At 49.1% G+C, this 57486-nt stretch carries 46 protein-coding genes and 1 other RNA gene (1 of these 47 only partly in view); 21 read left to right on the plus strand and 26 right to left on the minus strand.

The genetic code is table 11. The features are described from left to right. From G9409_RS08335 to bcp, 11 genes are all read right to left on the minus strand, one after another. Positions 1-1325: the 5' portion of a tetratricopeptide repeat protein gene (locus G9409_RS08335; RefSeq protein WP_166808337.1), read on the minus strand. The gene continues 211 nt to the left of window position 1, outside the view; 1325 of the gene's 1536 nt are visible here — the first part of the coding sequence; its start codon is at positions 1323-1325; the stop codon falls past the left edge of the window. 20 nt (positions 1326-1345) lie between these two features. Then, positions 1346-1687, minus strand: coding sequence for a hypothetical protein (locus G9409_RS08340; protein ID WP_166808338.1), 342 nt, complete (start codon positions 1685-1687; stop codon positions 1346-1348). Positions 1688-2030: 343 nt separating this feature from the next. Further along, entirely contained in the window at positions 2031-2864 is an 834-nt protein-coding gene (locus tag G9409_RS08345) for a primase C-terminal domain-containing protein (protein WP_166808339.1), read from the minus strand. Positions 2865-2898: 34 nt separating this feature from the next. Further along, positions 2899-4326: a DUF3987 domain-containing protein gene (locus G9409_RS08350; RefSeq protein WP_166808340.1), complete on the minus strand. Its 1428-nt coding sequence runs from the start codon at positions 4324-4326 to the stop codon at positions 2899-2901. Then, positions 4323-4604: a helix-turn-helix transcriptional regulator gene (locus G9409_RS12115; RefSeq protein WP_166808341.1), complete on the minus strand. Its 282-nt coding sequence runs from the start codon at positions 4602-4604 to the stop codon at positions 4323-4325. Before G9409_RS12115 ends, G9409_RS08350 begins: the two co-directional genes overlap by 4 nt. After that, complete coding sequence (locus G9409_RS08360; protein WP_166808342.1) at positions 4604-4834, minus strand: helix-turn-helix domain-containing protein; 231 nt, start codon at positions 4832-4834, stop codon at positions 4604-4606. Before G9409_RS08360 ends, G9409_RS12115 begins: the two co-directional genes overlap by 1 nt. 72 nt (positions 4835-4906) lie before the next feature. Then, positions 4907-6259: a hypothetical protein gene (locus G9409_RS08365; RefSeq protein ID WP_166808343.1), complete on the minus strand. Its 1353-nt coding sequence runs from the start codon at positions 6257-6259 to the stop codon at positions 4907-4909. A gap of 115 nt (positions 6260-6374) precedes the next feature. After that, positions 6375-7703, minus strand: coding sequence for a tyrosine-type recombinase/integrase (locus tag G9409_RS08370; protein ID WP_166808344.1), 1329 nt, complete (start codon positions 7701-7703; stop codon positions 6375-6377). A 173-nt stretch (positions 7704-7876) separates the two neighbouring features. Continuing rightward, positions 7877-8280, minus strand: a transfer-messenger RNA (tmRNA) gene (gene ssrA, locus G9409_RS08375). Positions 8281-8395: 115 nt separating this feature from the next. Next, complete coding sequence (locus tag G9409_RS08380) at positions 8396-8959, minus strand: YqgE/AlgH family protein (protein WP_166808345.1); 564 nt, start codon at positions 8957-8959, stop codon at positions 8396-8398. Between the two features lie 9 nt (positions 8960-8968). After that, positions 8969-9445, minus strand: coding sequence for a thioredoxin-dependent thiol peroxidase (gene bcp / locus G9409_RS08385; protein WP_166808346.1), 477 nt, complete (start codon positions 9443-9445; stop codon positions 8969-8971). Positions 9446-9524: 79 nt separating this feature from the next. On the opposite strand from bcp, the gene G9409_RS08390 reads away from it, so the two are divergent. Together G9409_RS08390 and G9409_RS08395 are read left to right on the plus strand one after the other, a co-directional pair. Beyond that, positions 9525-10031: an NUDIX domain-containing protein gene (locus tag G9409_RS08390; protein WP_166808347.1), complete on the plus strand. Its 507-nt coding sequence runs from the start codon at positions 9525-9527 to the stop codon at positions 10029-10031. Between the two features lie 268 nt (positions 10032-10299). Continuing rightward, positions 10300-10791, plus strand: a complete 492-nt coding sequence (locus G9409_RS08395) for a hypothetical protein (protein ID WP_166808348.1) — start codon at positions 10300-10302, stop codon at positions 10789-10791. A gap of 62 nt (positions 10792-10853) precedes the next feature. Here G9409_RS08395 and G9409_RS08400 read toward each other — a convergent pair whose 3' ends face one another. The 3 genes from G9409_RS08400 to G9409_RS08410 form a co-directional block, all read right to left on the minus strand. After that, complete coding sequence (locus G9409_RS08400) at positions 10854-12644, minus strand: sensor histidine kinase (protein WP_166808349.1); 1791 nt, start codon at positions 12642-12644, stop codon at positions 10854-10856. A gap of 4 nt (positions 12645-12648) precedes the next feature. Continuing rightward, positions 12649-13341 carry a response regulator transcription factor gene (locus tag G9409_RS08405; RefSeq protein ID WP_166808350.1) on the minus strand — a complete coding sequence of 231 codons (693 nt, stop codon included), beginning with the start codon at positions 13339-13341 and terminating at the stop codon, positions 12649-12651. A 259-nt stretch (positions 13342-13600) separates the two neighbouring features. Further along, a complete protein-coding gene (locus tag G9409_RS08410) occupies positions 13601-14569 on the minus strand; it encodes an ABC transporter ATP-binding protein (RefSeq protein WP_166808351.1) in 969 nt (322 codons plus the stop codon). 85 nt (positions 14570-14654) lie between these two features. Here G9409_RS08410 and mfd point away from each other — a divergent pair, with 85 nt between their 5' ends. The 4 genes from mfd to G9409_RS08430 all read left to right on the plus strand — a co-directional run bounded on the left by mfd (position 14655) and on the right by G9409_RS08430 (position 20879). Further along, a complete protein-coding gene (gene mfd, locus G9409_RS08415; RefSeq protein WP_235923276.1) occupies positions 14655-17963 on the plus strand; it encodes a transcription-repair coupling factor in 3309 nt (1102 codons plus the stop codon). A 167-nt stretch (positions 17964-18130) separates the two neighbouring features. Beyond that, on the plus strand, positions 18131-18724 hold the full coding sequence (locus tag G9409_RS08420) for a 2Fe-2S iron-sulfur cluster-binding protein (protein WP_166808353.1): 594 nt from the start codon (positions 18131-18133) through the stop codon (positions 18722-18724). A 137-nt stretch (positions 18725-18861) separates the two neighbouring features. Beyond that, positions 18862-19542 (plus strand): 2Fe-2S iron-sulfur cluster-binding protein, encoded by a 681-nt coding sequence (locus tag G9409_RS08425; RefSeq protein WP_166808354.1) that lies wholly within the window; start codon positions 18862-18864, stop codon positions 19540-19542. A 116-nt stretch (positions 19543-19658) separates the two neighbouring features. Further along, complete coding sequence (locus G9409_RS08430) at positions 19659-20879, plus strand: alanine dehydrogenase (protein ID WP_166808355.1); 1221 nt, start codon at positions 19659-19661, stop codon at positions 20877-20879. On the opposite strand, the gene G9409_RS08435 is transcribed toward G9409_RS08430, so the two are convergent. Next, positions 20876-22399, minus strand: coding sequence for a phytoene desaturase family protein (locus G9409_RS08435; protein WP_166808356.1), 1524 nt, complete (start codon positions 22397-22399; stop codon positions 20876-20878). The two genes, G9409_RS08430 and G9409_RS08435, sit on opposite strands and share 4 nt — an antisense overlap. Positions 22400-22622: 223 nt before the next feature. Here G9409_RS08435 and G9409_RS08440 point away from each other — a divergent pair, with 223 nt between their 5' ends. From G9409_RS08440 to pscD, 5 genes are all read left to right on the plus strand, one after another. Next, positions 22623-23246 (plus strand): sigma-70 family RNA polymerase sigma factor, encoded by a 624-nt coding sequence (locus G9409_RS08440; RefSeq protein ID WP_006367026.1) that lies wholly within the window; start codon positions 22623-22625, stop codon positions 23244-23246. A gap of 25 nt (positions 23247-23271) precedes the next feature. Further along, positions 23272-23529, plus strand: coding sequence for an anti-sigma factor family protein (locus G9409_RS08445; protein WP_166808357.1), 258 nt, complete (start codon positions 23272-23274; stop codon positions 23527-23529). A 413-nt stretch (positions 23530-23942) separates the two neighbouring features. Further along, positions 23943-24341 (plus strand): Hsp20/alpha crystallin family protein, encoded by a 399-nt coding sequence (locus G9409_RS08450; protein WP_166808358.1) that lies wholly within the window; start codon positions 23943-23945, stop codon positions 24339-24341. Between the two features lie 83 nt (positions 24342-24424). Beyond that, positions 24425-26341: a molecular chaperone DnaK gene (dnaK, locus tag G9409_RS08455; RefSeq protein ID WP_166808359.1), complete on the plus strand. Its 1917-nt coding sequence runs from the start codon at positions 24425-24427 to the stop codon at positions 26339-26341. Positions 26342-26480: 139 nt separating this feature from the next. After that, positions 26481-26915 carry a photosystem P840 reaction center protein PscD gene (gene pscD, locus G9409_RS08460; RefSeq protein WP_166808360.1) on the plus strand — a complete coding sequence of 145 codons (435 nt, stop codon included), beginning with the start codon at positions 26481-26483 and terminating at the stop codon, positions 26913-26915. A 90-nt stretch (positions 26916-27005) separates the two neighbouring features. Here pscD and ybgF read toward each other — a convergent pair whose 3' ends face one another. From ybgF to G9409_RS08500, 8 genes are all read right to left on the minus strand, one after another. After that, positions 27006-27773 carry a tol-pal system protein YbgF gene (ybgF, locus tag G9409_RS08465; RefSeq protein WP_235923277.1) on the minus strand — a complete coding sequence of 256 codons (768 nt, stop codon included), beginning with the start codon at positions 27771-27773 and terminating at the stop codon, positions 27006-27008. A 97-nt stretch (positions 27774-27870) separates the two neighbouring features. Further along, complete coding sequence (gene pal / locus G9409_RS08470; RefSeq protein WP_166808362.1) at positions 27871-28383, minus strand: peptidoglycan-associated lipoprotein Pal; 513 nt, start codon at positions 28381-28383, stop codon at positions 27871-27873. 90 nt (positions 28384-28473) lie between these two features. Next, the gene (gene pal, locus G9409_RS08475) at positions 28474-28944 is read right to left on the minus strand and encodes a peptidoglycan-associated lipoprotein Pal (RefSeq protein WP_166808363.1); all 471 of its coding nucleotides are present in this window, start codon (positions 28942-28944) and stop codon (positions 28474-28476) included. A gap of 41 nt (positions 28945-28985) precedes the next feature. After that, positions 28986-30299 carry a Tol-Pal system beta propeller repeat protein TolB gene (tolB, locus tag G9409_RS08480; protein ID WP_166808364.1) on the minus strand — a complete coding sequence of 438 codons (1314 nt, stop codon included), beginning with the start codon at positions 30297-30299 and terminating at the stop codon, positions 28986-28988. Positions 30300-30508: 209 nt separating this feature from the next. After that, the gene (locus G9409_RS08485; protein ID WP_166808365.1) at positions 30509-31372 is read right to left on the minus strand and encodes an energy transducer TonB; all 864 of its coding nucleotides are present in this window, start codon (positions 31370-31372) and stop codon (positions 30509-30511) included. Between the two features lie 9 nt (positions 31373-31381). Further along, entirely contained in the window at positions 31382-31804 is a 423-nt protein-coding gene (gene tolR / locus G9409_RS08490) for a protein TolR (protein WP_040433570.1), read from the minus strand. Beyond that, positions 31801-32478, minus strand: a complete 678-nt coding sequence (tolQ, locus tag G9409_RS08495; RefSeq protein ID WP_166808366.1) for a protein TolQ — start codon at positions 32476-32478, stop codon at positions 31801-31803. The genes tolR and tolQ overlap by 4 nt, the downstream gene beginning before the upstream one ends. A gap of 26 nt (positions 32479-32504) precedes the next feature. After that, complete coding sequence (locus G9409_RS08500; RefSeq protein WP_166808367.1) at positions 32505-34088, minus strand: DUF92 domain-containing protein; 1584 nt, start codon at positions 34086-34088, stop codon at positions 32505-32507. 489 nt (positions 34089-34577) lie between these two features. On the opposite strand from G9409_RS08500, the gene ilvD reads away from it, so the two are divergent. The 10 genes from ilvD (at position 34578) to radC (ending at position 46601) form a co-directional block, all read left to right on the plus strand. Then, complete coding sequence (gene ilvD, locus G9409_RS08505; RefSeq protein WP_166808368.1) at positions 34578-36284, plus strand: dihydroxy-acid dehydratase; 1707 nt, start codon at positions 34578-34580, stop codon at positions 36282-36284. Positions 36285-36291: 7 nt separating this feature from the next. Beyond that, entirely contained in the window at positions 36292-38013 is a 1722-nt protein-coding gene (gene ilvB / locus G9409_RS08510; RefSeq protein ID WP_166808369.1) for a biosynthetic-type acetolactate synthase large subunit, read from the plus strand. Between the two features lie 8 nt (positions 38014-38021). Further along, a complete protein-coding gene (gene ilvN / locus G9409_RS08515; protein WP_006366850.1) occupies positions 38022-38498 on the plus strand; it encodes an acetolactate synthase small subunit in 477 nt (158 codons plus the stop codon). A gap of 41 nt (positions 38499-38539) precedes the next feature. Then, the gene (gene ilvC / locus G9409_RS08520) at positions 38540-39532 is read left to right on the plus strand and encodes a ketol-acid reductoisomerase (protein WP_166808370.1); all 993 of its coding nucleotides are present in this window, start codon (positions 38540-38542) and stop codon (positions 39530-39532) included. 17 nt (positions 39533-39549) lie between these two features. Beyond that, the gene (gene leuB / locus G9409_RS08525; RefSeq protein WP_166808371.1) at positions 39550-40608 is read left to right on the plus strand and encodes a 3-isopropylmalate dehydrogenase; all 1059 of its coding nucleotides are present in this window, start codon (positions 39550-39552) and stop codon (positions 40606-40608) included. A gap of 25 nt (positions 40609-40633) precedes the next feature. After that, the gene (locus tag G9409_RS08530; protein WP_166808372.1) at positions 40634-42202 is read left to right on the plus strand and encodes a 2-isopropylmalate synthase; all 1569 of its coding nucleotides are present in this window, start codon (positions 40634-40636) and stop codon (positions 42200-42202) included. 6 nt (positions 42203-42208) lie between these two features. Beyond that, positions 42209-43504, plus strand: coding sequence for a 3-isopropylmalate dehydratase large subunit (locus G9409_RS08535; RefSeq protein WP_166808373.1), 1296 nt, complete (start codon positions 42209-42211; stop codon positions 43502-43504). A 46-nt stretch (positions 43505-43550) separates the two neighbouring features. Beyond that, entirely contained in the window at positions 43551-44117 is a 567-nt protein-coding gene (locus tag G9409_RS08540; RefSeq protein ID WP_166808374.1) for a LeuD/DmdB family oxidoreductase small subunit, read from the plus strand. 3 nt (positions 44118-44120) lie between these two features. Then, positions 44121-45734, plus strand: coding sequence for a citramalate synthase (gene cimA / locus G9409_RS08545; RefSeq protein ID WP_166808375.1), 1614 nt, complete (start codon positions 44121-44123; stop codon positions 45732-45734). A 195-nt stretch (positions 45735-45929) separates the two neighbouring features. Further along, complete coding sequence (radC, locus tag G9409_RS08550; RefSeq protein ID WP_166808376.1) at positions 45930-46601, plus strand: RadC family protein; 672 nt, start codon at positions 45930-45932, stop codon at positions 46599-46601. Positions 46602-46613: 12 nt separating this feature from the next. On the opposite strand, the gene G9409_RS08555 is transcribed toward radC, so the two are convergent. From G9409_RS08555 to G9409_RS08565, 3 genes are all read right to left on the minus strand, one after another. Beyond that, positions 46614-46871, minus strand: coding sequence for a cold-shock protein (locus tag G9409_RS08555; protein WP_006366859.1), 258 nt, complete (start codon positions 46869-46871; stop codon positions 46614-46616). A 224-nt stretch (positions 46872-47095) separates the two neighbouring features. Next, on the minus strand, positions 47096-52576 hold the full coding sequence (locus G9409_RS08560) for a VCBS domain-containing protein (RefSeq protein WP_328700126.1): 5481 nt from the start codon (positions 52574-52576) through the stop codon (positions 47096-47098). Positions 52577-53214: 638 nt separating this feature from the next. Beyond that, positions 53215-57450 carry a beta strand repeat-containing protein gene (locus G9409_RS08565; RefSeq protein WP_407926795.1) on the minus strand — a complete coding sequence of 1412 codons (4236 nt, stop codon included), beginning with the start codon at positions 57448-57450 and terminating at the stop codon, positions 53215-53217. Positions 57451-57486 lie beyond the last annotated feature (36 nt).

The following is a 57486-nucleotide window of genomic DNA, read 5'->3' on the forward strand; positions in this document are numbered from 1 at the left end:
GGCAGGTAGGTCTGCGGGTTGGTTTCGGCAAGTTGCCGTCTTATCGCCAAAGCCTCCTTATACCCGTCCTCGGCGGTTCCATAATCGTTCTGATCGGATTGCAAATTAGCCAGATTGTTCAATGTCGTTGCGACATACGGCAGGTAGGTCTGCGGGTTGGTTTCGGCAAGTTGCCGATAGACTGCAAGAGCCTCCTTATACCCGTCCTCGGCGGTTCCATAATCGTTCTGATCGGATTGCAAATTAGCCAGATTGTTCAATGTCGTTGCGACATACGGCAGGTAGGTCTGCGGGTTGGTTTCGGCAAGTTGCCGTCTTATCGCCAAAGCCTCCTTATACCCTTCCTCGGCGGTTCCATAATCGTTCTTGGCTTTTTGCAAAATAGCCAGATTGTTCAATGTCGTTGCGACATCCGGCAGGTAGGTCTGCGGGTTGGTTTCGGCAAGTTGCCGATAGACTGCAAGAGCCTCCTTATACCCTTCCTCGGCGGTTCCATAATCGTTCTGATGGGATTGCAAAACAGCCAGATTGTTCAATGTCATGGCGACATCCGGCAGGTAGGTCTGCGGGTTGGTTTCGGCAAGTTGCCGATAGACTGCAAGAGCCTCCTTATACCCTTCCTCGGCGGTTCCATAATCGTTCTTGGCTTTTTGCAAAATAGCCAGATTGTTCAGCGTCGTTGCCCGCTCTTGCGGTTTTTCTGCTAACAGTAAAGCTTTTTTATACAGCGGCTCAGCTTTTTTATAATCATTGAGGTAAGCATAAAAGTTTGCTGCGGTGAGGTATGTTTGCCTGTCAGGGAATATTGTTATAGCTTTTTCAAAGTTTTTGGCGGCTTTTTCAAAAGCAAATGTGAGCTGAAGCAATTGCGCTTTAAGCAAAAACGTCTCTGCTACCTGTCTCTGTTCATTCTTTACTTCTTGTGCCCTTTCATCAAGCTTCGCATCATCAAGAACGACAAGCGCCTCATCTAATTTCCCATTCATGAACAGCGAAAATGCTTCTTGATAAAGGCTATCCGTTGTGGATATATCCTTGTTCTTGAACTCTTCTAATAACGTGGTAATACGATTTTCAAGGCCAGCTTTAGCATCGATAGCTTTTTTTAATTCATCCTGGAGCTGTTCTCTTACTATATCTGAAAGGGTTTCGATTTTTTCTTTATCGCTCAGTCTACCATACAGCAAATGGATCTCTTCTTTCAATTCATTAGTGAACTTTTCAATAAAGGCATTGATCGCAATAGTTGTCATGTTCCCGTCGATATCTTGGAGGACGAGATTGTTGTTCCCATCAATCTTGATATGATTCCATTTCCACTCCATAATTTTTCAATATTGATCAGTTATCCTTGCTCGGTTTTGTTCTTATTTCCCTTAATGTTAGCTGTATTCATACCGGGCTGTCCTGTTGCAGAACTTCCCGTTCCTTGCTTTACTTCATTTTCGCTTCCGCTAATGTTTAATCTGTTTTTAAACAATAAAGTTGTGCTGGGATTGAAGCCAAAAATAACCGCAACAATCAGGCTAATAAGAAATTGAACATGAGGGCTTCTCAGCCATTCAGGCAAAGTTTCTTCACTCGTGACCAAAACAGGCATAAAAAAAGAGAGGCATAGAAATACTAAAAGCGCAATAACAACTTTAATAACCCATTCCTTCATGGTTCTCAGGATTTTCTGTTTCATGCAAAAGGATGTATTCATCATCCTTTGTGAGCAAAGTCGTTAATACGTTCTGGTGTAAACTGACCAAGGCACACTTTACAAAGTAATTTATTGCATTTATATTTCAGCATTTCTGCGCCTAAAAACATCACACGTTCTCGATAATTAAAACCCAGCAGGAAAAGCTTATAGTAAGCTCATCGTTTTTAACCATAAACCTGATAATATGATTTAAAATAATTATTTAGCTCATCGACAAAAGGCAAATCAAATAACTCAGAACCTCTCATTTAAATGTCGTCGGCAGTTTGAGCACTTACCAACGATGCAATCGAATTGCGAAAAAATATTTATAGTGGCGCCATCATTGAACCTGTCTGAGAATCCTCCTCACTTCATGCTCATCAAGCGGGCATCCGGAGCTCTGGTTCAGCTCCAGCAACAAGCGGTCACACTCTTCAACTCCCTCATCTCTCATCCAGCAGGCAAGCTGATAGAGGGTATTATTGCGGTTCCCCGGTACAAAGCGCTTCATGAAAAAGCTCTTGTAGCTTCTCTTCAGCGTTGCACTTTTGTTCTTGTTCCGGGCTCGGCCAGCTTCAAGCAGCTTCTCTCTTCTTTGCCGCACGAGAGCCCGCCGGTAAAAAAGCGCCCAGTCAAACAATTGTGTTCCTTCCAGGTAATACACTTCGGCATCAGGGAATCCGTAATACATCCGGTCAATGTTCTTGCAGGCCTTGTCAGCATGGTTGTAGCAGGCCATCACTTCAGCCATCATTAACTTAAAGGCTTCACGCTCAAGCAAAATCGGTTTGTCCGTTGGCAGTATCACCCTGAACCGCTCGGCAATCACCCCATGCTTCTCTTTCATGTGGTTACGGGTTGTCGCAATCAGGCCAATAAAATCCGCAAAATCTACCATGGCCTCACCAATCGAATAGCGGTCATCACAATCAAGAATAATCAGTTCCTGCCCCTGGAGCGCATGCTCCCCATCCCGATACCCGTCCCGGAACGCTGTGGCCGAGTAATTTCCCTGGAAGCGCGCCATCGCTTCTACCCGGTCAAAGGGAATCCGTATCGCCTTGAACCCTTCCGCCGTGTGCTTGCTGCATGAAATCAACACACGCCCGTCATGCATTTCCATAGCGTTTTTGAGTAATTTGAGCTTGAACACCTTGAACGTCTTTAGCCGCATGGATAAAGGCTTTAGGTGTTCAAGGTGTTCGTGGCTAATGTTCCAAAAGTTGAATGAATTTGGTCGATTGTCCCGATCCCTGTCGCTCTTCTTGCAAGGCAAACACATCCGTTTCAATGCCGGTGCTGATCACCTCCTCAAACTCCTTTGCCTTCCATCCGGTTCTGTGCAGCAGCTTTCTGCGGTTCATAACGCCCCCTTGCTTGGTCAGAATATCGATCACCCGTTTCATCCGCTGTTCATAAGGGGTGAACTTGAAGTGGTTCATCAAGAGGTAGCTTATGGTCTTCCAGAAATAACGTATCAGTGCCACAGCCCGCTTCATCATCTCGCCCGTTATCAAAAGAACCGGCGGAGCGTTTGATTCGGCAATACGGTTGGTCTCTTCAACCACCAGATAGATCATCGCCGCCTTGAACTTCATCATATCAAGACGCCCCTGATAGCCCATCAGCACGCCCGAAAACTCGGCATCGCTTTTGGCGATTTCAGCAAGCTCTTCATGCTCGCCCTCAAAAGAGTGCTGATAGATCTCCCGCGCCTCCACAGAGAGCTTGATCTCTATGCTTTGTTGCTCAATCAGGCATGCCGTCCGGAATATCTTCTCAAGGTTTCCGGCAATCAATGCCTCCATGCCCTCATCCGGAGTGCTGTTCTCAATCAGCGACTTCATCTTTCCTCGATGCTCCGCCACAAAGCAATAGCAGATTCGCTGCAAAAAGCCGCTATGCTTGTCCTTCTCGGTTATTCGCTGGAGAAACTGAGTCAGGGTAGACGCGCCAAAAATAGAGAGGCATGGATTAACAATCCTCGACTGCTCGTTTTTCAACTGCCGGGTATGGCTGTTGCCGTCATAAACATCCAGGATGAATGACTCCATACCCTTGTTGTAATCCTTACGGAGATTATCAAGAAAGCTCGCAAACTCACTGTAGCAGGCAATTCCTGAGTTCATCACCTCCTTCTGCTCCATCTCCTCACTCCGAATCCGCTTCGCGCCCTGTCCCTCTGTTTTCGGTATAAGCCGGGGCTCCCGCATGCTCTCCATCAACCCCTCATGGCTTCCTGAATCCGGCATCCGGAACTTGATCTGCTCCTCCTGCAGCAGCTCTTCAGCTCTTCGCAAATACCTTGTGCAAAAAGAAACCACCGTCGTCTTTCTCCCAACCGTTGAACCGGCAAGGCAAAGCCCGTAGAGGTTGGGTTTGACCCTCTGGCTTCCAACCTGCATCGAAACCCTGTTGCCAATCACGGCAGCAGAGGTCATAAACATGCTCACAAACAAAAACTCCCGTGGAGCATCAGTCATCGACTGCAGGTAGTCCAGTACCGGAGCAAAAAAAATATCAGACACCGCCACCTCGGGAAAACGGGGTAGTTCATTGGTGTGTGCCGCTTGCCGCCGTCTTGCCTCCTGCAATCGCATCTCATGAGGCCCGATTGAAACATTGGCATCACTCATGCTTCCGGGCCTCCTCTCCCGCAAGGCTTTTGTATTCCATCCAGGCCTCGCTGCTCCGCCTGTACGTTCCAGCACCCATTATTGAGCCTTTCCACCAACATCTCAATATCAACTGCCCGCCATGCGGCAGTCTTTTCCGAAAGTTTTACGGGTTTGGGATACCGCCCCTCTTTTATCCCTGCATACCATGCTGCTCGCGAGACTGGCAAAATGCTTGGAATTCCCTGTTTGCGGTCTCCGATAATGTCCCGCAGCCGATAGAATTTTGTTACATGCATCACGCACCTCCCATTTTCTCGGAGGTTCCCTCAATCCACTTTTCGACATCGGTAATACGAAACAGCAACCGCCCGTTTTTCTTGGTTGACGGCAACGATCCGCTTTTTACGGCGCGATAAATTGAAATCTTTGAAATAGGGAGATCGTAAATCTCCATTGCATACCAAACCAGACTATCAAGGTTGATAAACTTCCGTTTCGGCTTCTGGAGGGGGGGGATGGTTTCCATTGCATTGCTTCATTATAGTTGAAGAATCATTGAACAACTATAAATTGCAATACAGAGCACGCTTAATCAATGTTAAAGCGTTCCTTTATATTCGCTTACGTGCTCAAACCGTGCTTTTTTCGTGCCTCTATCGTGCCTGTTTCGTGCCTTTCTTTTTTTCTCCAGGTTATGATCTTTCCATGCCTTCAATAATGCATTTGCCTGATCGCTTATACCGGAGAGTCCGCAAAGCCGCTCGCATACCTTTAAATTGATTTCGCTGGTCCTCTTTTTTATTGCCAATAGCTCATCAAAAATACAATTCGGCCACCGCTCACCCGGCTTATGCGCGCCCGCGATTCTGTACACCTCGTTTTCAGCTCTCCAGTCGCGTAGCGGTATTACGTCAACAGTGCTGCTGGTTGCCGTCGCTGTTGTGTTCCTCTCCTCCGGTTTCGCGCCCTTTGCTTTGGGAGCAAACTTCCCTTTACTCATAAACCAGTTCTCAGCACTCTCCAGCTCAAAAAATGCACGCACCTCATGCGTTCCGGCTTCAGGGAATTGAAACAAATAGGGATTCTTTTTATGCCGCTTGATGAGGTCCGCCGTGATAAACTGCTTTAGGACAAGCTTTTTAGCATCAAAGACGTTGTTGATCAAAAAAAACAGGCAGAGATCACTCTGTATCGCTTTTTTCAATTGCTCGGTGTTTCGGTAGAGCATCTCCGATTGGCCATAGTCAGCAACAATACTCCGCATCTTTTTTATATCCTGACGTGCTTCCGTTTCCGGAGCATGGTTCATATACCATTGAACCGCATTCACAAACGCCATCGCGGCATAAACCTCCTCAATTGCCGGAGTGTTTGCGCACGCTGAGCCTGTAGCTTCCACGTTACACTCAAACAACCTTAGCGATTGATTTGCAGGGTTAAATTCACCCATCAGCCATCTCTCCGCCGATATCAGCGTCAGCCACTGGATAACATCGCAATAATCATCAGCACCCAAACAGCACCTGTCGAATCGCTCTATTACAGCCGCCATGTCAAGAGAGTTCAGTGCTTCGCGGTTTTCAATTCCCCGTTGCGCCTCAATCCTTGCCTGAAGGCTCTTTATTCCCTCAGAGATAGTTTTCACCAGCTTGCCGTCAATCAGCGCATCTCTTGCATCTGCAAGGGAGCTGTTGGCCATGGCAAGTGCCACCTGCTGATACTTCTCCTCTACAGCCTTTAAACTTGTCGTAAAAGTAAGGAGCTGCTCTGCATGGTCATGTTCAGCAGCCGCCCTGCTTTTCTCATCCCATCTCTCCCAATGCAGCTCTTTCAGGCGGGCATAATTTCTTGTAGCAGAATCCTTTATGGCGTGTTCTCCCTCCAGTAATGCCCTGATGGCATTAGTTACAGCTATCCGGATATCCTTCTCACTGGCCTTAAAATTACCCATCCAGCGCCCCCATTTTTTAATGAAAAATGAAGTGAGTAGATGTTAAGTATAAGAAAATTGAAGTAAAAAAGCGCTATTTACCATTTTCCGGATAATGGTGTGTGTTCGCCAAGTGTTACTTGACAAGCCTGATAAACGGCAGAGATTGTAACGCATCAACATCGTCAATCTTCGCGCCACCTTTCAGATTATTCAGATAGTCTGCCCATGCCTGCATCATTCGGGTACGCTCATCGAGATGCTGTGTCCTGTTATAAGCCGCCCCTAACCGGTCCGGCACCCTGTGCCCGAGCTGTGCCTCAATCGCATCGGGGCTGAACCCCAAAGTCTCATGAAGCATGGTCCGTGCTGTTGCCCTGAAACCATGACCAGTCACGGTCTCCTGATCCCACCCCATGGTTCTTAATGCCTGATTAACCGTATTCTCTGATAGTACCCTTGAGGCAGCCCGACCGGGAAAAACATACTCGCTGCTACCGGTAAAAGGTTGAAGAGCCTGCAACACCTCAACAGCCTGCCGGGCAAGAGGAACCGTGTGAACCTGCCCTTTCCTCTTGGCCTTCTCTTTAAGGGTCAGCTTCGTATCCTCAACCGGCAACTGCCAGGCCAGCCTCTCCATATCAATATCTTTCCACTTCGCGTTACGCAACTCACCGGGTCGAACAAACAACATAGGCGCAAGCTTCAGTGCACAACGAACCACAAAAGATCCTGCGTAATTGTCAATATCCACCAACAAGCGGCCTAACTTGTCAGGGTTCAGAATAGCCGCCATACTCTTTTTATTGGGCTGCTTCAGCACTTTGCTCAAACCAGCCGCAGGATTGTTTTCAACACCGGGAATATCGCTGACAATCGCAAAATTGAAAACCTGACCAATAATAGTTTTGATTCTATGAGCTGACTCATAAGCATGGCGCTCCTCAACCAGCCGCAGAGCGGCCAGAACATCTTTTGTGGTGATATCAGAAATTTGACGGCTTCCCAATGGAGGCAGAATATCCCTTTCAAGTCGGCTAATAACCGTTCTTGTATGACCATCCGTCCACTCCGTCCGCGCCACCTCAAGCCATAGCCGCGCCACTCTTTCAAAAGTATTCCGCTCAATCTCTTTTGACAGTAATTCGGCAGCACTCCGCTGTTTTCGTTCCTCACTTGGATTGATACCATTGGCAAGCAGATTTCGGGCCTTCTGCCTTCGCTCACGCGCCTCCTCCAAGCTTATATCAGGATAGGTTCCCAAAGAGATGATGCAAGCCTTTCCACTAAAGGTATACTTCAGACGCCACCACCTCGAAACAGGTAACTGCTTCCCATCCTTGCTATACTTCTTGGCAGGAATAAACAAAAACAAACCACCGCCATCAAAGAGCGTCTGTGGTTTCTCGGTAGCCTTAGCCGCCTCTACCTTTTTAGCTGACAATGGAAGAACGCTTCTCGACATAGGTATAACTTTTTAGTTCCGAATCAATATACTGAACTACCTATACCTATAATTATACCTAAAAGAGCTGGATTAAGCAATACCACACCGGACAACAAAAGACACCAAAAACACGAAGACCCCTGATTTCTCAGGGGTCTTCGGACTTTTCTGGATGTCACCAGATTTCTTGCTTGTGGAGATGGCGGGAGTCGAACCCGCGTCCAGAACATTGCTCGATAAAGCTACCACACTCATCCCAGGTGTTCAGTGTTTCATGAACCGGTGCTACACCTGTAAAGTTCGGTTCACTATCCCTCTTTGTATCACCCGCATGTTTTTTCAGGCAAAAACAGTTGGGGCTTACTTGCGCGAACCGAAGCTCAAGCGCGGGTTATGCCATCCGGTGGCTTCAGAGTAAGCGCCTCCCTCATCGGACGATGGCTGATTAATTAACTTGTGCTAATCAGGCAGCCATTGCATACGAATAATCGTCTGCATCTATTGTTTGCATAGACTTCTTTAACGAGTCCATCCATGCTGAAACTCGGAGTGCAACTCCATCTTACACCTGCCCTGTCGAAAGCCTGTCATCCCCATATTCGACAACGTAGCGTAACGCTTCAATCGCAGTGGTATATATGCTTTTTGACTCTCACGAACAACAAAAATCACCTGCCGTTAATTCTTGGCATCTTGCCCTGCTGCAACCCTTAATTCAGTCCCGGAAGTTCGGGCGCGTTGGCAATGATTTGGTACTCTCCGCCCTTGGAGCGGACTGAACGGCTCCACATCCGCTCATAGGCATCACTGAATATCAGCTCCTTCGATGCGTCAGCCGTGTACCATGACCCTTCGTCAAACTCAGCTTCAAGCTGCCCGGCAGTCCATCCGGCATAGCCGAGAAAAAACCTGATTTCAGACGGCATCATGATACCGGTGTTGAGCAGATAACTCAGCTCGTTTTTGTCGCCCCCCCAGAAGAGCCCGGGAAGAATCTCAAGTGAATCCTCTATCAGGTCGCCCCTTGAATGGAGAAAATGAACGGTATCAACCTGTACCGGCCCGCCCATGTGCAGCAGCTCCTCTATATCCTCAAAACCGGCAATAGCCTCACATACCTTGAACTCCATCGGACGGTTCAGGATAAAACCAAGAGAGCCTTTCTCATTATGCTCGCACATAAGCAGCACGGTCCGCTTGAAACTCGACTCAAGCAGATTGGCTGATGCGAGCAGAAGTTTGCCTGCTTTAAGCTTTTCAAATTCGTTTACCATGCTGTACTGTCAGGTTTTTTTCTGCAGATAGTTAAGCAACTCCTCCGCATGTTCCGAAGGATTGACTTTCGGCCACACTTTTTCAATCTTACCCTCTTCATTAATCAGGTAGGTTACCCGACTGGTTCCCATATATTCACGTCCCATGAATTTTTTCTGACCCCAGACACCGTAAGCCTCAACAATACTCTTTTCAGGATCGGCAACCAGACGGAATGGCAGCTGATATTTCTCCTCAAACTTCTTGTGTTTCTTTTCATTATCAACGCTCACGCCAAGAACCTCAACCCCTAATGCTTTAAAGTTAGGGAAATTATCACGAAAAGCACAAGCCTCCTTTGTGCAGCCGGGAGTATCATCCTTGGGATAGAAATAGAGTATAACCTTCCGGCCACGGTACTCTTCAAGGGTGACCGGCTTTCCGTCCTGATCAAGCGCCGAAATAGCAGGAGCAGAAGTTCCTTCTTCAAGTATTGATATTGCCATAAATGAAACTTATTCTGGTTAGTAAAAGGTTTTAGCATCTAAATCTCCTGACTCAGCAAAAAGTTTCTTCCAAATCATAATGAGATCGTATACCTACTGCCCGATATGCGGAAACAGGCTCGAAGGCGCCAGGATTGATGGTCGTCAGAGAATGTTCTGCCCCGTCTGCGCCTGGGTGCACTATATAAATCCCCTCCCCGTCGCACTGGCCTATACGGTCAACAGAGAAAATGAACTGCTTGTGGTGCGCCGGGCCCAGGAACCTGCACTGAACGAATGGGCTCTGCCCGGTGGTTTTATTGAAGCCGGCGAAGAGCCTCACGAAGGGTGCCTGCGGGAACTGATGGAGGAGACGGCATTGAACGGCAGAATTGATCGGCTTATCGGCATCTATCACCGGGAGGTGGAGATGTATGGATCGCTGCTTGTGGTCGCCTACAGGGTAATTGTTGATGATGATACCATTGCGATCAACAACGAACTGTTCGATGCCGGTTTTTATCCGCACCATTTGATCCCGGAAGTGCGTATTCCCCTGCATATAAAGGTTATTTCTGACGCCAGAGAAAGTGAGTCCCTGCTTTAAGAGCTGCCCCGAAAGCAAGATACGCACCTATTACTCAAAACCTCAAACAAAGGGGCCCGCGCCCGAGGCCGCTGGCAAGGGGCATATGTAAAAGTTTGCTTAAAAATAAGTTAACTCCTTGCTATTGATTCCCTCCTTCTGCTATACTGGCTGATGAAGCGATCGCTGATAATTGATGCTTTTTCTTTACTGAAAGGAATGATTACACGAGATCCGATTGCAACACCATACCGTACATACTTTTACAATCGATAACGACAGGGAGAGCATGATGAACAGGAGGAAAATCAGTAGAAAAGTGAAAAAAATTGCCTGTATCGCCTCACTTCTGGCTGCATGCAGCGGCAGTGATGTTTTTGCCAGAGAGGGGGTCGGCGTCGGGCTGATTGTCGGTGAACCGACCGGCGTGAGCATGAAATACTGGCTCGACAACTCCACGGCCATAGATGCTGCTCTTGCCGTATCGCTTTCGGACAATAATAACCCGTTTCAGTTTCATGCCGACTATCTGGTGCACAGCAAACGGTCAATAACTCCTTCCGAACTGAAAGGCCGTTTCCCATGGTACTACGGCATAGGCGGAAGAATTAAAAACAGTCATGAGACCGAGGTCGGTGTTCGCGTTCCGGTAGGTATCACCTATCTCTTTGCCGATACCCCTATTGACCTCTTTGCGGAAATAGCACCGGTACTTGATGTGGCGCCAACGGTCCGGCTCGGACTCAACGGAGCTGCAGGCATCCGCTTTTATCTGCCCTGAGCATCTTCAGGCAGTATCGATGAGTACAAACTGATCTCTTGATCCGGCGAATGGAGAAGAGATCAGTTCCTGTTTACGCTACTATCTGATGCAACCGGAAAAAGAACCGAGAAGACCGATCCCTGGCTGACTCTGGAACGAACCTCTACGTGGCCTTTGTGAGCCAGAACGATGTGTTTGACAATGGCAAGCCCGAGTCCGGTTCCGCCAAGCTCTCTGGAACGGGCCTTGTCAACCCGGTAAAAGCGCTCAAAAATCCTTCCCAGATCCTGCTTCGAGATACCGATGCCGTTATCTTCCACATCAAGCTGCACATAATCGCCGCTTCTGAATGCTGATATCCTGATTTTGCCGTGCTCTGCATCAACATATTTAATGGCATTGTCAAGCAGGTTTCGAACCACAATTTCCAGATATCCGCTGTCCGCATGGAGTTGCGGCATGTCATCGGCAATGCTGACATCAAGCCGTACCGCTTTCTTTTCGAGCGCAAGACGAAGCTGATCAACCGATTTTGCTATAACAGTCCTGAGATCCACCGCACTGAAGTGGTACTCAATGCGGCCCGACTCGATTCTGGAGAGATCAAGCACGTCGTTTACCAGTGCGGTAAGCTGTTCACTCTCCTGAAGGATAATCTTCAGAAACGCAGAGGCATGTTCCGGCTCATGCATCGCCCCTTCGAGCAACGTTTCAGTATATCCCTTGATGCTCGTCAGGGGTGTACGCAGTTCGTGCGACACGCTGGATACGAAGTCGCGACGAACCCGCTCAAGATTGCGAAGTTTGGTAATATCATTCAAGACAAAAACCGTTCCGTCAAACCGCTCCCCCTGCATGACCGGCATGGAACTGATCTGCATGATTCGACGTCCTTTCGCTGTTTCAAAGGCCATCTCCTCCTTGATGAGCGCCAGATGGCTCTTGTGTACCCTGCTGAACAGCTCTTCAAGCCGGCTGTCGGAGAGGTGACGGAGGGGCCTGGATTTGAACATGGCCCCTTCAATCCGGAAAATTCTTGATGCCGCCGGGTTGACGAGTATAATATCTCCTGCAGCATCGGTAACAATGATTGCCTCCCTGATTCCCGAAAAAACAGCGCGAAACCACTCTTCACTGCGCCTCATTTTTTTTATCTCATCGGACATGGTGTTGAATGCACGGGCCAGCATACCGATCTCATCCTGCCTGTCAACGGGAATGGTGCCGGAAAGGTCATCCTGGAGCCGTTTCCGGGCGATTTCCGCCAGATTGCGAAGCGGCCTGGCCAGAAAAAACGCCCCGAGGAGACCCGCAACAAAAGAGAAAAAGAGCGCAAAAAAGAGCCCCTGCTCGATGCTTTTGCGGATTCCTTTCTCAAAGATGCCGATATCGTAAAGGGGTTTGGCGAAACGCAAAAGGGCCCGGGGTTTTGGCCGTCCGACAGGTACCGCAATATAGAGCATCTGCTCCTTAACCGTTTGACTGTAGCGGGACTCCTCTCCGTACCCTGTCTGCAATGCCGCCTCTACTTCAGGGCGGTTGCGGTGGTTCTGTAAAACAGCGAGTTTTTTTGCAGGAATATAGGAGTCGCCGATTACCCTTCCCTGAAGATCGATGAGCGTAACCCTGAGTTCAAGTGCACTCCCTACCCGGTCGGCCCAGGCATCGGCACTATCGGCCTCAAGCCATCCTGCGGGCTTCTCTTCAAGTATCTGGCGATTAAGCAGAAGATCGCGGTGCAACTCCCTGCGGGATGCCTCTCTGAGCAGCTCGGTTAACTGGCCGCCAAGTGAAAGATAGCTGACGAGCACGGTTACAAAAATAATCGTGCCGATAACAGCCCCGAGCCTGAATGAAACTTTTGCCTGCATCGTTTTAAGCCTCTTCATCAAACTTGTAACCGAATCCGCGTACGGTTTTTATCATCCGTCCGGTTTCGCCGAGCTTTTCACGAAGCCGGGTAATATGGGTATCGATGGTGCGGGTGTTGATGGAGCGGTCAACATCCCAGACATCGCTGAGCAGCTTTTCGCGTGACTGCGCCTCGCCTTTTCTTTTGAGCAGCGCAGCAAGCAGCTTGAACTCCATCAGGGTAAGCAGAAGCTCCCTGCCTTCAAGGATAACCTGATGACGGACAAGATCGACATCAAGCGTACCTGCGGTGAGCTGCTCCGGCACCCTGCCGCCATGACGGCGATCGCGCTTGAGAATGGCCCGGATCCTGAGGATCAGCTCTCTGGGACTGAACGGCTTGACAACATAGTCGTCGATACCCAGTTCAAAACCGAGAATCCGGTCAATCTCCTCACCTTTTGCCGTGAGCATGATCATGGGAAGATCCTTGAAAAGCTGATTCTGCCTGATCTGCCGGCACACCTCAAAACCGTCAATTCCGGGAAGCATGACATCAAGCAGTACGAGATCAAAACTTTTTCGGACAAGTTGCAGAAGAGCCTCTTCGCCTGTTGATGAAACATGACATTTAAAGCCTGCCCGTTCAAGATTAAAGCCAAGCAGTTGTGCAAGATGGGGGTCATCCTCAACAACAAGAAGCATCGGATCCGACATGAGGATACAGAGTTTAACATATTAACACACAAGACGCTCAAGTGGACGCAGTGGCCAGGAAGATCATGGACGTTGTGGACTCCCTGGACAAAACTATTTTCTTTTTTTATAGCCTTTTCCTGATGGTACTCGGGAATGTTTCGCGGGTCCGTAATCTCATACGCCACAATACACCAAATACAAATGCTCTTTAATCTTTTCCACTGAGTCCATTGCTGTGCACCATATCTTCGTCCAGAGGGTCCACTTTCCCCCCTCTTTACGCCCCTGCTTTCCAGCAGGCCGCTTCATGACCGGACTCAAAGGAGAGGAGTTCCGGCTGCTCCTTGCGGCAGTGTGCATCGGCAAGCGTGCATCTTCCGGCAAACCGGCACCCCTCTGGCAGATTGACCGCACTGGGAACATTGCCTTCGATCACATGAAGCCGCTCTTTTGATGAGCCCAGCCGGGGAATGGATTTCAGAAGGCCCCTGGTGTAGGGATGAAGCGGATTGGTGAAAAGCTGTTCAACGGTTCCTTTTTCGACAATCCTTGATGCATACATGACAATAACATCTTGACAAAGCTCGGCAACCACTCCGAAATCATGGGTGACAAGCATCACACTCATCCCTGTTTCGCCCTGAAGTTTGCCGATAAGGTCAAGTATCTGCGCCTGAACGGTTACGTCAAGGGCTGTAGTCGGTTCATCAGCAATCAGAAGCGCCGGATTGCAGGATAGCGCCATGGCAATCATGACCCGCTGACGCATTCCTCCTGAGAGCTCGTGAGGATAGGAGGAGAACCGTTCGAGAGGGTTTGGAATCCCGACCAGATTGAGCAGTTCAACCGATCGGTTTTTTGCTTCGGCTTTACTGATGTCGCGGTGAATGAGAAGTTGTTCCATAATCTGGCTGCCGCAGGTAAAGACCGGATTGAGCGAGCTCATCGGTTCCTGAAAGATCATGGCTATGTCGTTGCCTCTAAGTTTGCGCATCTCCTCTTCAGAAAGCTTCAGGAGGTCGCGCCCTTTCCAGTGAATCTCCCCGCCCGCAAAATAGCCTGGAGGTATAGGGATCAGCCGCATAATTGAGAGTGCTGTCACTGATTTTCCGCATCCGGACTCTCCGACAACACCGAGGGTTCTGTTCCTTCCCAGCGAAAAGCTTACTCCGTCTACCGCTTTTGCAATACCGTTGTCAGTAGAGTACCAGGTCCTGAGATTTTTCAGTTCAAGAATTTTTTCCATATATAGCAGCTTGCCCGCCAGTGCTTGTTTCAAGGTTACACGTTTTGCCGGGATCAAGCATGAAAATATGTTTTGTAAGCTTCATATGAAAACGTTATCAGATTCTGACCTCCAAAGCGCCTCTGTTACCAAGAGAAATCCGGGATTTCTGCTTGAAATCATCAGGCAGTCAAGCCCTTATGTTCTGCTCAAAAAGGCTTTACAGGAAAAACCTGCTATAAAGGGGAGTTTTCCCCCTGTCAATATTTCAGGACTGCAGGGATCGCTCCCGGCAGTGCTCGCAGCTCTCCTTTTTACTGACCACCCCGACTCTCTCATGGTGCTTTGCAGCCAGCAGAGCTTCGAACTCTATGAAAATGATTTTGATGCCCTCCTGCCGAAAGAGAGCATCTGCAACACCTCCGACGAGCTCTCTCTTTCCATAGGAGCACTGGCACGAGGGAAAAAATCGGCCATCCTCTCCTTTTTTGACGATCTCGATGTTGCACTTTGCAAACCGGCTGAAGCGAAAAACCGGATTCTACACCTGAAAACCGATGAAGCCGCGGGCTATACAAACCTGAAGCGGTTTCTTGAGTCTAACAGCTTTGAACAGCGGGAGTTTGTTGAGGATGAGGGAGAGTTCTCCATCCGCGGCTCCATAATCGACGTCTTCCCTTTCGGAGCAAGAGAGCCGCTGCGTATAGAGTTTTTCGGCGACACCGTCTCCTCCCTGCGCCTGTTCGACATCAACAGCCAGCTCTCAGGAAAAACGGTAGCCGAAGCGGATATTACCGCCAGTTTTATTGTAACAGAGAGCGATGCTTCCGGAACCGGGACAACAATTTTTGATTATCTTGACCCCTCCACCGTTATCATCATTGATGACACCATCGATTTTGCTGCACTGGATAACCATGAAGCGCTTTCGGCTGGACTCTCCCGGTTCCGATCTATATGGATCATGCACTCGGCACCTTCAGCTATTGAGTTCGGTTCCGGCCCGCAGAAAAAACTCAATGCAAACTTCCGTGTACTTGCCTCACTCCTGCAGCAGGAGTCGGGTAAAAACAGAAAACCGCTCTTTGCAACCGGTTCACGACGCGAAATAGGAGAACTGACCGACTTCCTCGCCGAAGAGATGACAGAATCAGGAGGATCAGCCCTGCATGACGCAAGCTGGCTTCCGCTCAACCTGCACACCGGCTTTACCTTCGGCTCTCTTGACCTCTATACCGAATCCGACATCTTCGGCAAGCTGCATACCCACAAAGCCCATCGCAAGCGAAAAATCCGGGGGATATCACTCAAGGATCTCCAGAAGCTCAAAGTGGGCGATTATGTTGTTCATGAAGATTACGGTATCGGAATTTTCAAATCCCTTGAGACCATAACCGTCGGTAATTCCGAACAGGAGTCGGTACTTGTGGAGTATGAGGGGGGCGATCAGCTCTTTGTCAATGTGCAGAACATTAACCTGCTCTCAAAGTATACCGCATCCGAAGGCGCACTTCCCTCGCTCTCAAAACTCGGAAGTTCGAAATGGGCCGCAAAAAAGGAAAAAGTCCGCGGAAAGCTCCGCGATACGGCCATAAACCTGATCAAAATATACGCCCAGAGAAAAATGCAGTCCGGTTTTGCCTTTGCTGCGGACTCCATTTTCATGCGGGAATTTGAAGCTTCATTTATTTTCGAGGAGACACCCGATCAGCATCGGGCAATTGTTGAGGTTAAAAAAGATATGGAGGCGCCTCATCCGATGGACCGGCTGATTTGCGGGGACGCAGGATTCGGAAAAACCGAGATTGCCATGCGTGCGGCATTCAAGGCTGTAGAGTCAAAAAAACAGGTTGCGGTTCTGACTCCGACGACTATTCTCGCACACCAGCATGCCGAATCCTTTATCAGACGGTTTGAAAATTTTCCGATTGCCATAGCGGTTCTGAGCCGTTTTGTTCCGCGCAAGGATCAGATTGAGCTGCTCAAAAAAATAAAAGCGGGCCAGATTGATATCGTCATCGGTACCCACCGTCTTGTATCGAAAGATGTGCTGTTCCAGGATCTCGGTCTGCTTGTTATAGACGAAGAGCAGCACTTCGGCGTTGAGGTCAAAGAGAAACTCCGGGAACAGTTCCCCGGTGTTGACACCCTTACCATGTCGGCAACACCGATACCGAGAACCCTCCAATTCTCAATGCTGGGAGCGCGTGACCTTTCCATTGTTTCGACACCTCCGAAAAACCGTCAACCGGTAGAAACACTCATAACCGATTATGACACTGCCCTGATTCAATCGGCGATCCAGCGGGAGATCAGGCGTGAAGGCCAGGTTTTCTTTCTGCACAACCGTATTTCCGGCCTTGAAGAGGTACAGCACACCCTGCGGGAGCTTGTCCCCTCTGCACGCATTGTCTTTGCTCATGGTCAGATGGCGCCGAAAGAGCTTGAAAAGGTTATGATGGACTTTATGCAGAAAGAGGTTGATGTCCTGATCTCCACCACCATCATCGGCTCGGGTCTGGATATCTCCAATGCCAATACCATTATCATCAACCGGGCTGACATGTTCGGCCTTTCCGACCTTTACCAGTTGCGCGGGAGGGTCGGCAGAAGCGACCGGAAAGCATACTGCTACCTGATCACACCGCCGCTCCACACCCTGAAACGGGATGCTGTGCAGCGGCTTGCGGTGATCGAGAGTTTTACCGAGCTTGGATCAGGCTTCAATATTGCCCTGCGCGATCTCGATATCCGTGGCGCGGGCAATCTGCTCGGCGCCGAGCAGTCCGGGTATATTCATGAACTCGGATTTGATCTCTATCAGAAAATGCTTGAAGAGACCGTTGCCGAGCTGAAGTCAACCACCTTCAGTCATCTCTTTACAACTGATGGCAAAGCGGCACCGAAACCATCAAAAAGCTGTGATCTGCTCTTCTTTTTTGATGCACTCATTCCCGATTACTTTATTCATGCAACCCATGAGCGGTTTGCCTTTTATGAAAAAATCTCCAAAGCTCCATCAGAAGAGGCAGTTGAAGCACTTTCCAGGGAGCTCAGGGACCGTTTCGGTGCTCTGCCCGAAGAGGTGGCAACACTGCTGCTCCTGACAAAACTCAAACTTACGGCTTCATCCCTCGGGCTTGAAAAAATCGACATCCAGCCGAAGAGCTTTACCCTTCTGCTACCGGGTCATGACAATGAACACCTTGCAAACCGTGAGTTTTTCCAGTATCTCTTTCTATCTGTCCAGGAGCCCTGGATGCAGGAGTACCGGCCGGGATTTAAAATGGAGAAAAAAATAAAGCTGGTGCTGCACCACCCCGCTTCGTCCGACACATCCCCCTGCATGCTGCTCGAGCGTTATACTGATCTGCTGAAAAAACTTGATCGGGCATCAAAAGAGCTGACGGCATGAAAACCTCACGCTCCCTTAAACTCCCCGATGAGCGCCAGGAGTATAGGTTTCCGGCACATTATTGACCTGATAGAATAATCATCCTGTGAAGAGCAACTTTTGGTACTACTCCGTTGTTAGGAATTAGGATTGTTTTAGTACACTTTTAAATTAAAACCATACACAACATGACTATCATTATAAATGGTAAAAGTTATGAAGCTGAATCGGGAGAACGACTCATTGATGTTGCCCGCATAAACCATGCTCATATCGGCTACTTCTGTGGCGGAAACGGCATCTGTCAGACCTGTTATGTTACCGTAAAAAAAGGGAGTGAACTGCTTTCACCCATCAGTGACTCCGAAAAAGCATTACTCTCTGATACACTGATAAAAGAGGGAACAAGAATGGCATGCCTGACCACAGTTGAAAAACCGGGAACCATTGAGATCGTTTCGACTGTTGAACAGGTTAAGGAGCTGTTTGAAAAAAACCCGCTGCAACTGCCGGGATATGCCGGAAAAATGGGATGGGAGGCACTCGTAAAGTTCCCCGATACCATGCAGTTACAGTCGACAAGAAGTTTTGATCTCTGGCAATTGCTCTCGGACATTATCGGTGGAATCGGAAGTGCACTGCAGCTTGTGGTGGATGCCCTTCAGCCAGCTTGCCCAGCGAAAGCGGAGTGTAAAATAATAGGCCATATTGACTCGGCCAACACACATAGCCAGCTCAGCGAAGCGACTGAACCTAGAGCTAAACAGGGCGCTCAAGCCTGAGAACACATGCGCACCCGTCAAATATTTTTCTTCTACAGGGAAAAGGAAGGTTTGACGGGTGCAGCACTGAAATTGCTTATATTCCATTATAAAGGGATAAAGGATGGTTTTATCACTCACACCTAACTCCGATACCCATGATCATCACTATCAACGACCGGCCCTGCGAAGCCCGGATTGGTGAGCGTCTGTTGGATGCAGCTCAGCATAACAAGTGCCATATTGGCTATATTTGCGGTGGCAACGGCATCTGCCAGAGCTGTTTTGTCTATGTCAGGGAGGGCAAGGAGACGCTTTCGGCACCGAACAACATCGAAAAAGCCTTTATTTCAGAGAAACTTTTGCAGGAGGGAGGACGACTTGCCTGTCAAAGTGTTATCGTCAAAGAGGGACCACTCAGTGTGCTTTCACGCGCTGAGCATCTGCGGCGCATTGTGCTCGGGCTCAACATTCCGGGCTTTGTAACCTATGCCCGTACAATCGGTTATAATGTGACGAACAAACTGCCTGAAGGTGCCGGAAACCTTTTTGAACGAGTCAAAAAAGGGCAGATGAACCCCGGTGACTCCCTCTCAAAAATCGGCAACGGACTCGTTCAGGCATCACTGCTTCTGTCAAACACCTTTATGGAAACATTTCCTTTTCTGCAGTACCCCGGCTCCCTGCTTGCCGACGGAGTCAAAGGCGCAGTGAAAGGAGCAGCAGATACTGTATGCTCGATTTCAGGCGGACACCTGCATCTGCCGGGAACAACCTGTTCGTGCAGCAGCTCCAGTGAAACAAAGTCGATTGAGTCTGTAAAAATATCAGTAAAGTAGTTTTTCTCCTGTTCCCGAAGCTGACCAGATGACAAAGAGGAAACGCTTTAGTAAGTGCGCAAGTCCCGACATTGTCGGAAGAAAACGTAAGAGAGGGACCAAACCGTAAACTCCTGATGGGCTACTCATCCGATATCGAAAGCATTGAGTTTGAACTTGGCGCAAAAACGCTTGAACGCTGGCTTATCAAACCCGAAAAAACCATGAGCATTGTTCTTGGGATTCCCAGAGAACGGGCTCAGGATGAACGCCGGGTAGCTATTTCACCTCCCGGTGTTCAGATACTGGTTGAGCACGGCATCAAGGTTATAATAGAAAAATCAGCCGGGAACTTCTGCAACTTCACTGATTTCGATTACGCAGAAGCGGGAGCAATTATCGCCGAAACACCCGAGGTGCTGTTTGAACAATCAAACGTCATTGTCAAGGTCTCACCCCCTCAGCCGGAGGAACTTTCGCTCTTTATGCCCGGCCAGATGCTTATCTCCGCACTCCATCTTGGAACAGTCAGCCCGCAGTTACTGAAAACACTTCTCGAAAAAAATATCACCGCTCTTGGATTTGAATTTATAGAGACAAGAGATGGTGAACTGCCGATTGTCAGAACGCTGAGTGAAATAGCCGGCTCACTGGCTATTCAGACTGCTGCAAAATACCTTGAAACCGGCTATGGAGGAAGCGGTATTCTGCTTGGAGGAATTGCAGGTGTCCCACCGGCGCATGTCACCATTATCGGAGCCGGGACCGTAGGACTGTTTGCTGCTCAGGATGCTCTCGGGCTTGGAGCACAGGTTACCGTTATCGACAAGGAGATCAACCGGCTGCGACGGTTTGAGGCGTTTTTCAATCGCCATCTTGTAACGGCTATAGCCAACGATCACTACATTTCAGAGCTGGCCAAAACCTCGGATGTCATGATCGGTGCGCTAAGTCCGAAAAAGAAGATCATCAAACCACTGGTCAGTGAACAGGTAGTCAAGTCAATGAAGCCCGGATCGGTTATTATTGATGTCTCCATTGACCAGGGCGCATGTTTTGCCACCAGCCGCCATACCTCACATACCAATCCGATCTATGTAAAGCATGGTGTTACCCATTATTGTGTCCCGAATATTCCTTCCGCCGTGGCCAAAACAGCATCATTCGCCCTTACCAACACCCTGCTCCCCTTTATACTCAAACTGACCGATCACGAAACCATCTCGGATATCCTGTGGAAAAGCCACAGTCTGAGAAAAGGAACCTATATTTTCAGGGGCTACGTCACCAAAAAAATTCTTTCCGAGCTTACCGATTTCCCATACCGTGAGATTGATATGCTGCTTGCCGCCTGCTAAACAAGCTCTTCAAGAGGAGTTCCGAATTTTCTGGCTACATAGGATGCACATGAGACCCCCGAATAGGTCACAGCAATAACTCCCTGACCGGGAAAGGTGCTGTCACCAACCGCAAACAGATTTTTCACCGGCGTCGTATTTTGGGGTTTCTGCAGAATATTCTGACCCGGTTTAAGCAAGGGACCATATGATCCGTTAAACCGGTTAAGATAACGTTCATGGGTAAGCGGAGTGGCAAGCACCTTCAGCTCAACCGCATTTGCAAGCCCGGGAAGGATCCGCTCCGTTCTGGCAATAATCCGCTCGGCAAACCGTTCCTTCGCTTCGCGGTATTCGCTCCCTCCCCTGTCGCAGTGCTGCCATGCATCCATCTCGGCTGTAACAAAAGCATGCACAATGTGCTTGCCTGCAGGGGCAAGTGACGGATCAAGCAGGGTGGGCGAAGAAAAATAGATTGTCCCGCCCGGCTGGTTATAGCATTGCCAGTCATCAACAAGAATATGATGAACAGAGAAACCATCAGGAATAACAGCGCTGTCAACACCAAGAAAAAGCTGAAACCAGCTTGGTGCCTGCTGAAACCGCTCTTTTTCAACCCGGTATCGAGAATCCGAAATGAGCCTGTTGAAGGTATCCCAGACGGTGGCGTTACTGATAACCGCTTTTGCGAAATACTCGGCACCGTCAGCAAGTCTGACTCCCCGGGCCTCTCCGTTTTCAACAAGAATTGCACTCACCGCTGACTGAAAGCGTATCTGACCGCCGAATTTCTCAATTCCACGGCAAAGCGCCTTCGGAATTGCTCCGGAGCCGCCGACCGGATAGTTTATGCCTCCATAATGACGATCTGCAAGGCAGATACCGGCATTGACAAGCGGTGTTGAAACAGCGTCCTGAACCGCCCAGGAGTAAGCTTCAATATCAATAAAGCGGAGCAGCTCCTCATCCCGGATATAGCGGCGTGCTGTTTTACCCATTGAGCGAAATGTCTTCAGAGCAAGCGAGATGGTCTTGAGCGGATAACCGGCGCCGACAGTAAGGAGGTGGTTCACATCCTCAAGAGAGCCGGCAGGAAGTGAACTGAGAATAGCATAGACATCATCAAGCTCACGGTAAAACGCTCTTATCCCGTCAGCTTCAGAGGGAAAACGATCGATCAATGCATCGAGAAAGGTCTTGCGATCATAGGATGCCGAAACAGCAAAATCATTGGGCAGGTGATAATGAATCTGAACAGGATCGTGAATTGTCTTTACCTGGATGCCAAGTTTCCTGAAAATTCTCGTATGCAGATTAAGTGTTCCGCTGCTGCTGTTTTCACCAAAGCCATAAAAGACTGAAGCTCCGGCATCAAAAGAGTACCCTTCTCTCTGAAAGGAGGAACAGCTTCCTCCCGGATAACGGTTCTTTTCAAAGAGAAGTGTTGAAATACCGCGTTCCTGAAGCAGGGCAGCGGCTGTCAGTCCTCCGATACCGGCGCCGATAACGATGACATCGGCAGATTCATGTGATGAAGTCATGTATCAGGATTTAGACCGGAAGTTCTTGAATAACCTTTTCAGGGCAGCTCTCTATAAATTGATTATCCCGACCAGTCCGGACTCCATCCGCCGCCTGCTCAAACCGCTCATAACAATTTATAAAGGGTCCCTTTAATTGACCTAAAATATATTTTTTATAATTATTTTGCGAAGTAAGCGACAAGCACGTTATGCAATGACAGAACAAGGATGATGTGATCATATGAAAAAAAATGAACCGGTTCGTCAGATAAAAACAAAAAAGGGCTCTCTCTCCCGGGAAGAACAGCAAAAACAGCTTGAGTTTCAAAAAGAGGCTGTTGTGCATCTCAACTCCTTATACAACTATGCGCTGCACATGACCATGAATCCTGACGATGCAGAGGATCTTGTGCAGGAGACCTACCTCAAGGCCTATCGTTTTTTTAATTCCTTTGAACGGGGAACAAACTGCAAGGCATGGCTGTTTAAAATCCTGAAAAACAACTATATCAACCGTTTTCGCAAAAACTCAAGAGAACCGGGAAAGGTTGATTACGATCTTATAAAGGATTTTTATCACTCAATCAAGGATACCCGGAGTGATACCACTGAAGCGGAGAGCGATTATTTCCACTCTTTGCTCCATGAAGAGGTCTATCAGGCATTGCACTCTCTGCCTGAAGAGTTCAGAGAGGTTATTCAGTTGTGTGATATTGAGGGGTTTACCTATGAAGAGATTGCCAACATGGTAGAAAGCCCTATAGGGACTGTGCGTTCAAGATTGTACAGAGGAAGAAAACTGCTTCGGGTACAGCTTGAAAGCTATGCGAAGAAATACGGGTTCAATACGAATGCTGATCAATAAAATCAATACGTATAATTTTTTTATTATGAACTGCAAAAAAGCCCGCGTACTTATGAGTGCAGCAGTAGACTCCGAGCTTAATCTTAAGGAGGAGCAGGATTTTCTGGCGCATCTCTCCGAATGCAAGGAGTGCCATGAGGAGTTCGGAGAGGCAAAGAGAACAAAGATGATCATCAAGGAGCGGATTGTTCAGTTTAAAGCACCGCAATCGCTTGTTAATTCCATTATGCAGCTCACCACTATTCCTGCCACTGAGCATGAAGACACCCTCCTCTTTGAATGAAACCCTGCAGGCAGTGACCCTCCCCAAGCCTCAGCATGACCCCATACGATCAACAGAATTGATCAGCAGAATTACAAAAACCGGTACCGCTCCGATCCCCTTGCGCGAACCGGTTTTACCTCTTCGCTCTCAACCCCTGAATACCGCCCGGCAGAAGGCCGCGGCACACGCTCCTCTTCCCGCTTGAAGCCTGCCAGCTCCATTCACCCGTTTACTGACATTTTGTCAGTAAACACACACTCCGATCTGACACAATAATCACCAGTGTGACATATTCTGCTCCGGAAAAGCGGTGGACAAGCTTTTTTCGGCATTGGCACGGTAATTGATTATTAAATAGTCAGGCAGCTGCATAACAGAGCTGCCAATAATCACACTACTCATAACAAGCAAGAGATTACAAGGAGAACACTATGCTGGTAAAACTATCAAAAGACCCGATGAGACTGTTTGACGATATCTGGTCAGGATCACAGTTGCCCACGACGCCTGCATTCAAGGTTGATATTGCTGAAGACGAAACTGCATTTCATATAGATGCAGAACTTCCCGGAATAGCAAAGGAGCAGATAGGACTCAATATCGAGGATGATGTACTGACCATAAAGGCCGAAAGAAAACAGGTAACAGAAGATTCAAAAAAGGATTACCACCGTATTGAACGGACTTATGGCACTTTTTCAAGAAGCTTCAATCTTGGCGAAATAATCGATCAGGATAACATCCAGGCTGACTTTGAGGGTGGAATGCTTTGCATAACACTGCCAAAAGCACGTCCTGCAGGAAGAACAAAAGAGATTGCAATTAATTAACGCTGTAGCACTATCCGGGTTTTGCGGGCTTCCCTCCAAAACTCATCATTTTCATACACTCTCAAAGAAAAGGAAGAAACATTATGGGAAAAATTATCGGCATCGACCTTGGCACTACGAACTCCTGTGTAGCGGTCATGCAGGGAACTCAGCCTACGGTTATTGAAAATTCAGAAGGCAACCGTACTACACCATCAATTATTGCCCTGACCAAAACAGGTGATCGTCTTGTAGGACAGGCTGCAAAAAGACAGGCTATCACCAATCCGAAAAACACCATTTTCTCAATCAAGCGTTTTATGGGACGCAAATATGATGAGGTCCCGAACGAGAAAAAGATGGCCCCGTATGAAATCATCAACGAAAGTGGCGAAGCAAGGGTAAAAATCAACGACAAGATCTACTCTCCACAGGAGGTTTCTGCAATGATTCTGCAGAAAATGAAACAGACAGCCGAAGATTTCCTCGGAGAGAAGGTAACCGAAGCGGTCATTACCGTTCCTGCATATTTCAACGACGCTCAGCGACAGGCGACCAAAGATGCTGGACGCATTGCCGGCCTTGATGTCAAGCGCATTATCAACGAACCGACAGCCGCAGCTCTGGCCTACGGACTTGACCGGAAAAAGGAGAATGAAAAGGTTGCCGTCTTCGATCTTGGCGGAGGAACATTTGATATCTCCATTCTTGAGCTTGGAGATGGCGTTTTTGAAGTCAAATCAACCGATGGCGACACCCATCTCGGCGGCGATGACTTTGACCAGAAAATTATTGATTATCTGGCAGATGAGTTCAAGAAACAGGAGGGTATTGATCTTCGCAATGATGCCATTGCTCTTCAGCGCCTGAAAGAGGCGGCTGAAAAAGCAAAAATAGAGCTCTCATCAAGAACGGATACGGAAATCAACCTCCCTTTTATTACCGCAACCCAGGAGGGCCCGAAACACCTTGTCATCAATCTGACCAGGGCAAAATTTGAGGCATTGAGCGCTGAGCTGTTCGACAAGATTCTTGATCCCTGCCATCGTGCAATCAAGAACTCAAAGGTTGACATGAAGGATATTGATGAAGTTGTGCTTGTCGGAGGTTCAACCCGCATACCAAAGGTTCAGGCTCTTGTCAAGGAGTTCTTCGGAAAAGAGCCGAACAGAAGCGTCAATCCTGATGAGGTTGTTGCAATCGGTGCAGCCATTCAGGGCGGTGTGCTTAAAGGTGATGTAACCGATGTGCTTCTGCTTGATGTCACTCCGCTCTCTCTGGGTATAGAGACCCTTGGCGGTGTCATGACCAAGCTTATTGATGCAAACACCACCATTCCGACCAGAAAACAGGAGGTATTCTCAACCGCAGGTGACAACCAGACTTCAGTTGAGGTCCATGTCCTTCAGGGAGAGCGCCCGATGGCCACGGACAACAAAACACTTGGAAGGTTCCATCTTGGTGATATTCCGCCATCTCCAAGAGGGATTCCGCAGATCGAAGTAACCTTCGATATCGATTCAAACGGTATTCTGAGCGTGTCGGCAAAAGACAAGGCGACAGGAAAAGAGCAGAGCATTAAAATTGAGTCGAGCAGCAAGCTGAGCGATACGGAAATCGAAAAAATGAAGCAGGATGCAAAAGAGCATGCTTCCGAAGACCAGAAACGCAAGGAGGAGATTGACACAAGAAACCTGGCTGACTCTCTCATTTTCAGCACGGAAAAACAGCTGAAGGAGCTGGGTGATAAAATACCGGCAGAGAAACGCCCGGCACTTGAAGGCTCCCTTGATAAACTCCGGGAGGCTTACAAAAATGGCACTATTGAATCCATCAAGAGCGCTATGGAAGAGGTCAACAAGGAGTGGAGCGATATTGCTTCACAGCTCTACCAGTCACCTCAGTCTGAAGCTGCTCATTCCGAGCAGGCTCCTCAGCCGGAAGGCGAAAAGAGAAAAAGCGGTGGAGACGGTGAAGTTGAAAATGCCGAGTATGAAGTCATTGATGACAAAGAGAAGTAAGCTCGTCAACACAAGCTTATCAGAAACAAAGGGATTCGTCATGAATCCCTTTGTTATTTAACCTTGATTTGCTAATTTAACCATGTTGAACGCGGAACACCGAAGAGTGTTCTATTTGCAAATTTTAACCGTGCAAACGATGCGATCTCAGCTCAGCCGTCCGAATACCGCTACAAACCAGGTCAGGGTCAGTACTGCTGGACCATGGTCGGGGAATGCGGCGCATAAAACCAAGAAATATTATATCACCACGGCAAAAAGGGACAACTACGGGAAACTTCAGATCCAGATCTGCCCTGTATCCGGACGCAGAAAGTTGTCGCCGACACCTGAGATAATCAGTAAAATCATTTCAGGTGAGATAGAGTTGTTTGTTTTGACCACACAGCCCGATATCGGAATTGACCTGAAACAGAAGGTACTTGACAATGAGAACCGGTATGTCATCGACTTTGACAAGCGGGGAATCAAGTGGACCATGAGGGATATTCCTGTCTTTTATGACTCACTGCACCAGCAGCTCGCCGTTGAAATTGACCGCCAGTTCTATACCCTGGACAAGTTTTTCAAGTAACCGGAGCCAATACCTCCTGTTATGCAAGCCTGTCACATCCTCTTTTCAATGCCATGCAATCACGGTTGCATGGCATTTTTTTTCTCATCACTACGGGAGTTTCTTTTTTGCCAGCTTTGCTTCCGGAGAGGCCGGATAGACACTCACAAGACTGCTGTATCGTGCCTTGGCACTCGCTGTATCGCCAATCTTCTCAAAACAGATCGCCTGTTTGAAGAGCGCTGCCGGACGCTTGCTGCTTTTGGTATATTTGGCAATAACCACCTGATATTCCAGAATGGCCTTTTCATACCATTTCTCCAGAAAATAGCTCTCCGCAAGATAAAACTGAGCATCAGAGAGAAGGGGTGATTTCGGATAGCCCTGTATAAGCTTGCCAAAACTTTCCCGTGCTGCGGTATAGCTCTTTTTTCCGAGCAGCACAACACCTTCATCCAGAAGTTTCTTTTCAGGAGAGATCTCCGTTTTCACCGCTTCCGTTACGGATTCACTCTTTGGTTGTGTTGCTGCCGGAGGGGATTTCATATCTTTTTCGACTCCAAGATAACTCTCGATTTTCTGTAGCCGTGAATCGAGATCATCAAACTTGTGGACAAGCAGAGAGTCCTCCATGCCAAGTCGCCCGAATGTTTTGCTGTTATTGTATCTGGCCTCTTCAATACTGCCCTGCAGGCGTGCAACCTCATCACGAATCTGCTGTACATCCGAATAGGATACTGCCGTTTGTGTTTTAATGGTTTCAGAATCTGTTTTCAGTTTCAGGAGATCGTCTTTGACAACAACAAGCTCCTGCTTTGAAGCACATGCCGAAAGCAGAAAAAAGGGAAAGAGTATAAACGGTTTAATCTTTTTATTCATGGATATCAACAACATTGATTTATGTAAAACTTGCACTAATACCTGTTTCCGTTTGTCAGCTCCAGGGCTACTCCGGGCTAAGGCTTGAACGCCCCTGTTATTTTATCACAAAATGCGCGCGCCTGTTTTTTGCCCATGCCTCATCATTCTGGGCAGCATCGAAAGGGCGCTCTTCACCATAACTGACAGATTCAAGGCGGGAGGCCGCAACTCCGAGTTTTACCAGATACTCCTTCGCTGTTGCCGCTCGGCGTTCTCCAAGTGCAAGGTTATACTCTGCGGTACCTCTCGCATCACAATGACCTTCAATCAGAGCACCTTTGGCTGTATTGCTTCCAAGCCACTCGGAATTCTGTTTCAACTGGCCCTGAGCTTCTGTGCCGAGTGTGGAACTGTCAAAATCAAAAAACACATCACCGAGCGGTCCTGTCTGATACTTGTCAAATCCATATCCTGTCGGTGTAGAGGGCAGTGCCGGAGATGAGGGCGCAGAACTTTCGGCAGAGGTGCTGCCGCCAGTGCTCTCTGTTGAGGTCACTGCACTTTTTGATGAACATCCCGCCGTCGTCATCAAGGCAAGAATAAAGATGCCGTTTACTGTTTTTCTCATCGTTCAATCGTCATTTTAGCATGAATAAAAAAATGGGGGCAAGCCCGGTTCAGCCTGCCCCCTGATACATCACAACCTGAACAGGCAATACTACTCAGCCACAAAGTGTGCTCTTCTGTTCTGGGCCCATGACTCCTCATCATGACCGACGGCAAATGGCCGCTCTTCACCATAACTGACCGTTTTCATGCGATTGGCCGGAATACCGAGGTTCACGAGATTGTCCCTGGCACTGACCGCACGACGCTCACCAAGAGCAAGATTGTATTCGTTGGTCCCGCGTTCGTCGCAATGGCCCTCAATAACAACACTCCGTGTTCCATTCGCCTGCAGCCATGAGGCATTGGTTTTGAGCTGCTCTACAGCATCAGCACGTACAAGTGATTTGTCGAAATCATAAAAGACATCACCAAGCACAGGTCCCTGAACTACCGGTGGCGCTACCGGCGGCGGTGGAGGCGGTTCCGGAGCGACAACGACATCCTTTTCGCAGCAGCAGGCTCCCAGAAACAGCATTGAGGGAATCAGCAGGTTTCGAAATAAAATCTTCTGGTTTACCATTGGTCAATCCTCCTTTTTATTGTTTTTTCAGCCGCGGCACACTATCGAAATACGGACCAGAATGGCTGCATCTGCTCGCCATCAACCTGCAATAATCGCCTCTGGTTTTCTCCGGATGCACTCATGACGTACAATTTTTTTGCCCCCTGGCGATTGGATGAAAAAACAATCATCTCTCCATCAGGAGACCATGAAGGCGCTTCGTTTTCCTGTGCATTTCTTGTCAGCTGTCTTAAGCTTGAACCGTCTGCATTTATCACAAATATATTGATTTCGCCATTCTTTTCCCATGTCGTGTAGGCAATTTTATCCCCGGATGGAGACCATGAAGGCTGCGTGTTATAGCGTCCGCTGAAGGTGAGTCGTTTAACCTCTCCGGAATGAATATCCTGGACAAAAATCTGGGGCAAGCCGTTTCGCGAAGAGACAAAGGCCATTTTGCTTCCATCGGGTGAAAATGTCGGCGAGACGTCTATCCCCTTGCTGTTGGTAACACGCCGGGAGACGGAGCCATCGGGTCTGACAAGATAGATCTCCTGATCACCTTCATAGGAGAGGGTTGTGGCAACTTCACTGCTGCCTCTCCATCCGGGATCAATGCTGATACCGTTTTTGCTCACAAAACTGGTTTTCCTGTCGGAGAGGTTCCTGATATAGAGGGCGGGGTGACCTGCTGTAAAATCAGTATAGGCAAGGTACTTTCCATCCGGAGAGAGAGCAGGGGTAAGGGTGATGGATTTGGTGTTGGTCAGCTGTTCAAGACCATACCCGTCAAAATCACACTCATAGATCTCCTTGAAACCGGTTTTATTGCTGACAAAAACAATCCTGCTGCCGAAAACCGACTTTTTACCGGTCAGAAGTTCAACAAGATCGGCACAGAATGCATGACCGATAGTACGAAGCTCATCTTTTCGGCCTTTATAGGATTTTTTGAGCAGCGACTTTCCTCCTGCGCTCTCAAAGACCTCCATATCAAGCGTGACCTGCCCGGATTTTTCGAACACCCTTCCACCGGCATAGACTTCCGCTCCAACTGAATTCAGGGCACTGAAATTAACGCGCACCGTCTCTTTGTCAACAACCTCCTTGACATTAAGGGGAGGAGCAATCACCGAGAAATAATTGGTAAAATCAAGCCCTTCATGAATAACGGCGTCAATATTTCCTGCCCACTCACTCTCTTTTCTGCCCTTTGCATCCGGTCTGTCGAGAACAAGTGCAATTTTACTGGCACCCTCCTTGCGGATGGCGATATACTCACCTGACTCAGCAGCTGTGAGATGGTGAGGAAAAGCAAAGAGGCAGGAGAAGAGAACAAGAGTGCCGGAAAAAAAAGATCGGATTTTTCGCATATATAGTCACCGTTATAATTTGTAAAAGATCGCCGGAAAACCGGCAGCTTCCTTATGTATTTACCAAACCACAGAGCATCAATACGGGCTCTCTCATCGCAAGTGTAAACAAAACATCTATTCGGTATTGCTCAACAAATATACATCAACCGGCCTATATACGGAAAGTATTTTTCCCGCACTCTCTATCCGTCAAAAACCGGCCTTCACTACTTCTCAATACCTTCAGGAGTAAATACAAAACCGACCCAAAGCTCACGCTCACGCTCACGCGCAAGTTCCTCTTTCGGAATAACGGGCAGCGGGGAGGATTTCTCAAGTGCCCGTTTCACCGAGTTGTTCAGGTACTCACTCGGAGCCCTCCTGTCGATAACAATCTGATTGATCGTTCCATCTGCAAGGATGTGTATACGAACATAGACCTCCATACCGTAACTGCTTCTGAGCATCTTGCCCGAAAATTCCCAGTTTCGCTGAATAATGGAGGCGATATATGCCTTGTAGGGACCGCCCCCCCTGCCACTGCCGCCGGACCCGGAGCCGCCCCGTCCTCCCGGATTTCCTTCAGCATTCACTCTCTGCTGAAGCTGCGCAAGCGCTTTGTTCAGATTACCCATACTCCCTGCCGGAGATGGTTTGGGCGGCGCGGGCGAACTCTTTGCAACGACCTGTTTGAGGCGCTCAAAGGCCTTGTTGATCTCATCCTGCTTGCTGGCCGGCTTGGCTACAACATCGGAAATAGTCTTTGCTTTTTGTTGTACCGGGGTTGGCGGAAGCAGTGCGGCCGGCTGCGAGGCTTTTGGTTCGACCGGAGCTGGCGGTTCTGACACGGTTTGAGCTGCCGGAAGTGAGGATCCTTCGCCCGGTGCTTCTGAAAAACCGGCAGGGCCTCCGGGACCGGAGAGCGATACAAGCGTGACGCTTACCAGCCTGGATGGTTTGGCATGCCGATCTGCATCCAGCATCTGGAGATACAACGCGAATATAAAGAGCAGGAGATGCATGGCTGCTGCAGCGGCAAGCCAGAAAAAAAACTTTTTTTCAGCAGGAACTCTCTTCTGAGCTGTTTTCATACTCCCCACTTATCTCCCCTCTTTGCCGATAACAGCCGCCGGTTCCGTCACCATTCCGATCTTTTCAATTCCGGCATCCCTGATCTGGGCCATAACATCCATTACCAATCCGTACGGGAGCGATTTATCGGCTTTCAGGTAGACCTCCCCTGTCCGCTTGACATCGAGGATCGTCGGCAGTTTCTGGCGAACTTCACTGGCGTTCAACTGATATTCATTGATATAGACCCGCCTTGAACCGTCAATGCTGATCACCAGCGCTTTCTCCGAAACGTCCATCTTCTCGTGAGTTGTTTGCGGGGTCTCAACCTTGACACCATGCGTCATCATGGGTGCGGTTACCATAAAAATGATAAGGAGCACAAGCATGACATCAACAAATGGCGTTACATTGATGTCGCTCATCAAACGACCTTTTCCGGAAGTCATCATATCCCTTGCTGAGAAGAGGGTTCAATAAGGAATGCAGCGGCAAATTCCGGAGAAAACTCCTCGAGGTCATGTTCGATACTACCGATCTGCTGCGAAAAATAGTTATAGCCGATAACCGCCGGAATTGCCGCGGCAAGACCGGCGGCAGTTGCGATCAGGGCTTCAGAAATACCCGGAGCAACAATGGCAAGAGAGGCCGACTGAGACTGGCCTATATTCTGAAAAGAGGTCATAATACCCCAAACGGTGCCGAAAAGCCCGATAAAGGGTGCGGTATTGCCGACAGTTGCAAGAAAAGAGATCAGTGACGAAAGTCTTTTGCCCTCCAGATTTGCCTCACGTTTGATTGCTCTTGCAATCCGGGCTCGCGCCTGCCGGATATCGCTTTTATCTCCAAGTGCCCGATACTCAATATAGCCTGCACGAAACACCCTGGGCAGGGAGCCATGCCGGTACTGTTCACTCTCTGTAAAAGCCTTGTCGACATTATAGACATCGAAAAAAAAGTCAAGGAACACTTTCGACTCGCCGAGTGATTTACGGACATAACCGAACTTGTAGGCAATGATTGCCCAGGATACCACAGAGAAAGAGAGGAGTACAAAAAGAACAAACAAGACGACAGGTCCGGCATCCGAAACCAGTCCGAAAATCCCGAGTTTAGAATCAAGCATCAGAAGGGTAACTAATTAAAGGTTCATTAAAACAAATTCATATTCTCAATCACCATGTAGGCCAGCGCTGAACCGGAAAGAGCACAGAGTGTGTTGACCAGATCATTATTGACAAAAGGGACGCCCTTGAGCAGCCGGTTTTCAACCATCAACCCGTCAGGAGCGAGGCTGTGGGTCCGTTCTGTAACCTTTTCGCGAATCGGATCAAAATACTGGGCCTGCACTGTTGCGCCGAAAAAGCTGTCAACAAGACTTGCCAGAAGTCCGGAAAAGCCGATGAGAAGAAAGGACTGGAGAACGCCAAAATCGGCCAGCCACTGCACATCGACGATCATGGCACTTGCACAGATAAAAAGGGAACCGAGAAATGCCCCTGATGTACCGGGAACAGAAACACCGCCGGAAGTGCCTACGGGAACCTCCCTGAAGGTCGTGATCAGTCTCGCTTTCGGGTTTGGCCACATGGTACCTATCTCAGTTGCCCAGGTATCGGCCTGCACGGCCGCAAGCGTACCAAGGTAGGCAAAAAAGATTGCCGGATCGTTGGTCAGGGAAAAAACCACCATCATAATCCAGGCAATTCCCCCGTTGGCGTACACCTGACCGGCATCACGCTGTGAACCTTTTTCAAAGACCAGATCAAATTTCGCCTTCCGTTTCTTGCCAAGCTTGGACAATACCGATGAGAGAAGATAAAAGGTCAGGAGAGGAACGGTCCAGGCCATCCCGCCTATGCCGAATATCGTTGTTCCCAGAAGAAATGTGGCCGTCGCTCCGCTGTTATTGAGGAATTTAACCTTGATCGAGAATAACGCAAGGAGAAAGGCAAAAAATCCTCCGAGAAGAAAATTCTCAAGAAGAATAGTATGATTCATCTCAAGCACATAGAGGATATAGGCAATGGAAACCGGTATAAAAAAGTTATCCAGACCATAGGAGAGCAGCGCTTCAACCGCCGTGGCAACAAGCGCAAGAAGCAGCACAAGAGCAAACAGAGAGATGGTTGAAGTGCCCGCAAGGCCTCCGCTGAATTCATGACGGAAAAGCATCATGGTTGTTCCGAGCAAGAGCAGGCTGCTGAAAAACATCGTGAGCGACCCCTCGACAGTTTTAGGGTTTTTGGTCAGATGCTCGATATGTTTTTTGCCGACGGAACTCCCTACAAGAGCTGCTAGCGAGTCGCCCACCCCCATGACCAGCACGGAGATCTGGAGTATCCATTTATGTGATTCCCAGAGAAAAAGAGCAAGAAAAAGAAAAACAAAAGGGAAAAGTAGCGAGCCGTAACTTTGAGCGGTCGCGGTTGGCTGAAGCTCACGGCTATCACTGCCGGCAAGCAAGGCCCGGAACCAGCAAAATCGCATGTTCAGTGCATTAAGCAGCAGCAGCAAAAAAGCTGCAAGCACGGGATAAAAGTTTGACTGAAAATAGGTTGGTATAAAAAACAGCACAACACCCATAGAGAGGTGAATGACTTTTCTGACCACCAGAGGAGAGATTCCGAATTTTCTTGTAAGCAGTTCCGCAAGAAGAACAAAAAGCAGCACAAGACAAAGAGTCAGAAAAAAGACCGGGATGTCCTGAGACAACGGCGACTGAAGGTTCAGCATGATTCAGTTGTTTGTTTTATTGCACAAATATCAGCACTGAAAAACGAATGCGACTGCTTAAAAAATATCATTTTAACTCTTGAGATTAAACAGCAAATATTCACTCTCGTTTAATATTTTTATTGTTTGTATTAGTAGAACTTTAAACGTAAATTGATTCCAGTTTTCGTTTTCTTTCGAAGAAACCTGTACGCATCAATGTCCGCATGTAATCGACATCTATTCCGCACAAGCAACGGATACGAAAAACCGGCCTCCGGAAATAACGCTGTTGGCGGTAGTATGGTCGCGATTTTGCTGAACTCCTTCAATTCCAGGATCGAAATAGTGAACCCTGTGGTGATTCCGCAGGTGAGCACTGTTGTGCTCTAAACCAGCAACCGGTCCCAAGTCCATCACTCTCTTTTCAGACCTTTTACTTTCAGTGGCTTCGGGAACGGCAGTCCAGGAGATTTTTTTATAATTGGCGAAAAACAATCTTTCCCTGCCATGAGATCTGATACGATAAAGAGCGGATTTGAAAAAGCACCGCACCGCAGCCTTTTGAAAGCCACTGGCTCAATACAGTCAAACAGTGACTTTAAAAAACCATTCATAGGAATCTGTAACTCCTTTAATGAACTGATTCCCGGTCATGCACACCTTCAGGAGCTGGGCAGAATTGCAAAGGATGAGGTACGAAAAGCCGGCGGCGTCCCTTTTGAGTTCAATACCATCGGCGTTTGCGATGGCATTGCCATGGGCCATATCGGTATGCGCTACTCTCTTGCAAGCCGTGAACTCATCGCCGACTGTGTAGAAACTGTTGCCGAAGCTCACCGTCTGGACGGGCTTGTCTGCATTCCGAACTGTGACAAGATCACCCCCGGCATGATGATGGCCGCTCTGCGCATCAACATTCCCGTGATCTTTGTTTCCGGCGGACCAATGAAAGCCGGCCATACTCCTTCAGGAAAAACTGTTGACCTGATTTCGGTTTTTGAAGCTGTCGGCCAGTTCAGCAGCGGCAAAATCAGTGAAGGTGAACTGGAGACCATAGAGGAGAGCGCGTGCCCCGGATGCGGCTCCTGTTCCGGAATGTTCACGGCAAACTCAATGAACTGCCTGAGCGAAGCGCTCGGTTTTGCCCTGCCCGGTAACGGCACCATACTTGCTGTTGATCCACGGCGCAATGAACTGGTTAAAGAGGCATCGCGCCGTATTATTGATCTGGTAAACCGGAATGTCAGACCAAGGGATATTCTTACAAGAAGTGCGCTTTTAAACGCATTTGCCCTTGATTTTGCAATGGGAGGGAGCACCAACACCATTCTGCACACCCTTGCGATTGCCAATGAAGCTGAACTTGATTTCGACTTTTCGGAGCTGAACACCCTTTCGGCAAAAACGCCCTATATCTGCAAAGTCAGCCCGGCTACCATGGAGGTCCATATCGAGGATGTCGACCGGGCCGGTGGTGTATCGGCAATTCTGCATGAGCTGAGCCGGATTGATGGGCTTCTTGACCTCTCGGCGTTGACGGTAACAGGAAAAACTCTGGGAGAAAATATTGCTCACTCGGAAGTAAAGGATAGAAAAGTAATAAGAAGTGTTCAGGATCCCTACTCCGCAACCGGCGGTCTGGCAGTACTATACGGCAATCTTGCCCCGCAGGGTGCTGTGGTGAAAACCGGAGCGGTGAGCCCGGCCATGCTGAAACATACCGGTCCGGCAAAGGTCTATGACTCTCAGGATGATGCGATCAAAGGTATTATGGGAGACGATATCAAACCGGGCGATGTCGTTGTTATCCGCTATGAGGGGCCAAAAGGAGGCCCTGGAATGCCGGAGATGCTCTCCCCTACCAGCGCCATCATGGGACGCGGACTCGGAGAGTCGGTGGCACTCATTACCGATGGGCGATTCTCCGGTGGATCACGGGGAGCCTGCATCGGTCACGTATCGCCTGAAGCGGCTGAAAAAGGGCCTATTGCCGCCCTGAAAAACGGTGACCTGATCACCATCAATATTCCCGAAAGAACTATCTCGATGGAGCTGACCGATGACGTCATCAAAGAACGGCTTGCAAAACTCAAGCCGTTTGAACCGAAAATAAAAAAAGGGTATCTGGCACGGTACTCCCAGATGGTCACATCAGCCAATACCGGCGCCATACTGAAAAACCCGGGATCCTGTGAACCTTGTGAATCAAAATAATCGAGCTATGCACTCTTCAGACCAAACACTTAATGGTTCAGAGATATTTTTTGAATGTCTGCGGCGCGAACACGTTGAATATATTTTCGGTTATCCCGGCGGATCGCTGCTGAAAGTCTATGAAACGCTCCATGATGTTAAAGATATAGAGCACATCCTTGTCCGCCATGAACAGGGTGCGACCCACATGGCTGAGGGTTATGCCCGTGCTACCGGCAAACCGGGTGTTGTACTTGTCACTTCCGGGCCCGGCGCAACAAACACCGTTACCGGTATTGCCAATGCCTATATGGACTCATCTCCGATGGTGGTCTTTACCGGGCAGGTCCCAAGCTCACTGATCGGCAACGATGCCTTTCAGGAGGCCGATATTGTCGGCATTACCCGTTCGATAACGAAACACAACTTCCTTGTCAAGGATGTCAGGGAGCTTGCCCTGACCATCCGCAAGGCATTTTTCCTTGCCACTACCGGCAGACCTGGTCCGGTTCTTATCGATATGCCGAAAGATGTACTGAATGCCTCATGCCCGTTTCACTGGCCTGAAACCGTTGATATCCGGGGCTTCAAGCCAACACTCATCTGTCACTTGAACCAGGTTGAGAAGGCTGCACAGAAAATCGCGCAGGCAAAACGTCCTCTGCTCTATATCGGAGGCGGAGTGATCAGCGCAGAAGCATCGGAAGAGCTTCGGGCTTTCGCTATAGAACAGAACATACCGGTCACCATGACCCTGCAGGGATTGGGCGCATTTCCGGCCAGCCATCCGCTCAGTATGGGAATGCTCGGCATGCACGGAACCTACTGGGCCAATCAGGCCGTCAATAACTGCGATCTTCTGATTGCCGTCGGTGCCCGCTTTGATGACCGGGTAACCGGTAAAATCGAAACGTTCGCGCCCCAGGCTTACAAGATTCACAATGACATTGATCCTACCAATGTCGATAAAAATGTCAAGGTTGATCTGCCGATTGTCGGCGATGCCAGACACTTTCTCGCTTCACTGCGTGAGGTTATGCCGGAAAAGTCGGCGAGCCGCGAACCCTGGCTTGAGCAGATCAACTCATGGAGGGAGAGCTGCCCGTTGAGCTACAGTTACGATGAGAAGACACTCAGAACCGAATTTGTTATTGAAGAGGTCTCAAAACAGACCGCCGGCAATGCGGTTGTTGTTACCGATGTAGGCCAGCATCAGATGTGGACATCGCAGTATTTCAAATTCATCAATCCGCGATCCATTATCACCAGCGGAGGACTCGGCACCATGGGTTACGGCCTGCCGGCAGCCATCGGTGCAGCTTTCGGCATCAAGGATCGACCGGTTGTTCTCTTCTGCGGAGACGGAGGATTCATGATGAATGTACAGGAGCTTGTCACGGCTGTTTACCATAAACTTCCGGTCAAAATTTTCCTGATCAACAACAGCTACCTCGGAATGGTGCGCCAGTGGCAGGAGCTTTTCCACAAGGAGAAATACTCATTTACCGATCTTGGCGACAGCAACCCCGACTTTGTTAAGGTTGCCGAGGCATTCGGTTGCAAAGCCCTCCTTGCCGAAACCCCTGCTGCAGCCAAAGCCGCAGTCAGTGAAGCCCTTGCATGGAATGACGGGCCGGTACTTGTTGAGTTCAGGGTTGTCAAAAAAGATATGGTCTTCCCTATGGTCCCTGCAGGCGGCTCCATTTCAGATATGCTCCTGGCAAGGTTAAATCCAAAAACAATGGTTTGAATCGGACTATGAAACATCTCATTTCTGTACTGGTTGAAAACAAGTTCGGCACCCTCAACAGGGTTGCCGCCATGTTCAGCGCACGCGGCTTCAACCTTGAAAGCATATCCATCGGAGAGACCGAGGACAGCGAAATCTCACGCATGACCATTGTGACACGGGGTGACGATCAGATCATCAGCCAGGTAGTCAAACAGCTCAACCGGTTGATTGATACGATCAAGGTTACCGATCTGACAAAGCAGCCTCATGTTGAACGGGAGCTGCTTCTGATGACCCTGAAACTCAGCAAAAGCGTGCAGCATGAGATTTTTGAGCTGATCAATGTTTTTAAGGGAAAAGTCGTGGATATAAAACAAAAATCAATTACTATTGAGGTCATCGGCACTCCCGACAAGATCAACACAACTATTGATATCTTCAGGCCGTACGGCATCAGGGAACTTGCCCGTTCCGGGGCTGTTGCGATCCAGCGGGGAGAGTGAAACCATTTTTACTGTAATTATCAATCAAAACTATTTAAGAGATGAACGTTTATTATGACCAGGATGCCGATCTCGGTTATCTGCAGGGAAAAAATATTGCAATTCTCGGTTACGGCAGCCAGGGCCATGCTCATGCCCTGAACCTCAAGGAGAGCGGTCTGAACGTCTGCGTCGGCCTTCGCAGCGACAGCTCATCGGCAGCAAAAGCACGCGAAGCCGGCCTGCAGGTCAATACCGTGGCTGAAGCGGTTAAATGGGCAGACATTGTCATGGTACTGCTTCCCGATCAGACCCAGAAAGCAATCTACGATAGTGAAATTGCTCCAAACCTCGTTCCGGGCAATACCCTTGCTTTTGCTCATGGATTCAATATTCATTACAAGCAGATTGTTCCGGAAAAGACGGTTAACGTCATCATGATTGCACCGAAAAGCCCCGGCCATCTTGTTCGCCGCACTTTTACCCAGGGTAACGGTGTTCCCTGTCTTATCGCCGTTCATCAGGACTATACCGGTGAGGCAAAACAGCAGGCACTTGCCTGGGCAAAAGCTCTTGGCGGCACCAAAGCCGGTGTTATTGAAACCTCCATCAAGAATGAAACAGAGACTGATCTTTTCGGTGAGCAGGCAGTACTCTGCGGCGGTTCGGCCGAGCTGATCAAGGCTGGATTTGAGACGCTTGTTGAAGCAGGCTACCCGGAAGAGCTCGCCTACTTCGAGTGCATGCACGAGCTGAAACTGATTGTTGATCTCTATTATGAAGGTGGCCTGTCGAGAATGAACTACTCCGTTAGCGATACGGCTGAGTACGGCGGCATGACCCGCGGACCGCGCCTTATCACCCCTGCGGTCAAGGCTGAGATGAAAAAGATTCTGGAAGAGGTACAGGACGGCCGTTTCGCCAAAGAGTTTATTGACGAGTGCAACGGTGGCTACAAGAACCTCAACAAGCTCAGAGCGGAAAACAGCGGCCATTCGATCGAGAAGGTCGGTGCCAAACTGCGCGACATGATGAGCTGGCTGATTAAAAAATAACAGAATCCGACAGAAGAATGTACAAGATCGTATCCATACCGGGTGATGGTATCGGCCCGGAAGTCGTTGCAGGAGCTGTTTCAGTCTTGAAGCAGCTCTCGAAAAAACATGGTTTTGAAGTAGTGATAGAAGAGCATCCGTTCGGCGGAGCATCCTATGACCTGCATGGCGAGATGCTTACAAATGCAACGCTTGAGGCATGCAAAAAGTGTGATGCGGTACTGCTTGGCGCAGTCGGCGGCCCTAAATGGGAAAAACTTCTGCACGAACACAAACCGGAAGCCGCTCTGCTTAAAATCCGCAAGGAGCTTGAGCTGTTTGCAAACCTCAGACCGGCAAAAGTCTACGATGCACTGCTTGACGCATCATCGCTCAAGGCTGAAGTGGTTCAGGGGACAGATTTTCTTGTCTTCAGAGAGCTTACCGGCGGCATCTATTTCGGTCAGCCTCGCGGATTCGATGAGAACCGGGGCTGGAACACCATGGTCTACGAGCGCTATGAAGTGGAGCGTATTGCCCGGCTCGCCTTTGAAGCTGCCCGGAAACGCAAGGGAAAAGTGATCTCCATCGACAAGGCCAACGTACTTGAAGTTTCCCAGTTCTGGAGAAATGTGGTGCATGAAATCCACAAGGAGTACGCTGACGTTGAATTGAGCGATATGTATGTCGATAATGCAGCCATGCAGATTGTTCGTAACCCGAAACAGTTTGATGTTATTGTCACCAGCAACCTCTTCGGCGACATTCTGAGCGACATCGCGGGCATGATTACCGGAAGCCTCGGCATGCTCCCTTCGGCAAGCATCGGCAAAACCTATGCCCTCTATGAGCCGATTCACGGCAGCGCTCCCGATATTGCAGGTCGTAACATTGCGAACCCGATTGCCACCATTGCTTCCGTTGCCATGATGTTTGAACACAGCCTTAACCGACCGGAAATTGCCCGCGAGATTGAAGCGGCTATTGAGGCAACGCTTGCAGCGGGACTGCGGACGGCTGATATTTCGGCTCCCGGAGAGAAAACAGTCTCGACAACAGAGATGACAGAGGCAATTGTCCGCCATCTTGGCGCCTGAACAACCTATAGGCGGAGAGAATTCGGTGAAAGAGAAGATTCTGGTATTTGACACAACACTGCGCGACGGGGAGCAATCACCCGGCGCATCGTTGAATGTGCAGGAGAAGGTGGAGATTGCCCGGCAGCTTGAAAAACTCGGCGTCGACGTCATAGAGGCCGGTTTTCCTGCCTCATCTCCCCTGCAGCTTGATGCAGTACAGCGTGTCGGAGCAGAGTCGGGCAAGATTGTGGCTGCCCTTGCAAGAGCGGTTGAAGGCGACATAACTGCTGCATGGAAGGCCCTGCAGCAGGCGCGCAAGCCTCGCATACACACCTTCATCGGCACGTCCGATATTCATATTTCCGGAAAATTCGGCAGCGAGCGCTACGGACTTACCCTGCAGGAGAAGCGCAAAACCATTCTCAAAATGGCGGCTGATGCTGTCGCCTTTGCAAAAACCTTTACCAAAGATATTGAGTTTTCCGCTGAAGATGCCGGTCGTACCGATCCCGGCTATCTGGCAGAGATAATTGAAGCGGTTATTTCGGCCGGTGCCACAACGGTCAATATTCCCGATACAACCGGCTACACCTGGCCTTCAGAGTTCGGAGAGAAAATCGAGCGTCTCCGAAAGAGTGTACCCAACATCGGAGATGCAGTCATCAGTGTCCACTGCCATAACGACCTTGGTCTTGCTGTAGCCAACACCCTCAGCGCCATTCAGCATGGGGCTCGCCAGGTGGAGTGTTCCATGAACGGCATTGGAGAGCGTGCCGGAAATGCCTCACTTGAGGAGATTGTGATGGCCCTTAAAGTCCGCAGTGACCTGCATAACTTCTGCACCGGAGTCGTCACCGAAGAGCTCTACAACACGAGCCGTATGGTATCCACCTTTACGGGTATTATTATCCAGCCCAACAAGGCGATTGTGGGCGATAACGCATTCTCTCACGAGTCCGGCATTCATCAGGACGGTATGCTTAAAAACCGTGAGACCTATGAGGTGATGACACCCGAATCGGTAGGTGTACCCCGGACAAGCATTGTGCTTGGTCGCCACTCCGGAAAGCATGGATTGCAGTCCCGTCTTCTTGCTCTCGGCTACAAACTGCAGGATGCCGAGCTTGAAGCTGTTTACCGGCGCTTCGTTGATATTGCCGACAAAAAGAAAGAGGTCTACGATGACGATCTCCGAGTGCTGATGGGCGATGAACTGACCAGACCCGGAAGCGCTTTTGAACTCGACTACATGCATATCAACAGCGGTACCGCTTCGATTCCGACGGCAACAGTCCGAATAAAACACAACGAACAGGTGTATGAAGAGTCGGCAACCGGTGATGGCCCGGTTGATGCCTGTTTCAGGGCCATTGAGCGGGCGCTTGGTCTGGAATCGATGGTTACCTCCTACTCGGTCCGTTCAACAACCGCCGGCCGCCAGGCTCTCGGCGAAGCACTGGTACGCATCAGGGACCGTACTATATCCTTTAACGGAAGAGGGGTTTCGACCGATATTATTGAAGCCAGTGCCAAAGCCTACCTCCAGGCTCTCGGCCTTCGCCAGCATCATTTTGAAAACAACTCATCAGAAACCATAGATAACGGGGTTTAAGAAACCATGCAACAAACCATAACCCAGAAGATCCTTTCGAGGGCAGCCAACCGCAAATTTGTCGATGCGGGAGAGAGCGTATGGCTGAATGTCGACATCCTGCTTACCCATGATGTCTGCGGCCCTCCGACTTTTGATATTTTCAAGCAGGAGTTCGGACCGGACGCCAAAGTGTGGGATCCGCAAAAAGTTGTCGTGCTGCCCGACCACTATATTTTCACAGCCAACGAGCATGCCCATCGCAACATCGATCTGTTGCGCCAGTTTGCCGCCGAGCAGCATCTTCCCCACTACTATGATGTCGGCTCCGATCGCTACAAGGGCGTCTGCCATGTCGCCCTGGCTGAGGAGGGATTCAATATTCCCGGTACCGTACTCTTCGGAACTGATTCGCACACCTGTACCTCTGGCGCATTCGGCATGTTCGGTACCGGTATCGGCAACACTGATGCCGCATTCATTCTCGGCACCGGCAAACTCTGGGAAAAGGTCCCTGAATCCATCAAGTTCACCTTTGATGGAGTGATGCCCGAATATCTCACGGCAAAAGACCTGATTTTGCAGATTCTCGGCGATATCACTACCGATGGAGCTACCTACAAGGCAATGGAGTTCGACGGAGAGGCAATTTTTTCACTTCCGATGGAGGAGAGAATGACCCTCACCAATATGGCAATTGAAGCCGGAGGCATGAACGGCATCATTGCTGCCGACAGTGTCGCCGAGAGCTATGTCAGGGCAAGAAGCCAGAAGCCCTACGAGATTTTCCGGAGCGATCCTGATGCCAAATATCACAGCAAGTATCACTACAATGTCCGTGAACTTGAGCCGGTTGTTGCCCAGCCGCACAGCCCCGATAACCGCGCCACTGTCAGAAGTGTCCAGGGAACGAAAATAACCAAGTCCTACATTGGATCCTGCACCGGCGGAAAATTGACCGATTTTGTGATGGCGGCAAAGATCCTGAAGGGGAAAAAAGTATCGGTTACCACCAACATAGTACCTGCAACGGTTCTGGTTGCCAGAGCGCTTGAAACTGAGCACTATGAAGGTGTGAGCCTGAAGCAGATTTTTGAGGATGCAGGGTGCAGCATTGCCCTCCCTTCATGCGCAGCATGCCTCGGTGGTCCTTCCGATACGGTCGGCCGTTCGGTTGATAACGACCTTGTGGTATCAACCACCAACCGCAACTTCCCCGGACGCATGGGCAGCAAGCACGCCGGAGTCTACCTTGCCTCCCCGCTCACAGCGGCGGCATCAGCAGTTACAGGCAAACTCACCGATCCGAGAGATTTTCTCTGAGCGGCAGAACTGACAACTATGAACTTGTAAGGAAACAACTACCACTATGGAGACCATCATTCAGGGCAAAGCCTATGTACTGGGCAAAAATATTGATACCGACCAGATTATTCCGGCCGAACACCTGGTCTACAGCCTCTCCGACCCCGAAGAGGTAAAGCTTTACGGCAAATATGCCTTGTCGGGCGTTCCTCCCGAGCAGGGCGGACTGCCTGAAGGCAACATCCCCTTCATCCGTGAAGGAGAGTTCAGCTCCGACTACACCATTATCATTGCAGGCCCGAACTTCGGCTGCGGTTCGTCCAGGGAGCATGCTCCTTTCGCGCTGAAAGTTGCCGGTGCGAAAGCCATTATTGCGGAATCCTACGCACGGATTTTTTATCGCAACTGTGTAGACGGCGGTTTTGTTATCCCCTATGAGACGGCTGAACTGCTCAACCAGGTTATCAAGACCGGTGATGAGCTGAAAATCGATGTTAAAGCCAACACCATCGAAAACCTGAGCCGCAACGTCACCTATAAGCTCAATCCTCTCGGCGATGTCTTCAGCATCATAGAGGCTGGCGGGATTTTCGCTTATGCCCGTCAGGAAAATTTAATGGCGCAAAGCTGATTTATGAGTGTGCAATCAAGAAAAATAGAACTTTACGACACCACCCTGCGCGACGGAACGCAGGGTGAGCATATCAATCTTTCAGTTCAGGACAAGCTGCTTATTGCCGAGAAGCTCGATGAGTTCGGGATGGATTACATAGAGGGCGGATGGCCAAGCAGTAATCCCAAGGATGAAGAGTTTTTCCTCAAAGCCCGCAAGCTGGAGCTCAAACACGCAAAGCTCTGCTCTTTTGGTTCGACCGCCCGTTTTGCAAAAAGTGTTGACACTGACCCCAATCTCCTCGGCCTCCTCCAGTCAGAGACCCCTGTCATCACCATATTCGGCAAAACCTGGCAGGCCCACTCCGAAAAAAGTCTCGGAATTTCAGACGAGGAGAATGCCGAGTTGATCTTTCGTTCGGTTGCTTTCCTCAAGGGTGAAGGACGTGAAGTGTTTTTTGATGCTGAACATTTCTTTGACGGCTACAAGAACAATCAGGATTTCGCACTCAAGATGCTGCTCTCGGCGGTTCAGGGTGGAGCATCGAGAATTGTACTCTGCGACACCAATGGCGGCTCACTGCCGCATGAAGTGACCGAAATCGTCCGACACGTGCTGCAGGTTACCGGTATCCCTGTCGGGATCCATAGCCACAATGACGGAGATCTCGCCGTAGCAAACACCATCGCCGCTCTCCAGGCAGGAGCAACCCATGTTCAGGGTACCATAAACGGCATCGGTGAGCGGTGCGGCAATGCCAATCTCATCAGCATCATTCCGAATATCATGCTGAAACTTGAGGGGAACAGCACCTCCGTAAACAATCTCGGCAAGCTGACACAGCTCTCCAAGTTTGTCTACGAGATTCTCAATATGCCTTCTAACACAAGAGCCCCCTTTGTTGGGAAATCAGCCTTTGCACATAAGGGGGGCATACACGTCAGCGCCGTCATGAAAGAGAGTTCGCTCTACGAGCATATCGACCCTGCTCTTGTTGGCAACCGCCAGAGGGTTCTGGTTTCGGAACTTGCCGGTCAGAGCAACATCCGCTACAAGGCCCAGGAGCTCGGGATTGCTATTCCCGAAAAAAGTGATGTTATCAAGAACATTGTCAACCATGTCAAGGAGCTCGAACACAAAGGGTACCAGTTTGACGGAGCTGAAGCCTCGTTCGAACTGATCCTTCAGAAAGAGCTTGGCAGCTTTAAACCGTTCTTTGAGGTAGTTGAAACCAAGGTGCATATTGAATCCGGAAAGGGTGCCAAAAATGTCGATCAGGCCGTTCTCAAGGTGATGGTTGGCGGTGAGATCGAGCATATTGCCGCTGACGGAGACGGTCCGGTGAACGCACTTGACAAAGCTCTTCGCAAGGCACTGATCCATTTTTATCCTGAAATAAAAGCCATCAAGCTGATCGACTACAAGGTCCGTGTGCTTGAAGAGAAACGGGGCACCAGCGCCAAAGTGAGAGTGCTGATTGAAAGCAGTAATGGCCGGAACACCTGGGGCACAGTCGGCGTTTCAACCAACATCATCGAAGCAAGCCTTCTGGCTCTTCAGGACAGTATGAACTACCACCTCTTCACCGTTAAAGCTGCTCTCCCCGCAGCTGAATCCCCTTTACCTCAGACCTGAACGAAATGAATTTCAGCAGCACTGCCAGGGTACTGCTGAAATTCCCTGAACGATAAACCTTCTCATCCCGCCAACAAATCAACAACAGTATTGACACAAATCTGTTTTTGCGTCTTACTCATTTTCTGTACCTTAAAATATTACTCTTATTTTACAACTCTACACCAAAACAGATTACTATTACTATAGTCAACTATGCGCATCCACGATCTGGACCCGGAGAATAGGCCCCGGGAGCGTTTTCTCACCACCGGACCGGCGTCACTCAGCCCCGCTGAACTTCTGGCGATTATCCTGCGATCAGGCACAAAAAATCATAACATTGTAGACACCTGCAATGAGCTCATAGCCCGTGTAGGACTCGAAAAGCTTTGCGATGTAACAATCAGTGAGTTGCAGAAAACAAAGGGAATCGGACAGGCAAAGGCGATGCAGATTGTAGCAATCTTTGAGTTGAACAAACGGCTGCATTACAGTCGCAATCAGAACAAAAAGATTCAGGCGGCAAGGGATGTATTTGAGTATATGACAGGGAGGATTCCTGACGAGAAAAAAGAGCACCTCTTTGTTCTGCACTTGAACACCAAAAACCAGATCATCAAAAGTGAGCTTGTCTCAGTCGGGACATTGAACGCATCACTTATCCACCCCAGAGAGGTATTTAAAGCCGCTATAAGAGAGAGTGCCCATGCTATCATTTTAGTACATAACCACCCGTCAGGAGATGTTGAACCAAGCAATGCAGACCGGCAGGTCACCTCTCTTCTCAAAGAGGCGAGCGCACTCATCCAGATCGATCTCCTTGATCACATCATCATTGGCAATACAGGCTGGTTCAGCTTCAGGGAGAACTCCCTGCTTGCATAAAACAGGAGCACGTTAGCCATATGACTGAATCTGCGGATGCTGCTCCTCAGACTGACTGATGCCGGAAATATCGCGAACATTCTTTGCCTGCAATCCTTTCTGGGTTGTATCAAGCTCGAAATCCACTTCGGCATCCTGGTTCAGCACCTTGAAACTCTGCTCTGAAAGAATGGCAGAAAAATGAACGAAAATATCCTCACCGCCATCCGGATTCAAAATAAAGCCATAGCCCTTTTTGCCGTCAAACCATTTCACCTTACTGATTGCCATGATAAATAGTGTGATTTATCATTATGAGGAAAAATCCATACCGTTTTTTCGTCCGCCTATCACTTTGAATTACAAAGCAATATACACAAAACCCTCAATCAAGCCATATAAAACCTTTAGATAACACCATCATATTACGTCAATCTATTCATATAAACAAACGAATTTCACATAAACCACAAAAACAATACCTTGAAAACAGACTTTTCGCCTCCAAATTCTGCTCATAAAACAATCGAAATATCCGTATAGAGCAGTGATGGATGTGCTGTTGTGCCGATAAGGGCAACAAGCAGTGCATTAGCACTCCCGTTTCCATCTGAATCGTAATAGAGTTTGCCGGTTGTTGCATCGTAAACGATTCTGTCGTCACTGTCATGACCAACCGTTGCTCCGGCTTCTGACCAAAATTCTGCAGAGCTGAGCAAGCCGCCTTCAGAGCTTGTTATCGAGGAATAGCTTCCTTTGCTGAATGCCAGCACATCTGAGCCCGACTGGAAATCAAGAATGGTGTCACTATTGATTGGTGCCTGCTGGTGAGAATCAAAGACAAAGGTATCTGCACCCGATCCACCAGTATAGGTATCGCTATAGGCGGTCCCGTTCAAGGTATTGCTTCCTGCATTTCCGGTAATGAGAAGGCCGTTCAACACTCCGGATGCATCAATATTCAGTGCCGTTGTCCCGGTAGCTGTCACGCGTTCAATACCCCGGTCTCCTGCATAGAGAGTCAGGGTATCATTTGCTGTAGTTGAGCCAAACCTCACATCATCATTGCCTGTTGTTCCAGTATCGGAAAATTCGGCAGAAGTATGTTCGTCAGAAGAGAAGATGTGATAGATATCCGAGCCATTTCCGCCATTGAGAATATCATTCCCTTTTCCTCCATAAAGAACGTCGTTATAGGCGGTACCGGTCAATATATTGGCTCCGGCATTTCCGGTAATAACAAGCGGATTCAAAACTGCTGATGCATCAACATTCAGGGATGTAGTCCCGGTTGTCACTCCGGTAATGCCAATTCCAGTACCGATCACAACACGCTCTATACCGGTTTCCCCGGCAAAGAGGGTCAGAGTATCATGTTCAATTGTTGAGGCAAAGCGGACTTCATCGGAACCCGTGGCTCCGGTATCGGCAATTTCTGCGGCAAAATGATCTCCTGCCCTATTAACGATATAGATATCCGAACCATTTCCGCCATTCAGATAATTCAGTGCTGCACTGCCGATAAGCACATCGTTACCGGAACCTCCAACCGCTCTTTCAATCGTGCAGTCAAAAGCGATGGCAACATTCTCAGTCATACCGCTTAAAGAAGAGTAGGTACCTGGATTCAGATTGATAATCTGCTGTGTTGTAAAGCCGGAGCAATCAATGGTATCCATTCCGCCAGCATCCCAGATGGTAAAAATCGGTGCGGTATTGGAGGTAAAATCATAAATCGCTCTTTCGGAATCAGTTAAAGCAAGATTGCAGTTGAATCCATATACGGTGTCCCCGGCTCGGGTTACCGTATCTGCACCATGCAGCGCCTGAATGGCAGCAATATCGTAGAGCATCGGAGTCTGGGGAAATATAAAGGAGGAATAGGTGCCATCCGGATACCAGCCATACCCTGGCAAATATCCCCCGAAATAGGACATAACCGTATATTTACGATTATCCTCCGCGAATGCCGCGTTATTCTGATAGGTAATAGTCCCTCCATTTCCTGCATCGTATACGCCGGGATGAGAGAGACCAAGAGCATGTCCTATCTCATGGATCATGGTAAACAAGCCATAACTGCCCAGACTCATACCGATATCACTATTGGAGCTCCAGGCAGAGCTTAACCAGATCTGTTCTGCGGTTATGGAAAAGTTTTGGGTTACCGTATCCACGGTACCAAAACTTATGGTATAGGTCCCCCCCCCGGTGTTACTCGAATAGTTCAGCGTAATATTGGCTGATGGGTCTGCAATTTGAACCAGCCGATGGTCAGCTCCCGATGATTTGGCCATGATGTCATCAAGCAGCTGAAAAGAGAGCCTGGCGGTTGCAACCTGGAGCGCTGACATCTGAACCAGACTGGAACCTCCTTCTGAAGGGGTAAAACCGGCAACATTGGTCGGTGTCCCCTCATTGATTGCATAGGAAATTGAGGATAAATCAGCTGGCCAGGTAAAGGTATAACCGGTAAGTCCGCTACCCCAGGACGTGGTAAGTTGCGTAACAATCTGGCTCGTGGTCAAGGCATCATTTGTGCCCGTTATCGTTACCGTTACGATCTCCGTTGTTCCGTCTACTGTCGATACCGTAAAACTTTCTACAAGTGTATCACCCGCATTCAAATAGTCGAAGGCACTGTTGGCTGCATAACTCCACAGTCCGGCATCATCGATGCTGAAACTGCCATTGAGGCCTCCTGTATTGGTTTGAACAACAAAGAGAGCCGGATTATCTACATCAGTAACCGTAAGATGGCCTGTTGCTGTGATCGGCACATTGGTCTCGGCTACACTGGCACTAAAGTCGCCACTTATGACCGCCGCATCATTCGTACCCATTATCGCCAGCATCACAATCTGTGACGTCCCGTCTGCACTCTCAACCGAAAAACTCTCAACGAGCGAATCTCCTTCATTCAGGTAGTCGAACGCACTGCTGGAGGAATAACTCCAAAATCCGTCACCATCAATACTGAATCTGCCATTGACACCTGCATTGTCAGTTTGAATAACAAAGAGAGCAGGATTATCTACATCGGTCACCGTAAGATGACCCGTTGCCGTAACGATATCATTTGTCTCGGCTACACTGGCACTGAAATCACCGCTTATGACCGCTGCATCATTCGTGCCGTTTATCGTTACCGTTACCACTTCCGACGTGCCGTCTACCGTCGTTACCGTGAAGCTTTCCGTCACGCTGCTGCCAACATTCAGACCATCAAACGCACTGTTTGCACTGTAAATCCATACTCCATCGGTCCCGATGCTGAACGTGCCGTTCGTTCCCGCTACATCCGTCTGCGCCACAAAGGCCGATGAGCTATCAACGTCCGTCGCACTCAACGTGCCCGTCGCCATTATCGCCGCATCACCCTCATCCGCACTGGTACGCAAACTCCCCGTTATCACGGCTGCGTCATTCGTGCCCGTTATCGTCACCGTTACCAGATCACTTGTACCGTCAATAGTCGATACCGCAAAACTTTCGGTGAGTGTATCACCGACATTCAGGTTATCAAAGGTACTGCCTGCCCTGAAATCCCAGGCTCCGTCAATTCCGATACTGAAGACGCCCAGATTTCCCGTAGTGCTGCTCTGTGCAACAAAAGCAAACGAGCTATCTATATCGGTCACCGTGAGCTGGCCCATAGTGGTGATTGCCGCATCCGTTTCAGCGACACTGGCACTGAAATCACCCGTCACGACAGAGGCATCATCGGTTCCCTCTATGGTCACCTTCACAAACTCCGATGTACCGTCTACAGTCGATACCGAGAAGCTTTCCGTTACCGTTTCACCGACGTTCAGGCTGTCGAAGGCACTGTTTGCCCTGTAGTGCCACACCCCGTCCATCCCGATACTGAATGCACCCGTCAACCCCATGACACCATTTTGCGCTACAAAGATCGAAGGGTTGTCCACGTCCATTGCTCTCAATCTGCCGGTGATCGAAACTGCGGCATTCGTCTCAAATACCGTAGAGCTCAAATCTCCCGTTATTATCGCTGCATCGTTCGCTCCCGTTATCGTAACCGACACAACCTGCGATGTACCATCCGAAGTGAATACTGAAAAGAAATCCTTTACCTTGCCCCCGGCATTCAGTCCATCGAACGCACTGTTAGCTGTGTAACTCCAGATGCCATCCGTTCCGATACTGAATGTTCCTGTCCGCCCCTTGCTTTCACTTTGCGCGACAAATGCGGCCGGGTTATCAACATCATTAACCAGTAATCTGCCCATAACCGTTATGGCCGCATTCGTCTCGACGAAACTTGCACTTGAGTCACCGGTTATTACCGCTGCATCGTTCGTGCCGGCTATCGTAACCGTCACCAGCTCTGACGTACCATCTACCGTCGATACCGTAAAGCTCTCTGTGACGGTATCACCAATATTCAGGCTGTCAAATGCACTGCCGGCCCTGTAGCTCCATGCTCCGTCACTACCCATATCGAATACGCCGTACATGCCCGTAATGCCGCTCTGTGCTGAAAATATGGCCGGGTTGTCGATATCGACCGCCGAAAGCCTCCCCGTTGCTGTTATCAGAGCATTCGACTCCAACACATTTGCGCTGAAGTCGCCCGAGATGACTGCAGCATCATTAGTGCCGGTTATGGTCACCGTCACCACTTCCGTCATACCGTCCACGGTCGAAACCGTAAAGGACTCTTTTACGGTTTCGCCAACATTCAGTCCGTCAAAAACACTGTTTGCAGTAAAGTTCCACAACCCGTCCGCTCCGATACTGAATATCCCCGTACTCCCAACCCTGCCGCTCTCTGCAACAAAAGGGAGAGGGTTGGAGGCAACCGAAAGATTGCCCGTAGCTGTAATAAAGGTATTCGACTCCAACACACTTGCATTGATGTCGCCGGTTATGATTGCAGCACTCTTTGTGCCTGATGATGACAATACCGGTACACTTTCAGCAACTGAACCACCGTCCGGCAGAATTTCGTTCGTACCGGTTATCGTAACGGTCACAACTTCAGTTGTCCCGTCAACTGCTGAAACAATGAAGTTTTCGGTGAGGACCTCTCCAGTGTTGAGTTCATCAAATGCACTGTTGGCTATGTAGCTCCAGAATCCGGAATCATCAACACTGAATCTGCCATAGATACCCCCGGTATCGGTCTGAACCACAAAGAGAGCCTGATTATCTATATCGGCAACAGCAAGTTGACCCGTGACCGTGACTGGCACATCTGTCTCGACTATAGTGGCACTGATATCACCACGTATAACCGCAGCATCATTGGCACCATTTATCGTCACCGTAACAATATGTGTTGTACCGTCTACCGTTGAAACTGTAAAATTTTCTATTACCGAGTCTCCGACATTCAGAGAGTCAAACGCACTGTTTGCCGTGTAACTCCAGACACCGTTCGTCCCGATACTGAACGTTCCGTTGGTGCCGATGACTCCGCTCTGCGCTGTAAATGCTGATATATTGTCTACGTCCGCGGAAATCAACGTACCGCCTGTCGTTATTGCGGCATCCGTCTCCGACAGAGTCTTACTACTCGTTCCCGTTATGATCGCCGCATCATTGGTGCCGGTTATCCTCACCCTTACAACCTGCGTTGTACCATCTCTCATCGTTACACAAAAGCGTTCTGTTATCGACTCTCCGACATTCAGCTCATTAAACGCGCTGTTCGCCGTGAACGTCCACTCGCCGTTCGTGCCGATAGTGAACGTACCCGTACGTCCGACAGTAGCCGTCTGTTCGATAAATGACAAGGAGCTCTCCTTGTTATTTATTATCAACGTGCCTCTGGTCGATAACGAAACGTTCGTCTCCTCAATAATCGCCCGGCTAATCCCGAAGATGCCTGCATGGTCATACCTGCCATGACTGAGACCATCTGAGCTAGTATAATTATGATGCCATACATTAGTTGAATGGCTCCGCTCTGCAACATTGCTCATGTTCACGTTGCCAGGTTGCGTTGTACCGGATAAAAGCGTTTTGTCCATGATGATGTATTGCTTTGGGCTCTCTGAAAAATGAACTTGTAGCGTAATTCGATCTTTACTGCTTTAAAAAATCCCTGCCTACCATAACGGTAAGAGAACAAATGCTGTTCAAATAGCCTGTTGTCATCATGAATCCATCAAGCGCTCATCAATACTTCCTGCGGCATCCTGCCTTGAAAAAAGCCCGGGTATAACCATCTTTACATCATCATTTTTCATCGAAAACAACTATCCAAAAACAGGAACACATAAAAAAAATCAATAAAAACACCATAAATACACCGCATAATAGGGCAAAAAAATTCGCCGGTAATCGTACTGAAACCGAAAACGTTGTACGACTAATTCCGGTAATCTCAAAAACAGTGATCAGAACCGCCTGCTCAACTCATGCACAGATTGCTGTTTTCAAAACCTGAACCTGATTGACGCTCTCTAAGAAGATAATAAGGCTTTATATGTTAACAGTGTGTTAACAGTTTACCGACAAGCGTCACTCTGATTCATCAAAGCCCCCTATTGATACAAAAGCATCTCGTACCGTTTGGACTCCTGACCGCTGCTTCATAATGACTTATAACCTGAATTGGCCTGCCTCTCTTCAGCATACCATCTCAGTCAAGTAGCAGTAAATCCCGTCATATCACAATAAAGTCTGTATTATCAATGGTCGGCAAACCGGATAGATACGCAATCTTTACTGCGTCGCCCGATCCATTGCCATCGGCATCATAGAACAGGTCACCCGCGGTAACATCGTAGATGATCCTGTCGTCACTATCATGGGCTGCGCTTCCAGTATAAAATTCAGCAGCACTCAACTCTCCGGAAGAGGTCAATGCGTCAAAAACGAATCCCGACAGATTAATTTTGTCCTCCCAATGAGTGAAATCTGTGATCGTATCAACATTGTTGATTGGGTCAGGTGTGGCATCAAAGATGAAAACATCACTGCCCAAGCCACCGGTCAATGTGTCATTACCGGGTCCGCCGCTGATGGTGTCGTCAAAGTTGGTGCCCGTAAAAGTATTATCACTCGAATCACCGACAACTAACCCATAAGCCATAAAATTGGTATTGTCAATTAGAGGGGCACCGGTTAATGTTGCAATCTTCTCTGCTGCCCCCGAATCACTGCCATCGGCATCGTAGAACAGGTCACCAGTGGTATCATCGTAGATGATCCGATGGGATAGTTCCTGGGCTGCGGATCCAATATAAAATGCATCAGCACTCAATTCACCAAGGGTCAATGTAGCATAAACAGAGAGCGATAGATAGAGCTTATCATCAGCAGGATTGAAATCTGTGATCGTATCGACATTGTTGACGATGTCGGGTGGGGTATCAAAGACAAAAGCATCATTGCCCAAGCCGCCGGTCAAGGAGTCATTGCCCCAGCCCCCGTTAAGGGCGTCCGCATTATCTGTACCGGTCAGGGAGTTAACATTGTATGTATCAACAATGGACTCGTATGTGCCATGAATCGCAACCTTCAGCCACACATCAGTTGCCGCTAGATCGAGATTATCTACGGCTGACAACAAGAGATAGTCATAAACAACATCTCCGATATTCAGAAGGTTGTTCGCATCGTTGGTCGTGAAGGTCCAGTGTCCGTCAGTGGCAATGCTGAATATGCCATATCCATTCACGCCTGCAACATCTGTCTGCTCCCCAAAGACTGCGGTACCATCATAATCATTCACATACAGCAGACCGGTTTTTGTAATGGTACTATCTGTTTCATGAACGTTCACCTCAATCTCGCCAGTGATTTCCGGAGCATCATTGATGCCCGTTATATTGATCGTCACAGTCGAACTCGCGTTTAGTGTCGTTGTAACAATGAAACTCTCACAGTATATCGATCCGTCAACAAACTCTCTGTGCGCACTGTTCATATCATAGCTCCATGCTCCATTCATATCAACACTGAACGTGCCATAACTACCTGACTGCTGGGTCATAGTAATAAAAGTACCGCCGCCACCTAACTGACCGCTCGTACTCAATGCTTCACCCGCCTGCGTTAACGCTGCAGTCACATCCACAAGCCCTGATTCGTCTGTACCGTTAATAATGATCGTGACGGTGGTCGTTGTATGGTCGGCACTTGTTACCGTAAAGATGTCGGTATATGACTCTCCAGAATTCAGCTCATTAAACGCACTGTTTGCGGTATATGTCCATACACCGGCTTCCGTTATACTGAATTTGCCATGACTGCCTGCTGTATCCGATTGCGTAACAAAGGTCGACTCCCCTGTATCCGGATCATTAATGGTGATCGATTCACTAATGACAAGAGGTAAATCCGTCTCATCACGCGAAACAGTTGGAGCGGGCAGTATAGCCGCATCATTTCTACCCTGGATAGTAACCGTCACAACCTTGCTTGCCGTGCCGTCACTGCTTACTGCCGTAAAGCTATCGGTCAATGTTGAAGAAGCTCCGAGAGACTGAACAGATGAATTATTGACCGAGTAGGTCCACGCTCCTGAATTGCTGAGCGTAAACACACCATAGGTACCCGTATTTTCCGGTATCCTGAAGAGAGACTGACCGGAATCAGGATCATTGAGCGTAAGTGATCCGCTCGCATTCAGCATACCGCCTGTGACCGAAACATCTTCCGTCACCGTACCTGTACTCGTTCCGCCTATCGTCGCAGTATCGTTCGTTCCCGTTATCGTTATTGTCACAACAGCTGAGGTACCATCAACGGTCCCTATCGAAAAACTGTCAACCAGTGAAGAGCCTGCACCAAGGTAATCAAACGCATCATTAGCTGTATAACTCCAAACGCCCTGTGCTGTTATGCTGAACGTGCCGTATGCGCTGAACAGCGGCTCCGAAGGGACGATCACATCATTTGAATTATCTACGTCGTTTACCGTCAACGTACCGTCTGTTGTTATTGCCGCATCCGTCTCGGCTACACTGGAACTGAAGTCGCCGGTTATGACCGCCGCATCGTTTGTACCTTCTATTGTCACCATTACTACTGCTGCCGTGCTGGCTGTAGTCAGAACACTAAAGCTATCCGTATAATTCTGACCTGCTATGAACTCATTGTGTGCATTGCTTGCTGTATATGTCCATTCTCCATTCGTATTGATACTGAAGGTGCCGTAAGTTCCGGTTACACCATTTCTGGCGATAAAAGCCGATGAACCATCCACAATGACAGGGTTCATCGTACCGCCCGTGGTTATCGGAGAATTCGTTTCCGATACCAGCGATGTATCAACTCCCTGGGTGTAAGCCGGGTCATAGGTGCCGTTTATTGTCACCGTCACCACCTGGCTTGCCGTGCCGTCACCGCTTACTGCCGTAAAGCTGTCGACCAGAGAGGCACCATAGGCAAGCGCCTGAATCGTAGTATTCGCATTCAATGCCGTGTAGGTCCAGTTTCCATCGGAGGTCAGGGTGAATGTACCATAAAGTCCGGAAACGCTGGGACGTGCAGTAAAGACTGACTCACCGGTATCAGGATCGCTGACTGTGAGTAAACCACTTGCAACCAGTGTGTTTTGCGGAGTGACCGAAACATCTTCCGTCACCGAACCCGTGCTCGTACCCGCTATCGACGCATTATCGTTCGAGCCTGATATTATTACCGTCACCACTGTTGATGTATGATCAGCAGTTTCAACGGTAAAGCTGTCTGTATACGTTTGGCCAGATACAAACTCGTTGTGTGCACTGCCCATCGCATAGCTCCAGGCTCCATCTGTACCGATACTGAACGTACCATATGTTCTGGCGACACCACTCTGCGATATGAACAGATTATCCGTGCCATCAACATCAGCAGAATTCAACAAGCCCGTAACACTCTGGATAGCATTTGTCTCCGTAAGGTAACCGGTACTAATACCGTCGATAACCGCTGCATCATTCGTGCCCGTTATCGTCACCGTCACCAACTGCGTCGTGCCATCAGCTGTCGCTACCATGATGCTGTCCGTATAGCTCTGTCCAGCTATAAACTCGTTATGCTCACTGTTCGCAGTGTACGTCCATACGCCATTTGTGCCTATGCTGAACATACCATATGTTCTGGAAACACCACTCTGCGCCGTAAACAGATTCGCCGTACCGTCGATATCCGTTGACGTCAACGTACCTGTCGCACTCAACACGACATCACTTTCCGTCAGGCTCGCACTGCTCGTGCCGCTTATCACCGCCGCATCATTCACACCGGTTAACGTTACCGTTACCACTTTTGATGTATGGTCAGCAGCCTCTACCGTAAAGCTGTCTGTATACGTCTGACCAGCCACGAACTCATCATGCGCCCCGTTCATAGTATAATTCCAGGCACCATCCGTGGTAATGCTGAACGTACCATATGTTCTGGCTACACCACTCTGCGATATGAACAGATTAGCCGTTCCGTCGACATCGGTCGATGTCAACTGGCCCGTGGCGCTCTGTGCAGCATTCGTCTCGGTCAGAAAAGCTGAACTCTGTCCATTTATGACTGCCGCGTCGTTCGTGCCGGTTATCGTTACCGTTACCACTTCCGACGTGCCGTCTACCGTCGTTACCGTGAAGCTTTCCGTCACGCTCGTTCCGACATTCAGCTCATTAAACGCACTGTTCGCCGTGTACGTCCACTCGCCTGTCGTCCCTATGCTGAACGTGCCGTTCGTTCCCGCTACTGCCGTCTGCGCTACAAAGGCCGAGGAGCTATCGACGTCCGTCGCACTCAACGTGCCCGTCGCCGTTATCGCCGCATTCGTCTCCGATACGCTCGCACTGCTCGTGCCGCTTATGACTGCCGCGTCGTTCGTGCCGGTTATCGTTACCGTTACCACTTCCGACGTGCCGTCTACCGTCGTTACCGTGAAGCTTTCCGTCACGCTCGTTCCGACATTCAGCTCATTAAACGCACTGTT

Origin of the sequence: Candidatus Chlorobium masyuteum (genome assembly GCF_011601315.1) — a bacterium.
Taxonomy (GTDB): domain Bacteria; phylum Bacteroidota; class Chlorobiia; order Chlorobiales; family Chlorobiaceae; genus Chlorobium; species Chlorobium masyuteum.

Coding starts and splice junctions, on each gene's coding strand:
- ilvD (WP_166808368.1), top strand. CDS start 34,578: ATGAGATCTGATACGATAAAGAGCGGATTTGAAAAAGCACCGCACCGC.
- tolB (WP_166808364.1), bottom strand. CDS start 30,299: ATGCGAAAAATCCGATCTTTTTTTTCCGGCACTCTTGTTCTCTTCTCC.
- G9409_RS08340 (WP_166808338.1), bottom strand. CDS start 1,687: ATGAAACAGAAAATCCTGAGAACCATGAAGGAATGGGTTATTAAAGTT.
- dnaK (WP_166808359.1), top strand. CDS start 24,425: ATGGGAAAAATTATCGGCATCGACCTTGGCACTACGAACTCCTGTGTA.
- mfd (WP_235923276.1), top strand. CDS start 14,655: ATGAAAACGTTATCAGATTCTGACCTCCAAAGCGCCTCTGTTACCAAG.
- G9409_RS08360 (WP_166808342.1), bottom strand. CDS start 4,834: ATGGAAACCATCCCCCCCCTCCAGAAGCCGAAACGGAAGTTTATCAAC.
- G9409_RS08425 (WP_166808354.1), top strand. CDS start 18,862: ATGATCATCACTATCAACGACCGGCCCTGCGAAGCCCGGATTGGTGAG.
- ilvB (WP_166808369.1), top strand. CDS start 36,292: ATGCACTCTTCAGACCAAACACTTAATGGTTCAGAGATATTTTTTGAA.
- G9409_RS08380 (WP_166808345.1), bottom strand. CDS start 8,959: ATGGTAAACGAATTTGAAAAGCTTAAAGCAGGCAAACTTCTGCTCGCA.
- bcp (WP_166808346.1), bottom strand. CDS start 9,445: ATGGCAATATCAATACTTGAAGAAGGAACTTCTGCTCCTGCTATTTCG.
- G9409_RS08430 (WP_166808355.1), top strand. CDS start 19,659: ATGGGCTACTCATCCGATATCGAAAGCATTGAGTTTGAACTTGGCGCA.
- G9409_RS08365 (WP_166808343.1), bottom strand. CDS start 6,259: ATGGGTAATTTTAAGGCCAGTGAGAAGGATATCCGGATAGCTGTAACT.
- pscD (WP_166808360.1), top strand. CDS start 26,481: ATGCGATCTCAGCTCAGCCGTCCGAATACCGCTACAAACCAGGTCAGG.
- G9409_RS08485 (WP_166808365.1), bottom strand. CDS start 31,372: ATGAAAACAGCTCAGAAGAGAGTTCCTGCTGAAAAAAAGTTTTTTTTC.
- G9409_RS08390 (WP_166808347.1), top strand. CDS start 9,525: ATGAGATCGTATACCTACTGCCCGATATGCGGAAACAGGCTCGAAGGC.
- G9409_RS08435 (WP_166808356.1), bottom strand. CDS start 22,399: ATGACTTCATCACATGAATCTGCCGATGTCATCGTTATCGGCGCCGGT.
- radC (WP_166808376.1), top strand. CDS start 45,930: ATGCGCATCCACGATCTGGACCCGGAGAATAGGCCCCGGGAGCGTTTT.
- G9409_RS08560 (WP_328700126.1), bottom strand. CDS start 52,576: ATGGACAAAACGCTTTTATCCGGTACAACGCAACCTGGCAACGTGAAC.
- ilvN (WP_006366850.1), top strand. CDS start 38,022: ATGAAACATCTCATTTCTGTACTGGTTGAAAACAAGTTCGGCACCCTC.
- G9409_RS08400 (WP_166808349.1), bottom strand. CDS start 12,644: ATGCAGGCAAAAGTTTCATTCAGGCTCGGGGCTGTTATCGGCACGATT.
- G9409_RS08395 (WP_166808348.1), top strand. CDS start 10,300: ATGATGAACAGGAGGAAAATCAGTAGAAAAGTGAAAAAAATTGCCTGT.
- G9409_RS08440 (WP_006367026.1), top strand. CDS start 22,623: ATGAAAAAAAATGAACCGGTTCGTCAGATAAAAACAAAAAAGGGCTCT.
- G9409_RS08445 (WP_166808357.1), top strand. CDS start 23,272: ATGAACTGCAAAAAAGCCCGCGTACTTATGAGTGCAGCAGTAGACTCC.
- cimA (WP_166808375.1), top strand. CDS start 44,121: ATGAGTGTGCAATCAAGAAAAATAGAACTTTACGACACCACCCTGCGC.
- G9409_RS08420 (WP_166808353.1), top strand. CDS start 18,131: ATGACTATCATTATAAATGGTAAAAGTTATGAAGCTGAATCGGGAGAA.
- leuB (WP_166808371.1), top strand. CDS start 39,550: ATGTACAAGATCGTATCCATACCGGGTGATGGTATCGGCCCGGAAGTC.
- pal (WP_166808362.1), bottom strand. CDS start 28,383: ATGAGAAAAACAGTAAACGGCATCTTTATTCTTGCCTTGATGACGACG.
- G9409_RS08345 (WP_166808339.1), bottom strand. CDS start 2,864: ATGCGGCTAAAGACGTTCAAGGTGTTCAAGCTCAAATTACTCAAAAAC.
- G9409_RS08410 (WP_166808351.1), bottom strand. CDS start 14,569: ATGGAAAAAATTCTTGAACTGAAAAATCTCAGGACCTGGTACTCTACT.
- pal (WP_166808363.1), bottom strand. CDS start 28,944: ATGGTAAACCAGAAGATTTTATTTCGAAACCTGCTGATTCCCTCAATG.
- G9409_RS08555 (WP_006366859.1), bottom strand. CDS start 46,871: ATGGCAATCAGTAAGGTGAAATGGTTTGACGGCAAAAAGGGCTATGGC.
- tolQ (WP_166808366.1), bottom strand. CDS start 32,478: ATGCTTGATTCTAAACTCGGGATTTTCGGACTGGTTTCGGATGCCGGA.
- tolR (WP_040433570.1), bottom strand. CDS start 31,804: ATGATGACTTCCGGAAAAGGTCGTTTGATGAGCGACATCAATGTAACG.
- ilvC (WP_166808370.1), top strand. CDS start 38,540: ATGAACGTTTATTATGACCAGGATGCCGATCTCGGTTATCTGCAGGGA.
- G9409_RS12115 (WP_166808341.1), bottom strand. CDS start 4,604: ATGCATGTAACAAAATTCTATCGGCTGCGGGACATTATCGGAGACCGC.
- G9409_RS08450 (WP_166808358.1), top strand. CDS start 23,943: ATGCTGGTAAAACTATCAAAAGACCCGATGAGACTGTTTGACGATATC.
- G9409_RS08350 (WP_166808340.1), bottom strand. CDS start 4,326: ATGAGTGATGCCAATGTTTCAATCGGGCCTCATGAGATGCGATTGCAG.
- G9409_RS08535 (WP_166808373.1), top strand. CDS start 42,209: ATGCAACAAACCATAACCCAGAAGATCCTTTCGAGGGCAGCCAACCGC.
- G9409_RS08370 (WP_166808344.1), bottom strand. CDS start 7,703: ATGTCGAGAAGCGTTCTTCCATTGTCAGCTAAAAAGGTAGAGGCGGCT.
- G9409_RS08540 (WP_166808374.1), top strand. CDS start 43,551: ATGGAGACCATCATTCAGGGCAAAGCCTATGTACTGGGCAAAAATATT.
- G9409_RS08405 (WP_166808350.1), bottom strand. CDS start 13,341: ATGTCGGATCCGATGCTTCTTGTTGTTGAGGATGACCCCCATCTTGCA.
- G9409_RS08500 (WP_166808367.1), bottom strand. CDS start 34,088: ATGCTGAACCTTCAGTCGCCGTTGTCTCAGGACATCCCGGTCTTTTTT.
- ybgF (WP_235923277.1), bottom strand. CDS start 27,773: ATGAATAAAAAGATTAAACCGTTTATACTCTTTCCCTTTTTTCTGCTT.